This is a genomic window from Pseudomonas syringae group sp. 243L2, assembly GCF_032587875.1.
Lineage (GTDB): Bacteria > Pseudomonadota > Gammaproteobacteria > Pseudomonadales > Pseudomonadaceae > Aquipseudomonas > Aquipseudomonas amygdali.
Window position 1 is genome coordinate 171,022 of sequence record NZ_JAWHPL010000003.1, and the last position, 56,509, is coordinate 227,530.

General features: G+C 57.9%; 54 protein-coding genes, 1 tRNA gene, 1 pseudogene and 1 riboswitch (2 of these 57 running past the window's edge). Of the genes and pseudogenes, 32 read left to right on the top strand and 24 right to left on the bottom strand.

Going from position 1 to position 56,509, the window contains the following annotated elements:
• Nucleotides 1–704, top strand: partial view of an HD-GYP domain-containing protein gene (locus RYB66_RS01930; protein WP_005746197.1) — the 3' portion only. 478 nt of this gene lie to the left of the window's left edge; only the last 704 of its 1,182 coding nucleotides appear in the window; the start codon falls outside the window, past its left edge; it ends in the stop codon at nt 702–704.
• Nucleotides 705–728: 24 nt separating this feature from the next.
• On the opposite strand, the gene RYB66_RS01935 is transcribed toward RYB66_RS01930, so the two are convergent.
• From RYB66_RS01935 to RYB66_RS01955, 5 genes are all read right to left on the bottom strand, one after another.
• A complete protein-coding gene (locus RYB66_RS01935) occupies nt 729–3,458 on the bottom strand; it encodes a LuxR C-terminal-related transcriptional regulator (RefSeq protein WP_316893615.1) in 2,730 nt (909 codons plus the stop codon).
• 209 nt (nt 3,459–3,667) lie between these two features.
• Complete coding sequence (locus RYB66_RS01940; protein WP_316893618.1) at nt 3,668–5,032, bottom strand: DUF1329 domain-containing protein; 1,365 nt, start codon at nt 5,030–5,032, stop codon at nt 3,668–3,670.
• A 28-nt stretch (nt 5,033–5,060) separates the two neighbouring features.
• On the bottom strand, nt 5,061–6,998 hold the full coding sequence (locus RYB66_RS01945; protein WP_005778004.1) for a DUF1302 domain-containing protein: 1,938 nt from the start codon (nt 6,996–6,998) through the stop codon (nt 5,061–5,063).
• 310 nt (nt 6,999–7,308) lie between these two features.
• Entirely contained in the window at nt 7,309–8,991 is a 1,683-nt protein-coding gene (locus tag RYB66_RS01950; protein WP_316893620.1) for a fatty acid--CoA ligase, read from the bottom strand.
• Nucleotides 8,992–9,159: 168 nt separating this feature from the next.
• Entirely contained in the window at nt 9,160–9,792 is a 633-nt protein-coding gene (locus tag RYB66_RS01955) for a LysE family translocator (protein ID WP_002552186.1), read from the bottom strand.
• Between the two features lie 318 nt (nt 9,793–10,110).
• On the opposite strand from RYB66_RS01955, the gene RYB66_RS01960 reads away from it, so the two are divergent.
• Together RYB66_RS01960 and RYB66_RS01965 are read left to right on the top strand one after the other, a co-directional pair.
• Nucleotides 10,111–11,109, top strand: a complete 999-nt coding sequence (locus RYB66_RS01960; protein WP_002552185.1) for a class I SAM-dependent methyltransferase — start codon at nt 10,111–10,113, stop codon at nt 11,107–11,109.
• Nucleotides 11,110–11,148: 39 nt separating this feature from the next.
• Nucleotides 11,149–11,342: riboswitch (yybP-ykoY riboswitch) on the top strand.
• 13 nt (nt 11,343–11,355) lie between these two features.
• Nucleotides 11,356–11,940 carry a TMEM165/GDT1 family protein gene (locus tag RYB66_RS01965; RefSeq protein WP_002552184.1) on the top strand — a complete coding sequence of 195 codons (585 nt, stop codon included), beginning with the start codon at nt 11,356–11,358 and terminating at the stop codon, nt 11,938–11,940.
• A gap of 51 nt (nt 11,941–11,991) precedes the next feature.
• On the opposite strand, the gene RYB66_RS01970 is transcribed toward RYB66_RS01965, so the two are convergent.
• The 4 genes from RYB66_RS01970 to RYB66_RS01985 form a co-directional block, all read right to left on the bottom strand.
• Complete coding sequence (locus RYB66_RS01970; protein ID WP_004663924.1) at nt 11,992–12,810, bottom strand: M48 family metallopeptidase; 819 nt, start codon at nt 12,808–12,810, stop codon at nt 11,992–11,994.
• Between the two features lie 182 nt (nt 12,811–12,992).
• The gene (locus RYB66_RS01975) at nt 12,993–13,622 is read right to left on the bottom strand and encodes an SOS response-associated peptidase (protein WP_316893622.1); all 630 of its coding nucleotides are present in this window, start codon (nt 13,620–13,622) and stop codon (nt 12,993–12,995) included.
• A 29-nt stretch (nt 13,623–13,651) separates the two neighbouring features.
• Entirely contained in the window at nt 13,652–13,912 is a 261-nt protein-coding gene (locus RYB66_RS01980) for a DUF2007 domain-containing protein (protein ID WP_005777997.1), read from the bottom strand.
• Nucleotides 13,912–14,094 carry a CPXCG motif-containing cysteine-rich protein gene (locus RYB66_RS01985; RefSeq protein WP_002552181.1) on the bottom strand — a complete coding sequence of 61 codons (183 nt, stop codon included), beginning with the start codon at nt 14,092–14,094 and terminating at the stop codon, nt 13,912–13,914. Before RYB66_RS01985 ends, RYB66_RS01980 begins: the two co-directional genes overlap by 1 nt.
• Nucleotides 14,095–14,200: 106 nt before the next feature.
• On the opposite strand from RYB66_RS01985, the gene RYB66_RS01990 reads away from it, so the two are divergent.
• Together RYB66_RS01990 and RYB66_RS01995 are read left to right on the top strand one after the other, a co-directional pair.
• On the top strand, nt 14,201–15,364 hold the full coding sequence (locus RYB66_RS01990) for a 1-acyl-sn-glycerol-3-phosphate acyltransferase (protein ID WP_010192881.1): 1,164 nt from the start codon (nt 14,201–14,203) through the stop codon (nt 15,362–15,364).
• 280 nt (nt 15,365–15,644) lie between these two features.
• Nucleotides 15,645–15,851 (top strand): hypothetical protein, encoded by a 207-nt coding sequence (locus tag RYB66_RS01995; RefSeq protein WP_002552179.1) that lies wholly within the window; start codon nt 15,645–15,647, stop codon nt 15,849–15,851.
• An 89-nt stretch (nt 15,852–15,940) separates the two neighbouring features.
• Here the strand turns inward: RYB66_RS01995 and RYB66_RS02000 are convergent, their stop codons facing one another.
• Nucleotides 15,941–16,522 carry a YajG family lipoprotein gene (locus RYB66_RS02000; protein WP_002552178.1) on the bottom strand — a complete coding sequence of 194 codons (582 nt, stop codon included), beginning with the start codon at nt 16,520–16,522 and terminating at the stop codon, nt 15,941–15,943.
• Nucleotides 16,523–16,750: 228 nt separating this feature from the next.
• Here RYB66_RS02000 and RYB66_RS02005 point away from each other — a divergent pair, with 228 nt between their 5' ends.
• Together RYB66_RS02005 and mqo are read left to right on the top strand one after the other, a co-directional pair.
• Complete coding sequence (locus RYB66_RS02005) at nt 16,751–16,984, top strand: hypothetical protein (protein ID WP_004659896.1); 234 nt, start codon at nt 16,751–16,753, stop codon at nt 16,982–16,984.
• 720 nt (nt 16,985–17,704) lie between these two features.
• On the top strand, nt 17,705–19,213 hold the full coding sequence (gene mqo / locus RYB66_RS02010; protein WP_002552176.1) for a malate dehydrogenase (quinone): 1,509 nt from the start codon (nt 17,705–17,707) through the stop codon (nt 19,211–19,213).
• A 102-nt stretch (nt 19,214–19,315) separates the two neighbouring features.
• Here the strand turns inward: mqo and RYB66_RS02015 are convergent, their stop codons facing one another.
• Nucleotides 19,316–20,212 (bottom strand): homocysteine S-methyltransferase family protein, encoded by an 897-nt coding sequence (locus RYB66_RS02015; protein WP_054083671.1) that lies wholly within the window; start codon nt 20,210–20,212, stop codon nt 19,316–19,318.
• 111 nt (nt 20,213–20,323) lie between these two features.
• On the opposite strand from RYB66_RS02015, the gene RYB66_RS02020 reads away from it, so the two are divergent.
• Together RYB66_RS02020 and RYB66_RS02025 are read left to right on the top strand one after the other, a co-directional pair.
• A complete protein-coding gene (locus RYB66_RS02020; RefSeq protein ID WP_002552174.1) occupies nt 20,324–21,145 on the top strand; it encodes an ABC transporter substrate-binding protein in 822 nt (273 codons plus the stop codon).
• On the top strand, nt 21,142–21,975 hold the full coding sequence (locus RYB66_RS02025) for an amino acid ABC transporter permease (protein WP_057405219.1): 834 nt from the start codon (nt 21,142–21,144) through the stop codon (nt 21,973–21,975). Before RYB66_RS02020 ends, RYB66_RS02025 begins: the two co-directional genes overlap by 4 nt.
• Nucleotides 21,976–22,133: 158 nt before the next feature.
• Here the strand turns inward: RYB66_RS02025 and RYB66_RS02030 are convergent, their stop codons facing one another.
• The 3 genes from RYB66_RS02030 to RYB66_RS02040 all read right to left on the bottom strand — a co-directional run bounded on the left by RYB66_RS02030 (nt 22,134) and on the right by RYB66_RS02040 (nt 23,615).
• Nucleotides 22,134–22,421 (bottom strand): PA4642 family protein, encoded by a 288-nt coding sequence (locus RYB66_RS02030; protein ID WP_002552173.1) that lies wholly within the window; start codon nt 22,419–22,421, stop codon nt 22,134–22,136.
• A gap of 66 nt (nt 22,422–22,487) precedes the next feature.
• Nucleotides 22,488–22,991, bottom strand: coding sequence for a hypothetical protein (locus tag RYB66_RS02035; RefSeq protein ID WP_005746210.1), 504 nt, complete (start codon nt 22,989–22,991; stop codon nt 22,488–22,490).
• Nucleotides 22,992–23,057: 66 nt separating this feature from the next.
• Nucleotides 23,058–23,615, bottom strand: a complete 558-nt coding sequence (locus tag RYB66_RS02040; protein WP_002552171.1) for a hypoxanthine-guanine phosphoribosyltransferase — start codon at nt 23,613–23,615, stop codon at nt 23,058–23,060.
• 207 nt (nt 23,616–23,822) lie between these two features.
• Between RYB66_RS02040 and upp the strand changes: the two genes are divergently transcribed.
• Both upp and RYB66_RS02050 read left to right on the top strand, forming a co-directional pair.
• The gene (gene upp / locus RYB66_RS02045; protein ID WP_002552170.1) at nt 23,823–24,461 is read left to right on the top strand and encodes a uracil phosphoribosyltransferase; all 639 of its coding nucleotides are present in this window, start codon (nt 23,823–23,825) and stop codon (nt 24,459–24,461) included.
• Between the two features lie 4 nt (nt 24,462–24,465).
• Complete coding sequence (locus RYB66_RS02050) at nt 24,466–25,743, top strand: uracil-xanthine permease family protein (protein WP_002552169.1); 1,278 nt, start codon at nt 24,466–24,468, stop codon at nt 25,741–25,743.
• A gap of 188 nt (nt 25,744–25,931) precedes the next feature.
• On the opposite strand, the gene hemH is transcribed toward RYB66_RS02050, so the two are convergent.
• Nucleotides 25,932–26,954, bottom strand: coding sequence for a ferrochelatase (gene hemH, locus RYB66_RS02055; RefSeq protein WP_004660393.1), 1,023 nt, complete (start codon nt 26,952–26,954; stop codon nt 25,932–25,934).
• A gap of 22 nt (nt 26,955–26,976) precedes the next feature.
• Entirely contained in the window at nt 26,977–27,879 is a 903-nt protein-coding gene (locus tag RYB66_RS02060) for a TIGR01777 family oxidoreductase (RefSeq protein WP_002552166.1), read from the bottom strand.
• Nucleotides 27,880–28,167: 288 nt separating this feature from the next.
• On the opposite strand from RYB66_RS02060, the gene RYB66_RS02065 reads away from it, so the two are divergent.
• The 12 genes from RYB66_RS02065 (at nt 28,168) to RYB66_RS02120 (ending at nt 38,229) form a co-directional block, all read left to right on the top strand.
• On the top strand, nt 28,168–29,154 hold the full coding sequence (locus RYB66_RS02065) for an NAD(P)/FAD-dependent oxidoreductase (RefSeq protein ID WP_316893625.1): 987 nt from the start codon (nt 28,168–28,170) through the stop codon (nt 29,152–29,154).
• Nucleotides 29,151–29,366 carry a TIGR02450 family Trp-rich protein gene (locus tag RYB66_RS02070; RefSeq protein ID WP_002552164.1) on the top strand — a complete coding sequence of 72 codons (216 nt, stop codon included), beginning with the start codon at nt 29,151–29,153 and terminating at the stop codon, nt 29,364–29,366. Before RYB66_RS02065 ends, RYB66_RS02070 begins: the two co-directional genes overlap by 4 nt.
• Before the next feature lie 233 nt (nt 29,367–29,599).
• Nucleotides 29,600–30,556 (top strand): YbgA family protein, encoded by a 957-nt coding sequence (locus tag RYB66_RS02075; RefSeq protein ID WP_004663916.1) that lies wholly within the window; start codon nt 29,600–29,602, stop codon nt 30,554–30,556.
• Between the two features lie 3 nt (nt 30,557–30,559).
• Complete coding sequence (locus RYB66_RS02080) at nt 30,560–31,462, top strand: MerR family transcriptional regulator (RefSeq protein WP_005733601.1); 903 nt, start codon at nt 30,560–30,562, stop codon at nt 31,460–31,462.
• Between the two features lie 9 nt (nt 31,463–31,471).
• On the top strand, nt 31,472–32,920 hold the full coding sequence (gene phrB / locus RYB66_RS02085; protein ID WP_054071311.1) for a deoxyribodipyrimidine photo-lyase: 1,449 nt from the start codon (nt 31,472–31,474) through the stop codon (nt 32,918–32,920).
• Entirely contained in the window at nt 32,913–33,335 is a 423-nt protein-coding gene (locus tag RYB66_RS02090; RefSeq protein ID WP_005746214.1) for a nuclear transport factor 2 family protein, read from the top strand. The genes phrB and RYB66_RS02090 overlap by 8 nt, the downstream gene beginning before the upstream one ends.
• Nucleotides 33,332–34,120 (top strand): SDR family NAD(P)-dependent oxidoreductase, encoded by a 789-nt coding sequence (locus RYB66_RS02095; protein WP_044294119.1) that lies wholly within the window; start codon nt 33,332–33,334, stop codon nt 34,118–34,120. The genes RYB66_RS02090 and RYB66_RS02095 overlap by 4 nt, the downstream gene beginning before the upstream one ends.
• Nucleotides 34,117–35,364: an NAD(P)/FAD-dependent oxidoreductase gene (locus tag RYB66_RS02100; protein ID WP_316893628.1), complete on the top strand. Its 1,248-nt coding sequence runs from the start codon at nt 34,117–34,119 to the stop codon at nt 35,362–35,364. Before RYB66_RS02095 ends, RYB66_RS02100 begins: the two co-directional genes overlap by 4 nt.
• On the top strand, nt 35,361–36,161 hold the full coding sequence (locus RYB66_RS02105; protein WP_004663913.1) for a DUF1365 domain-containing protein: 801 nt from the start codon (nt 35,361–35,363) through the stop codon (nt 36,159–36,161). Before RYB66_RS02100 ends, RYB66_RS02105 begins: the two co-directional genes overlap by 4 nt.
• Nucleotides 36,148–37,416, top strand: a complete 1,269-nt coding sequence (locus RYB66_RS02110) for an SAM-dependent methyltransferase (RefSeq protein ID WP_005746219.1) — start codon at nt 36,148–36,150, stop codon at nt 37,414–37,416. Before RYB66_RS02105 ends, RYB66_RS02110 begins: the two co-directional genes overlap by 14 nt.
• Nucleotides 37,409–37,918 (top strand): DUF2878 domain-containing protein, encoded by a 510-nt coding sequence (locus tag RYB66_RS02115; RefSeq protein WP_054076932.1) that lies wholly within the window; start codon nt 37,409–37,411, stop codon nt 37,916–37,918. The genes RYB66_RS02110 and RYB66_RS02115 overlap by 8 nt, the downstream gene beginning before the upstream one ends.
• Nucleotides 37,873–38,229, top strand: coding sequence for a YkgJ family cysteine cluster protein (locus RYB66_RS02120; protein ID WP_044294123.1), 357 nt, complete (start codon nt 37,873–37,875; stop codon nt 38,227–38,229). The genes RYB66_RS02115 and RYB66_RS02120 overlap by 46 nt, the downstream gene beginning before the upstream one ends.
• 440 nt (nt 38,230–38,669) lie before the next feature.
• Here the strand turns inward: RYB66_RS02120 and RYB66_RS02125 are convergent, their stop codons facing one another.
• The 6 genes from RYB66_RS02125 to hemA all read right to left on the bottom strand — a co-directional run bounded on the left by RYB66_RS02125 (nt 38,670) and on the right by hemA (nt 44,069).
• Nucleotides 38,670–39,188, bottom strand: coding sequence for an acyloxyacyl hydrolase (locus tag RYB66_RS02125; RefSeq protein WP_002552154.1), 519 nt, complete (start codon nt 39,186–39,188; stop codon nt 38,670–38,672).
• A gap of 118 nt (nt 39,189–39,306) precedes the next feature.
• The gene (murI, locus tag RYB66_RS02130; protein WP_002552153.1) at nt 39,307–40,122 is read right to left on the bottom strand and encodes a glutamate racemase; all 816 of its coding nucleotides are present in this window, start codon (nt 40,120–40,122) and stop codon (nt 39,307–39,309) included.
• Entirely contained in the window at nt 40,115–40,885 is a 771-nt protein-coding gene (locus tag RYB66_RS02135) for a molybdopterin-synthase adenylyltransferase MoeB (protein ID WP_162181469.1), read from the bottom strand. The genes murI and RYB66_RS02135 overlap by 8 nt, the downstream gene beginning before the upstream one ends.
• A complete protein-coding gene (gene prmC / locus RYB66_RS02140; protein WP_004663911.1) occupies nt 40,879–41,712 on the bottom strand; it encodes a peptide chain release factor N(5)-glutamine methyltransferase in 834 nt (277 codons plus the stop codon). Before prmC ends, RYB66_RS02135 begins: the two co-directional genes overlap by 7 nt.
• Nucleotides 41,713–42,795 (bottom strand): peptide chain release factor 1, encoded by a 1,083-nt coding sequence (prfA, locus tag RYB66_RS02145; protein WP_002552150.1) that lies wholly within the window; start codon nt 42,793–42,795, stop codon nt 41,713–41,715.
• The gene (gene hemA / locus RYB66_RS02150) at nt 42,792–44,069 is read right to left on the bottom strand and encodes a glutamyl-tRNA reductase (protein ID WP_002552149.1); all 1,278 of its coding nucleotides are present in this window, start codon (nt 44,067–44,069) and stop codon (nt 42,792–42,794) included. The genes prfA and hemA overlap by 4 nt, the downstream gene beginning before the upstream one ends.
• Before the next feature lie 226 nt (nt 44,070–44,295).
• Here hemA and RYB66_RS02155 point away from each other — a divergent pair, with 226 nt between their 5' ends.
• The 9 genes from RYB66_RS02155 to RYB66_RS02195 all read left to right on the top strand — a co-directional run bounded on the left by RYB66_RS02155 (nt 44,296) and on the right by RYB66_RS02195 (nt 54,767).
• On the top strand, nt 44,296–46,023 hold the full coding sequence (locus tag RYB66_RS02155; RefSeq protein ID WP_080164756.1) for a tetratricopeptide repeat protein: 1,728 nt from the start codon (nt 44,296–44,298) through the stop codon (nt 46,021–46,023).
• A 4-nt stretch (nt 46,024–46,027) separates the two neighbouring features.
• Nucleotides 46,028–46,645, top strand: coding sequence for a lipoprotein insertase outer membrane protein LolB (gene lolB / locus RYB66_RS02160; protein ID WP_004660426.1), 618 nt, complete (start codon nt 46,028–46,030; stop codon nt 46,643–46,645).
• Nucleotides 46,646–46,665: 20 nt separating this feature from the next.
• Nucleotides 46,666–47,514, top strand: a complete 849-nt coding sequence (gene ispE, locus RYB66_RS02165) for a 4-(cytidine 5'-diphospho)-2-C-methyl-D-erythritol kinase (protein ID WP_044294212.1) — start codon at nt 46,666–46,668, stop codon at nt 47,512–47,514.
• Nucleotides 47,515–47,551: 37 nt separating this feature from the next.
• A tRNA-Gln gene (locus RYB66_RS02170) sits at nt 47,552–47,626 on the top strand.
• A 45-nt stretch (nt 47,627–47,671) separates the two neighbouring features.
• Nucleotides 47,672–48,613 (top strand): ribose-phosphate pyrophosphokinase, encoded by a 942-nt coding sequence (locus RYB66_RS02175; protein WP_002552145.1) that lies wholly within the window; start codon nt 47,672–47,674, stop codon nt 48,611–48,613.
• 124 nt (nt 48,614–48,737) lie between these two features.
• Complete coding sequence (locus RYB66_RS02180; RefSeq protein WP_002552144.1) at nt 48,738–49,349, top strand: 50S ribosomal protein L25/general stress protein Ctc; 612 nt, start codon at nt 48,738–48,740, stop codon at nt 49,347–49,349.
• 164 nt (nt 49,350–49,513) lie between these two features.
• Nucleotides 49,514–50,098 (top strand): aminoacyl-tRNA hydrolase, encoded by a 585-nt coding sequence (pth, locus tag RYB66_RS02185; protein ID WP_316893630.1) that lies wholly within the window; start codon nt 49,514–49,516, stop codon nt 50,096–50,098.
• A gap of 21 nt (nt 50,099–50,119) precedes the next feature.
• Nucleotides 50,120–51,220: a redox-regulated ATPase YchF gene (gene ychF / locus RYB66_RS02190; protein ID WP_004663905.1), complete on the top strand. Its 1,101-nt coding sequence runs from the start codon at nt 50,120–50,122 to the stop codon at nt 51,218–51,220.
• Nucleotides 51,221–51,764: 544 nt separating this feature from the next.
• The gene (locus RYB66_RS02195) at nt 51,765–54,767 is read left to right on the top strand and encodes an RNA-directed DNA polymerase (RefSeq protein ID WP_316886172.1); all 3,003 of its coding nucleotides are present in this window, start codon (nt 51,765–51,767) and stop codon (nt 54,765–54,767) included.
• A 220-nt stretch (nt 54,768–54,987) separates the two neighbouring features.
• On the opposite strand, the pseudogene RYB66_RS02200 reads toward RYB66_RS02195, so the two are convergent.
• Nucleotides 54,988–55,480: pseudogene (locus RYB66_RS02200) on the bottom strand (TetR/AcrR family transcriptional regulator).
• 526 nt (nt 55,481–56,006) lie between these two features.
• On the bottom strand, nt 56,007–56,509 hold the 3' portion of the coding sequence (locus RYB66_RS02205; protein WP_316893632.1) for a hypothetical protein. The gene runs 295 nt beyond the window's last position; only the last 503 of its 798 coding nucleotides appear in the window; the start codon falls outside the window, past its right edge — the gene reads right to left on this strand; the stop codon is at nt 56,007–56,009.

A 56,509-nucleotide genomic window follows, 5' to 3' on the forward strand; every position in this document is an offset into this window, starting at 1 on the left:
TGGTTGCGCTCGCCAGACGCATGGGCCTGCCTGATGATCAGGTGCGCGAAGCGGGTGTGGCCGGGCTGATGCACGATGTCGGCAAAATGATGATTGCTCCGCAAGTGCTCAATAAACCGGGCCGCCTCACCCATGACGAATTCGAGATCATGAAGGCTCACCCCGAACTGGGTCTGAAGATACTCAAGGAAAATCAGCCCGTTGCGGCGACGGTAATGGATGTGTGCTTGCACCACCATGAGAAGGTCGACGGCTCGGGCTATCCCCACGGCCTGAAAGGCGACCAGATCAGCATATTTGCGCGCATGGGCGCAGTCTGCGATGTGTATGACGCCATTACCTCCGACCGCCCCTACAAAAAGGGCTGGGGCGTTGCCCATTCGATTCGCGAGATGGCTTCATGGAAAGGCCATTTTGATGATGTGGTGTTTCAAAGCTTCGTCAAGACCGTGGGCATATACCCGACCGGTACGCTGGTGCGCCTGGAAAGCGGGCGTCTCGGCGTTGTGGTCGAGCAAAGTGATGCGTCGCTGTTGAAACCGAGGGTGAAGGTCTTCATGTCGGCACGGACCGGCAAGACGTTCGCCGCGCAGATCATCGATCTGGGCAGTTTTGCCGACCCGGACGTGATCGTCAAAATCGAAACGCCGACCGACTGGGGGCTGGAAGAGGTTGATACGCTGTGGGCGGGCAGCCCGGCCTGATCAGTTGATGAGTCGCCCTGCTGGCTAACCCAGCAAGCCCAGTACCTTTGCCCTCGCCACCGCCTGGGTACGCCGCTCGACGCCCAGTTTGCTGTTGATGTGGCTGGCGTGAGTCTTGACGGTGTGCAGGGAAATGAACAGTTGCTCGCTGATCTCCTGGTTGGAACAGCCCTGCGCAATCAGTTGCAGTACGCCCAGCTCACGCACACTCAGGCAGTCGCTGCCATGCGCAGGTTCGAGTGTCGGCGTGCAGGAGGCCGGGAGTTCTTCCAGCAAGGCCTCGCGAACCTTGCAGGACGGCAGTTGCAGCAGTTGCTCATGCAGCCACTGGGAATGCTCGCCCAGCAGCGTTTTGAAGGGAATAAGAGCCCCTCCGGCCGCTGACTGCAGGCTGCGCAGCAGCAGCTCTCGCGCTTCGTCGCGACGCGTCTGGCTCAGCAGCAGACCTATCTGCTGAGTCATCGCGATAAGCCCGAGCAGTGGCGCGCCCACCTCCCGGGCATGCCGCTCCAGCGCCTGCAAACGTTGCTCGCTGGCAACATCATCACCCTGCAGTCGATCCAGCACCGCACGCTGCAATTCGATGTGTTGTGGCAGTTGCGGATGACACTCGGGGGCCGCAGCGCCCGGCTCACCGTTGTAGGCCTGAGTCAGGCGCAACAACCAGGCTTCGGCGAGGTCCATGCGCCCTTGCAGCAACCACAATTCGCATTTCACCAGAGTCACCATCGCCAGATAGTAGATCGGGGGCACATCCCAGATGTGCATCAAACGTTCGACCTCGGCGAGTTCGGCGAAAGCTTCGGCAAACCGACCGGCGCAGCCCTCCATGGTGGCTATCACGCAGTGGCCGATCAGCACACTGATGTCGCGACAGGCGCGCGCTTCGGCCAGCCCGGCCAGCAATAAAACCCGCCCTTGGTCCACTTGCAGGCGCAGGGTCAGCAAATAGCCTTCATACAGCGTCAGGCGCGCGCGAACTGCGTACAAGCGCACGGTGGACAACCCTTTGAGGCGCTGCTGCCCTCGTCGTACCTCATCAAGCGCACGCAGAATTTCGCCTCGAGCCTGCAAGACCCTGGCGCGATCGTAATGCGCCAGCGCTTCGAACAGTGGATTGGCAACCCGCTGTGCCAGCTCAAGCGCATCACGATTCAACACGCGGGCGCGCCACAGATCACCATTGGCAACCGCAAGGTTGGCCAGCGTCGACAGGCAGACAAGCCGTTGGCCATAGCGTTTTTCCGGCAAGGTCAGCAGGGCTTCAGTGCAATAGCGTTCGGTCTTTTCACTGTTTCCACGGCCACGCGCGATGATGCCGCTGAGCGCCAGCCACTGGGCAAGCATGGATTTTTGCGCAGTCGCCGAGGGCGCTGGCAGGAACCGGCTCAATTGATTGGCCAGTTCCTCGGCGGCGTCCAGTTGGCAGGCCAGCCCCAGCGCCCAGGCGTAGAGCACAATCAAGCGTGGCGTGCTGGTCAACAGATCATCCGGCAAGTCCATCTTCCAGCGCAGCAACATGCCGACATTCTGCTCGGCCAGCAATTGCTCTTCAGAGAGGCTCTGCACCAGATTGGCGGCCACATCCAGATGCCCGGCGCGCAATGCCTGTTCCACCGCTTCATCCAGCTGGCCCTGAGTGCTGAACCAGCGACAGGCGTTAAGGTGCAGCCGGGTCGGTTGCGCGCCGCCAGCCTGACGCGCGCGCAACAGATCGGAAAACAGATGATGATAGCGAAACCAGTGGCCCTGCTCGTCCAGCGGCACCAAAAAGACCTGATGCGCCTGTAGATAACGGATCATCTCGACGCTGTCATGACTGTCCCGCGCGGCGTCGCACAGCCCGACGCAAAAACGCTCAAGACACGCAGTGTCATAAAGAAACGCCTGAACATCGGCCGGCAGGCAGTCGATCACCTCTTCAAGCAGGTACTCGCGAATCAGCACCTCACTGCCGCGCAGCGCCTGCGACAAAGCACTTTCATCACCCGCTTCAGACGCTGCCAGCAACCAGAATCGCAACCCGGCCACCCAGCCTTCGCTACGCTGAATCAGGTTTTGCAGCACCTCACTGTCGAGCGAGCTGCTATGGCGGTCCAGCACTGCCATTGATTCCGCGTGCGTCAGGCGCAGATCCTGCTCGTTGATTTCCAGCAACTGGCGCGTCAGACGCAGGCGTGCCAGGTGCCAGTCCGGGCGCTGTCGGCTGGTCACCATGACCACCAGCCCAACCGGCAAATGATTGAGAAAAAACTGCAGGCAGCGGTCAAGCACCGGGCCTTGGGCCAGATGATAATCATCCAGCACCAACAGCAGCGGTTTGCTCAGCATCAGGTGCATGGCCAGTTCGTCGAGCAGACCGTCGAGCCATTCCTCGAACGCGAACGGCTGATGGCGCTGACGCATTTTCAGCAGGCTCATTGCCTGCGTGCCCAGTTGCGGGAAAAACTGCTGCAGGCTGCCCAGCAAACGCTCCAGAAAACGACCCGGGTCGCTGTCCCGCGCGCTCAGCCCCAGCCATACGTTCTGCCATTTGTCCGGCAAGCCCTGACAGAACTCGACGGCCAGCGAACTCTTGCCAAACCCGGCCGGGGCGCATACCAGCAGCAGCCTGCAGCTCAGCCCGTCCTCGAGGCGTTGGCACAGGCGGGAACGAGGGACGTAACCCTCAGGGAGTGGCGGGCGAAAAAATCGCCCCTCCAACGCAGGAATCGCGCTGTCTGCGAACCCTTGCATTCGGGACAGATCAGTCATGGCCGGCTCGTGTGAAAATCGTTGTCGCGGCATAGCGGTGTTCGGAGACTAGCGGGTAAATCGCCTCTTTTGAAAGGTCATCACGGAAAAGACTGTAACAAAATTCCTACAGCTTATAAGACCATGTCCTCTACGTGAAAAAGCCCCATTAAAGGGGCTTTTCAAGCACATGGCCATGACATTGATTTACAGCGTGTATCGGTCAGGTATCAACGAACCCCTTCCTGACGCAGCGCGTTGGGGGTGAAGTCGCTGGTGCCGGCAGTGAAGCCGAACTCATACGCCCTCTTCTCTTCGTTTTTCATGCCCAGTGCCACGTAGCGACCGGATTGCAGGTCGTACAGGGTTTCAATCGCGTACCAAGGCACTTGTTTGTCGTAGTAGTTTTCCGAGTGTGCCTCGGCAACGCGCCACAGCTGGCCACGGCCGTCATAGTGGTCGATAACGGCGGCCTGCCAGGTGTCTTCGTCGATGAAGAAGTCACGTTTGGCGTAGATATGACGCTGACCTTCCTTGAGGGTGGCGGTCACGTGCCAGACGCGACGCAGCTCATAGCGGGTCAGGTCCTGGTTGATATGGCCAGCCTTGATGATGTCAGCGTACTTGAGCGTCGGATCGTCCAGCTTGTGGCTGTTGGAGGCGATGTACATTTCCTGCTTGCCAATCAGTTTCCAGTCATAGCGATCAGGCGCGCCGTTGTACATGTCCAGGTTGTCGGAAGTACGCAGACCATCCGACGCGGTGCCCGGCCCGTCATACGAAACCTGCGGCGCGCGCCTTACACGGCGCTGACCGGCGTTATACAGCCATGCCGAGCGCGGTTCGGCGACCTGATCCAGGGTTTCATGCACCAGCAGCACACCGCCCGCCAGACGTGCTGGGGCGGTCACCTCCTGTTTGAAGTAGAACAGGATGTTGCCCGGGTTTTTCGGATCGAAATCCCTCATCTTGTCGCGAAACACGAATTGATCGGAGAAATACACCAGGCTGTACGAGCCATTGGGCTGCGGCGTGGCCTGGGTAACCAGACGCTTGACGCTGCCGCCCCGGTAACGGGTGATGTGGTTCCAGATAACCTCGACGCCACTGGCCGGGATCGGAAACGGGATGGCCGTATCGAAGTTTTCCAGACCGCTGCCGCCACCGACCAGTTTGGTGGTCGTCGCGTTCTTTTTGATGGCGGCAAACACTTCATCCGGCACGGTGGCACCGCGATGGGTCGGGTAGACCGGAATCCGGTAGCTGTCCGGATAACGTTTGAACATCGCGTACTGGCCCGGCGCGAGTTTGTCCTTGTACTGCTCTACATTGGCCGCGGTGATGGTAAACAACGGCTTTTCGCTGGCATACGGGTTGGCGAGGAACCCTTTGCTGTCTGCCGCTCCGGCATTTTTCGGCAGCGGGCTCCAGGCAGGGATGGTGTTGGCCGCATTGCCGGCCTTTTCAGCGCCCATCGGCGTCAGCGAGGTACCCAGCTTTGCCGCTTCGGAGGCGGAGACCGCCGCCATCACGCTGGTCGCCAGCAACGACATGCCCAGAACCCCGGCTTGCAACAGACTTTTTGTTATTTTCATATTCATCGTCATCCTGAAAACCATGCTCTTAGAAGTTCATGCCAAAGCTGAGCGCCACGAAATCCCGGTCATCAACCGTGGTGTATTTGCCATCAAAGAAGTTGGTATAGGAAAGGTTCGCGGTGTAGGTGTTCTGGTACTCGGCATCGAGCCCCAGGCTGACGGCCTTGCGTCCCTCTTCGAAGTTGCCGCCAGGGCCCGGCGAATAGCCTTTGACGTCGTGCGACCAGGCCACGCTCGGCTTGAGGTTGACCCCGGCAAACACACTGTTGTAATCCCAGATGGCACGGGCGCGGTAGCCCCAGGAGTTGGCCGTGGTAAAGCCGTCGTCTTCGCAATAACGGGTCAGGTTATTCTGCTCGGCACCGGTCAGAGTGCCTGCGTTGAGCGTCGCGCATTGGCCGCCAGGCAGCGGGCCAGGACCGTACACAGGGTCACGGCCGTAGCGAATTTTGGAAGTGCTTTCCAGGCCACCCACGTGGGTCCAGCCCACTTCACCGACCACCGTCAGACGCTCTGCGCCCATGACCTGGTCGAAGAACTGGGTGAACGTGGTTTGCAGTTGAGTGATTTCCTTGCGGCGATAACCGGGCTGATCAGTATTGGGCTGCCCGCTCAGCAGCGAAACGTTGGGGTTGAGCGGCGAAATACCCGAATACAGGATGTCGGTGGTGTTGACCTGAATCGGTGCATTCGGGCGGTAGCTGATCTCGCCGCTCCACGCGGTGCCGGTAGGCAAGGTGGTCGAGAAGCTCAGACCGTACAGACGGATGTCTTCCGGGTATTCGACGTAGTAACTGGAGTTGCCTGCCACGACAACCGGCAGTAGCGTGGGTGCGAGTCGCGTCGCCGTTGCTGCCGGTATACCGTTACGGACCAGCGAGCCCACCAGGCCTTGCGGGCTGAACGAAGCAGCCGAGCCGCCGCGTCCGCTGAAGATCGGCGCACGGCTGTGGTAATTCATCATGTAGGCACCGAACTCGGTATCCAGCGGCTCGAAGTTGTAACGCAAGGCAAAGCCGAACTGGCCACTGTCACGCGCATCGCGGTCAGGCCCACGGCGCACCACAGCGCCCTCATCCGGGTTACCGAACACTACGCCCTGCTGCGACAACGAGTTGAACACCGCGCCGCGTGCGCCTGCTGGCAAACCGGCAGCCGTCAGCGAACTGTTCAGGCCGCTGCGGCTGCGCAATACCGCGAGGTTGTTGTTGCAGCCATCGGCGATCACGTCCGGCTGCGAGAAGAAGGTGCCGCAGTTGTCGACGACAGTCTGGTCCCATTCAAGCTGGTAGAAGCCCTCGGCAGACAGGTTGTCGGTCAGGCTTTGCGACAGGTAGAACATGTTGACCGGGATCAGGCCTTCCTTGATTTCAGAGCCTGGACGCCGAAAGGCCGAGACATCGACTGGGTTGACGCTGTTGATGCCCCCCTGAATGAAAGTGCTTTCACCCCAACTGATAACCTGCTTGCCGAAGCGCACCGCACCCGGCTGATCGGCAATCGAATAGTTGTGGTAGACAAACGCATCCAGCAACTGAAACCCGGACGACTTGGCGCCCTCTTTGCGGCCCGAGTCGCTGATGTCCTTGAACTCGCGGTTTTCATCCTTGAGCTCAAAGTCGTACCAGTATTTGCCACGCAGGAACACGCCGGTATCGCCGTACTTGAGTTCCAGGTCATGGATGCCCTTGAAAATCTTCGAAAACGTCTCCCCACGTTTGAAGTTCAAGTGGCCGTCATCGGAGGTCTGCGACAGACCACGCCCGCCATTGTTGGCACCGATCAGGTTTTTATTGGGGTTTGCAGTCGACCAGCTGGCACCTACCGACAGCGATGAGTCGAAACTGCCTTCGATCTCACCGACGTTGAAGGTCACGCCAAAGGCCGGGCCGGCGAGCGAGGAAGCAAGGCTGACGGCCAGAGGCAGCCTGGCCCGACGCCAGAATGGGGGTGTGCTTGTCATCGACGCTACTCCTTGTGTTTTATTGTTATGGCAGTGGGAAAATCCAAAAACGACTCTGTCTTCGAATCACTACACACAGCCAGCTCCGCTCTTGCTCATTCCCTGTGCTGACTATAGCCAGCACGCCCTGACGCTAGATCCCTCTAAAGTGTGATTTGCAGGACCAACGCCTCTGGCCCGCCCGTTTCCGGAAGGCCGCTAAAAACCTGTGGCAGGGAGAATGGATTAAATTGGAAATTTGGCAAGTCGCAGAACAGGACCTGCGACGCAGACACTTGCCGCGCCCGACGGGCGCGGCAAGCAGACGGTGTCACAGCGTGGAAAGGAACGTGCTGTTGCTGTTCTGCCATTCCACAATGTCCAGACGCATGCGCTTCTTGTCGAGCTTGCCGACGCTGGTCTTGGGAATTTCAGTAACAAGCGCGATCTGGCTGGGAATTGCCCACTTGTTGATGTGACCTTGCTCGACGAACGGTTTGAGATGCTCCTTCAAGCCCTTGGCATCAAGCTGATGGCCGTCGCGAATCACCAGCAAGGCAAAAGGCCGCTCACCCCATTGCGGGTCGGCGATACCGACCACAGCTACTTCGCGCACAGCAGGATGCCGGCTGCACAGGTCTTCAAGCTCCAGCGAGGAAATCCATTCGCCACCGGTCTTGATCACATCCTTGATGCGGTCGCGAATATCGATGAAGCCCATATCGTCCAGCGTTGCCACATCGCCAGTGTGCAGCCAGCCGCCCGCCCACAACTCAGCACCTTTCTCAGGCTCGCGGAAATAGCTTTCGGTCAGCCAGGGCGCACGCAGGACCAGCTCACCCTGGGTTTCGCCATCGGCCGGAAGGAAGTTGCCTTGCTGATCGACGATGGCTGCTTCTACCAGCATGCCAGGCACACCGGCCTTGATGCGGTAGGTAATCTGCTCGTCTTCGCTGCTGGCCTTCAGTTCGTCGTTGATGTGCGCGACAGAAATCAGTGGCCCGGTTTCAGACATGCCATACGCGGCGCTGAGCTGGATGCCTCTGGCCTTGGCAGCCTGATACAGGCTGCGGTTCAGCGAGCTGCCGCCAATGATGATTTTCCAGCCGCCAAAGTCCGCATCCTGAGCAGACTTGGCGTTAAGCAGCATCTGCAGGATGGTCGGCACGCAATGGGAGAAGGTCACTTTCTCCTTGCGCCAAAGCTCTACCAGCAATTCGGGCTCATAGCGGCCGGGATACACCTGTTTCAGGCCCTGCATGGTCGCCACATAGGGAACGCCCCAGGCATGCACATGGAACATCGGTGTGATCGGCATGTAGACGTCATCGTTGCCCAACTGCCGCGGACTTTCGACGCATCCCAGGATGGCCGCCACACCCATGGTGTGCAGTACCAACTGGCGATGGGTGAAATAGACGCCTTTGGGGTTGCCCGTGGTGCCTGTGGTGTAAAACGTGGTCGCGACCGAGTTCTCGTCGAAATCCTCGAAAGCGTAATCGGGGCTGGCTGCCGCCAGCAGGGTCTCGTATTCGCCGACGAGGTTTGGCAGGTCGGCGGTCTTGTCGGGCAGATCCGTCAGCAGCAGGGTCTTTTCAACGGTGGTCAAATGTCCGGACATGGCATGATACAGGCCCGTGAAGTCGCTGTTTATCAATACGAGCCGGTCATCGGCATGATTGATGGTGTAGGCGATCTGCTCGGGCGATAGCCGCACGTTGACGGTGTGGATCACTGCACCAATCATCGGGATCGCGAACATGCATTCCAGATAGCGATGGCTGTCCCAGTCCATGACCGCCACGGTGTCGCCAGCTTTCACGCCTGCCGCCGTGAGAACGTTGGCCAGGCGGCAGATGCGCTCGTTGAGGGTCGGGTAGGTATAGCGAACGGAGTCGCGGTAAATAATTTCACGCGTCTTTTCATAACGACTGCCGGACGACAGCAGGCGCTTGATCAACAGAGGGTACTGGTAAGCGCCATCGGCGGGCGCAAGAACGCGAGTCTGTAACATATGAGTCCCTCTTCAAAGTCCACAGGCGGAGCTCGAAATATGGACTCTAGAGCCCCCGCCTGCCAGTGAAATCAGTAAAAGGGATGATTTTTCGAAGCGCCTCTCGCTGTCTGCAAGAGGCACTCATACTCGGTATACGCTCGGTAAAAGCGTTGTTGAATGCAGGCTTCAGTGCACTTCAGTGAACGCCAGTTTGATACCCAGCGCGACCAGCACTCCGCCCATGGCCCGATCAAACCAGTGGCCCATGCGCGCAAAACCCGCGCGTACCCGCGCCTGGCTGAACAGCCGCGCCACCAGGCAGAACCACGCGGCCGTCGCCACTGCGAGGTAGACCCCATAGCCGCCCTGCACCAGCAGCGGCGTGTGCGGATTAATCACTACGGTGAACAGCGAGAGGAAAAACAGCGTTGCCTTGGGGTTAAGGCCGTTGGTGACGAAACCGCTGATGTAGGCACTCTTTGCTGTGCGCTCGCCCGGGATTGCCTTGATAGCGGCATCGCCCGTCGCAGCCGCCGGCCTGGCGCGCAGGGCCTTGATACCAATGTACAGCAGGTATGCAGCTGCCGCCCATTTCAGCGCGTTGAACAGCACGATGGACTGGGAAACGATAATCCCGATACCCAGCAGCGAATAGCCCACATGAAGAAAGATGGCCGAGCCGACGCCAAGCGCTGACCAGGTACCGGCCTTACGACCATGCGTGACGCTTTCACGCACCACCACCGCGAAGTCCGGACCGGGGCTGGCGACGGCCAGCAGGTGGATCAGCGCAACGGTAAGAAATTCTGCCCAATACATGTGGGACCTCCTGGAGGATTGACGTCAGACCCGGCAGATTACGCTGTCTGATGTCTGCGCAACAGTTACTGGCAACGATCACCTCAACTATCGTGCGGCGCTCCGCGTCGCATGCCGTTCCGGACGCTCCGCGTCCTCTTGACGACGCAGAGCGTCGAGACCTGCATTCCCACGCTGGAGCGTGCGGAACGATCATCTCAACTGTCGTACGATCATCTCGAATATCGTGCGACGCTCCGCGTCGCATGCCGTTCCGGACGCTCCGCGTCCTCCTGACCCATATCCTGTTAGACTGCGCGCTTTTTCAGGAGCCATTCCATGGACCCGCGCAGTGAAGTGTTACTCCGTCAGGCCGAGCTGTTTCAGGGCTCGCTGTTGCTGGTCGGGCTGCCCGCCGATGACCTGCTCGGAAAACTGCCGGACGCGCGTGGATGGTGCTGGCATGCCGGTGATCAGGCCGCGCTGGATGCGCGGTTCGAGGGCCGTGTGGATTTCGGCGTTGAAGCGCCAGAGGCCGCCTTCGAAGCCGCCGTGCTGTTCCTGCCCAAAGCCCGCGACCTGACCGATTACCTGCTCAACGCCCTGGCCTCACGCCTGGCCGGGCGCGAGTTGTTTCTGGTCGGCGAGAAACGTGGCGGTATCGAAGCGGCTGCAAAGCAACTGAGCCCCTTCGGCCGCGCGCGCAAGCTCGACAGTGCCCGCCACTGCCAGCTCTGGCAGGTCACTGTCGAGAACGCACCACAAGCCGTTACGCTGGAAAGCCTCGCCAGGCCCTACCAGATCGACCTGCAGGACGGCCCGCTCACAGTCGTCAGCCTGCCCGGCGTTTTCAGCCATGGCCGACTTGATCGTGGTTCGGCGCTTTTGCTGGAAAACATCGACAAGCTGCCGAGCGGCAACCTGCTCGACTTCGGCTGTGGTGCCGGCGTACTCGGTGCAGCCGTCAAGCGTCGCTACCCGCACAACGACGTCATCATGCTGGACGTGGATGCGTTCGCAACCGCAAGTTCGCGCCTGACCCTCGCCGCCAATGGCCTGCAAGCCCAGGTGCTGACCGGTGACGGAATCGACGCAGCGCCAATGGGTTTGAACACGATTCTCAGCAACCCGCCGTTCCATGTGGGGGTTCATACCGACTACATGGCAACGGAAAACCTGCTGAGAAAAGCACGCCAACATCTTAAATCAGGCGGTGAACTACGCCTTGTCGCGAATAACTTTCTGCGTTATCAGCCACTGATCGAAGAGCACGTCGGGCAATGTGAAGTCAGGGCTCAGGGCAGCGGTTTTAAAATCTACAGCGCCAAACGCTCCTGAAATAAGCACTTGCCGAAACGTTTTTGCGGAGGCAGAATCCGCTCCGTCCTAGGGGAGTAGTCTCCCACGAGCGCCATGCTCGTCCGGCACGTATCAACATACTTGGTCCTCAGACCATGGTACGTGCGACCCGGAATCCGCTCAGACGGATCGGTGGTTTGACAAGACCTATGACACGAACACCTTACCCGGGGCGGGGAGGTCGTACGTGTCATAGCCGTGTCGACCCGCCCCTTAGGAAACCTGATGCTGGAATCATTCTTAATCCCTACCGCTGTGGTTGCGCTCGCCGAAATCGGTGACAAGACGCAATTGCTCGCACTCATTCTCGCCGCACGCTTTCGCAAACCCTGGCCGATCATTGCGGGCATTGTCGCCGCAACGCTGGCCAACCACGCGGCAGCAGGCGCTGTAGGTGCATGGTTCAGCAGCTTCCTGTCAGACGCAGTGCTGCACTGGATCCTCGCGGCCAGCTTTACGGCGACGGCGCTGTGGACACTGGTTCCAGACAAGATGGACGATGACGAAGCCAGCACGGCACGTAAATTCGGCCCGTTCATGACTACGTTGATCACCTTCTTCATCGCCGAAATCGGTGACAAGACGCAGATCGCCACAGTCATGCTGGCAGCGCAGTATTCCTACCTGTGGCTGGTGATTCTCGGCACCACGGTGGGCATGCTGCTGGCCAACGTGCCGGTGGTGCTGGCGGGCAATTTTGCCGCCGAGAAATTGCCATTGACCCTGATTCGCCGCCTGGCTGCATGTGCGTTTTTCGTGCTGGCTCTGGTGGCGGTGTACAAGGCAATGCAGGTCAGCGGCTGGGTGTGATGCATTCCCGTGGCGTAGCAAGACGCGCAACGCCACGGGTGTTTCAGCCGATCAGGATTTGGGGGCTGCCTGATACAGCGGCATCACTTTGGGAATCGCGGCCTGCAGCGAAGCAATGCGACTCTGCGATGCCGGGTGAGTACTCATGAACTCTGGCTGCGAACCCCCGGAGTTCTGAGTCATTTTCTGCCACAGGGTAATGGCCGCATTCGGGTTGTAACCCGCACGCGCAGCCAGCTCCAGGCCAATCAGGTCGGCTTCGTTTTCGTTACTGCGGCTATTGGGCAGTGTCAGGCTGTAATTGACCACAGTGTCGGCCAACGCCAGGCTGTCTTGCCCAAGCCCCAGAAAGGCACCCGCCCCCTGCTTGGCCATCGCCACACCGTAAGCCTTGGACATCGCCTCACGCCCGTGCTCACGCAAGGCATGTGCGATCTCGTGTCCCATGACCGCAGCGATTTCATCGTCGCTCAGCTTGAGGGTGTCGATCAGACCGGTGTAAACGAAGATCTTGCCGCCCGGACCACAGTTGGCGTTCAGTTCGTCACTTTTGATCAGATTGACTTCCCACTGCCATTGAGCCGAATCAGGACGCAGTTTCGGGGCCTGGGCGATCAGCCGATCAGCGATTGCGTGAACACGTTTGGCGTTGGCGCTGGTGGTATCCAGCACACCTTTGCTGGTCGCTTCGCCGACGGTCTGCTGATAGGACTGGGCGTACATTTTGTTGACTTCATCGGTGGAGAGCATGCTGAACATGTACTGCTTGCGCTCCACACCAACCGAGTCACCACTGGTGGTATTGACTGCCTGACACCCGCCGAGCAGCAACGCAGCGCTCAAGGCACAGAGGGCAAATGACTGACGCATGGTGAATCTCCTTGTTTGTGAAACGGCCATTGCGGGGCAGATCTCTGCGCCAGATACCGGCCAACTGGCATCTTGGTCTTTGAGAGAGGTGGATGGTTCCCGCAGGTATGTCCAGTTTGTATCAGATGCGCTTCAAGGCGGATATCGGATTTGTCTGATTCATCGGTCTTATCCCTGCCCGTCTAACTCAATGGCGTCAGACATTCAGGTGCATTGAGCTTCGGATCGTTGACCAGATTGGCCAGTGGTCGCTCTCGCAATGCGGTCTGCGGGGCTGCCAGCAACGCTTGCAGGGTCGGCAGCGGTGTGTCGGCAGCCAGCCAGGCTTTCTGGCCGCTGGCATCCAGAATCAGCGGGCGACGCTGAGTCGCAGCCGCCTGCGTGACCACCGCCACGCTCAGGTACGTATGCCCTTGCACCGGATAGGCCTCCCAGATGGCGGCGAAAAACAGCGCGGCGCCCTCCCCCGGCGTCAGCCAGAACGGACGCTTGCGCAGCGTGCCGCGCCACTCGTAAAAGCCGTTGGCGGGCAGCAGGCAGCGGCGATGGTTAAAGGCGTCACGAAACATGGGTTGCTCGGCCACGGTTTCGGCGCGTGCATGGGCAGGTGTTTTCGACAGATCGGTGAGCCAGGCCGGGGTCAAACCCCAGCGCGCACGCACCAGTTCGATACCGCCCTCGTTTTCGGCGGCACGCATGATCAACACCCAGTCGGCTGGCGAAATGTTCCATTGCGCCTGCTGATCGGCGGGAAAACCGGGCAAGGCGGCAAAGGCAGGGGTCCAGCGAAACAGGGCGAAGCGTCCACACATGGGGGCTAATCAGACTCTATTGAAGGTGCTCAGCACACCAGTACATCGGGGAAGTCGTCCGGCTCATCGCCAGACAAGGGCGAAGCGCTATTGTACGCAGTGATCAGCTCGCGTGCCTGTTCGACCTGTGCGTCGTCGACCTTGAGCGCCAGAAGCCCCAGCCCCGGCAGCTCGCCCATCGCACCGAGCAGGTCGCGACCGGCCAGATGCGCCTCGATGCCTTCGCTGGCGAGCATCGCCAGCAGCAACTCGGCCTCCATGAGGTTCTCGGGCTCGTAGATCTTTCGCATCACTCGTTCTCGCTGCGAACATCCAGGTTCCAGTCTTCGCCGTCGGTCTGCAGATCGAAAATGATCGGGCGGCAACAGACCGGACAGTCTTCAATGTACTGTTGATCGCCACCGGACAGGTCCAGTACGGCCTCGACAGGTTCGCCGCAATAAGGGCAGTCGTAACTCTGTAATTCCTGCATCACGGTCTCCGGGATCAGTTATGCGTATAATTGCCCCATTCTTCAGAAGGCTGTTTTAACAAGTACGTCTTCTTTTTACCCTATCCGATTCCAACAAGAGAGCATGATGGGCGAATTTGATGCCATCCGACCGTACAACGATGCAGAAGTCCCCGCCGTCTTGGCACGCCTGCTGAGCGACAAAGCCTTTCTCGCAATTCTGACCCGATTCCGTTTTCCCCGCCTGGCGGGCGCATTCGGCTGGCTGCTGCAGCCGACCCTGGCGCGCAAGCTGCGTCGCGAGTTTGCCGGTATCGACTCGGTCGCCACGCTGCAGGACAAAGTCGAATATTACGTCGACCACACCATCGAGCGCGCTACGGACGGAGTCACCTACACCGGCGTCGAGCAGCTCAAGTCCGGTTGTGCCTATCTGTTTCTGGCCAACCACCGCGATATCGTCATGGACCCGGCGTTCGTCAACTATGCCGTGTACCACGCAGGCCTGCCAACTCCGCGCATTGCCATTGGCGACAACCTGCTGCAGAAGCCGTTTGTCAGCGATCTGATGCGCCTGAACAAGAGCTTCATCGTGCACCGTTCGATTATAGGGCGGCGCGAGAAAATGGCGGCTTACCAATTGCTGTCGGCGTATATCAACCACTCGATCACCAAGGATTGCCAGTCCATCTGGATCGCCCAGGCCGAAGGCCGCGCGAAGGATGGTGACGACCGCACCGAGTCGGCGATCCTCAAGATGTTTCACATGAGCCGCAAGGATGAACCGTTTGGCGACGTGATTCGCTCTCTGAACCTGATCCCGGTTTCGATCAGCTATGAGTACGATCCGTGCGACAGCGCCAAAGCGCGCGAGCTGTACATTCGTGCGACCACCGGCTCATACACCAAGACGCCGGGCGAAGACGACGTGAGCATTGCATTGGGCATCACTGGCTATAAAGGTCGCGTGCATGTGAACTTCGCGCCGCCGATCACCGAGCACTTCGAGGACACCAAGCAACTGGCTATCGAAATGGACCGGCAGATTCTAGGCGGCTATCGTCTGTTCCCGGTGCATTACCTGGCGTACGCGCAATGGAGCGACGCCGACCCGAGCCTCGACGTACCGCCAGCGTCCGCAGTGTTTGCGGCCGACGAACTCGAACGCGCCAAAGATGAATGGGAAGGTCGCTTGGCAGGCGTGCCGACCGAGCATCGCCCTTACCTGATTCAGCAGTACGCGACACCGGTACGCAACCAATATCGGGTCAAGGCCGGGTTGGCGCTTTAAGAACCGGAACGTCTATCGTGCCCATGCTCCGCGTGGGTACGCCGTTCTGGACGCTCGTCAGCGCGCCGTGACGCAGAGCGTCACCCAAGGCATTCCTACGCTGGAGCGTGAGGAACGATAGATGTACGGGAGAGCACGTATCATGTCCGTGCTTCGCATATTCATGCAGCCCCCGAAACATCCCGCATGACAATTCGCTGCCGCTGTCACCCAAGCGTAACGTGACACCCTCATTGTGTGGCTCCTCGAGAAACGGACTTCCCTCTTTTTGGAGCTTGTCATGCTGCACGCAAAAAATCAGGATCGCCTTTACCTCATCGCCCAGAGCGATGAACAGCAGGAGTTGATCGACGGTCTGGCCTTCAACGTTCAGGACCGCCACTGGCTGGTCTATTGTGCACTGGGCGGGCACGTTCATCATGACCTGCCGGATATGGATCAGAACACCGGTTTCAGTTTTCTGGATTTTTATCAGCAGGCAGCTTGAGCCTGACCACGGCCTCACGGCCTATACCGAATAAAGCAAAAAGCCCGGCCCCTTCAACAAGGGCCGGGCTTTTTGTCTAGCGCTGAAGCTTACTGCGCCAGGGTCGAACCGATGGTCGGGTCCTGGAAGACGCGGGTCAGTGCATCGCTCAACACGTCACTCACCAGCTTGGTGTTGGTTTCCTGGTTCGGAGCCATGCCGAAACGCTGATCCAGCGATGCTGCGTAACGGCCACTGTAGCTGCGACCGTTATTACGTACGTCAGCGCGGAATGTCGAGCTGATGGTGGCTTCAGTCACGTACAGACCTTCTTTGGGCGACTGGTACTTCAAGTCTGCCAGGGTCACGGTCAACTGCGGAGCGTTGCCACCCTGAGTCGGCGTAAAGCCCAACAGGCGTACTGCCGCCTCGGCCTGCGCTTGGAGCTTGGGAACGATATCCGCACCGTTGACGCTGATGGCACTGGTTTCCGGGTACATGCCGCCACGCGTGCCCAGCGTCGGGCCAGGACGGCCGTCGACTACGCGCACCACTACAGGCTGACCACGTCCTACGGCCGCAAGCTGTGCGTTGAGCTTGGGAGTGGGGCTGAGTTGTTGCGGACTGTGGGCACAGCCCACCAGGGTCAAACTGCTTACAGCAAGCAAACCGAACAAAATGCGACGCAGCATGCTCATTTCTCCATGGGCCAGACACTGAATGTGCCGCAGTATAGCGGCCAGCAACAGCCGCTAACCAGAGGGCGCTGACCGTTAAGCCTCGGACATTCGGCACGTCTCGGGGTTCAGGCAGCAGCTCAGGCAATCATTCGTGCAGCGCAATGTAATCAGGGCGTCACATCCAGTCGGCAGACTCGCCCTCATCGCACAGACGCTCATCCACGTCACAGGAGCTGCGCCATGAATCTGTTCCGGTCTTTGTTCACCACACGCCACCAGCATCGCCATTACGCACGCATTGATCAGACGGGCATCTGCCGCGCATTCAAGCATTGTGCGCAACGCCCGTCTGGCGTCGAATGGGTGGAAGTGAACGAGCAACGACTTGCCTGGCTGAACCAGCCACTGCCCGCCAGCGCCCGAGTGGCGCAGCGTAGCGCGCGTTCAACGCGCGGCCAGTTGCTCACCGCCTGACCCGACAGCGAATAAAAGTCATTTAAAGCGATCAATTCCTGCCATTTCATCGCTATAATCTCCCCCCGATTATAAGGACGTCTCCTGATCGGGCCTCGCAGCATTGCTAATCGCCGTATTAGCGCCTTCGTACTGCCCACAGAGAGCCGCCCACACAGGTCATGTGCGCACGAGTGTGCTCGATGAAAGGTGAAGAATGCTCGAATCGATCGAACCTTTCTCGCCCGCCAGCGCCTCACTCTTGGTGCCCCTGACCTGCCAGCGCTGTCATCGCAGCCATTTTGAGGTTTGGTTCACGTTCCCAAAAGGACGTGAAAAACGGGTTTCACTACTTCACAAGAGTGTGGCGAGCAAATGAATAGGTACGCGTTTGTAAATGCACCATCAGCCTCTGAACCGGCTCTCTTGAACAGGACTGACCGCGACTGCGCCTCCATGACCGGAGCCTGACGCCATCGACAGGAGCCCATCGGGCGATGGGCTCCCTGACGATGGTCGAATGGCCTTGTGGGCCTGGAAATGCGTTCATGAAACATTGATGAACCATGACCGGGCCTGACCGGGACCTGCGCTTTAGATGCGGAAAATTGCGAAGAATCGGTCAGGCGATCCTGGCCAGGAAAGCGAGGGCACCCTTTTGATCCAGACCCCGAACACCTGGCAACCAGCCTCAGGATCGTATGCCGTCAATTTGGTGCTGCAGATTTTGGAGACGCGTTAATGGCGCATAACGAAGCAGTCGACGTAGTACTGGTCGGAGCGGGCATCATGAGTGCCACTCTGGCGGTATTGCTCAAGGAGCTCGACCCCGGCCTCAAGCTGGAAGTCGTTGAGCTGATGGACTCCGGTGCTGCGGAGAGTTCCAACCCGTGGAACAACGCCGGTACCGGCCACGCTGGTCTGTGCGAGCTGAACTACACGCCGCCTGCGGCTGATGGCTCCATCGACATCAAGAAAGCGGTGCACATCAACACCCAGTTCGAAGTCTCGAAACAGTTCTGGGCTTACCTGGCGCGCAAAGGCACCTTCGGTTCAGCCCGTTCCTTCATCAATCCGGTCCCGCACCTGAGCTTTGTGCAAGGCGAAAACGGCATCTCGTTCCTCAAGACCCGTTTTGAAGCCATGAGCAAGCATCACGCCTTCTCGTCGATGGAATACACCGAAGACAAGGCAAAGCTGGCCGAGTGGATGCCGCTGATGATGCCTGGGCGGCCTGCTGATGAAAGAATTGCCGCAACACGCATGATGAACGGCACCGACGTCAATTTTGGCGCACTGACCAATCAACTGCTCAGCCATCTGTCCAGCGCTCCGGGCACGCAGATCAAGTACCGCAGCCGGGTCACCAACCTGACCCGCAACGGCGCAGGCTGGACAGTGAGCGTCAAGGACGTGAATGGCGGCGGCACACGTGAGATAGATGCCAAATTCGTATTCCTCGGTGCAGGTGGCGCAGCATTGCCGCTGCTGCAACTGTCGGGCATCGAAGAGAGCAAGGGTTTTGGTGGCTTCCCGGTGAGCGGCCAGTGGCTGCGTTGCGACAACCCGGAAGTGGTCAAACACCATCAGGCCAAGGTCTATAGCCAGGCAGCCGTGGGTTCGCCGCCCATGTCGGTGCCGCACCTGGACACCCGCGTCGTCGACGGTAAGAAGTCCCTGCTGTTCGGACCGTATGCCGGCTTCACCACCAAGTTCCTCAAGCACGGTTCGTTTCTCGACCTGCCGTTATCGGTACGCGTCGCCAACATCAAACCGATGCTGGCAGTGGCCCGTGACAACATGGACCTGACCAAGTACCTGGTCAGCGAAGTGATGCAATCGATGGAGCAACGCCTGGAATCGCTGCGCCGCTTCTATCCGGAAGCGAAAGCCGAAGACTGGCGTCTCGAAATTGCCGGCCAGCGGGTGCAGATCATCAAGAAAGATGCAAAAAAAGGCGGCGTGCTGCAATTCGGTACCGAGCTGGTGTCCGCAAAGGACGGCTCACTGGCCGCCCTGCTGGGTGCTTCGCCGGGGGCTTCTGTCACCGTGTCGATCATGCTGGAACTGCTGGAACGCTGCTTCCCGGAGAAAACCCGCACCGAGTGGGCTGCCAAACTCGACGAGATTTTCCCGGCTCGGGAAAAGATCCTCGAAACCGACGCGCAGTTGTATAACCGCGTCAGCGCCCAGAATGACGAGGCGCTGGAGCTGGTCGAGAAAAGCAGTCAGGAACAGAGTTTCGCCTGAGCTGATTGCGGTGGCATGAAAGCCCTGCGCATCTGACACGCTGTATAAACAAAAAGCCCCGTGGCTCTGCCGAGTCACGGGGCTTTTTGTTGCGAATGTCAGTCAGAGGCTTTTGGACAATACAGCGATGTGCTCCGGACCAATTCCGCAGCAGCCGCCGATGTGTGTGGCACCGCGCGTTACCCAATCTGCCGCCCACTGTTGATAACCCTGCGGGTCAAGGTCTTCGCGCAGCTCATCCAGACCGTCGTTGGCCTTGGCGTCCTTGGGTTGCGGCGGGAAAGCGTTGGCGTAGGCACCAATGGCAATGTCGACGTTCAGGGCTTTGAACACCTCACGCGCCGCATCGATTGCACCGCCGATCACCTCTGGCTGGCTGCAATTGAACAGCAGCGTCGCCACGCCCATCCCGGCGGCAGCCTTTGCCGCGTCGGCAACGGGCTCGCCTGAACGCAAACGCGGCACCTCATCGGTGTCTTCATCCTGAAGGGTAAACGACAACCAGAACGGTTTGCCGTCATTAGGCAGCCCGGCGCGGATGGTTTGCGCTTCAAGAATGCAGCTTTGCGTCTCGGCCAGCCACAGATCGACATACGGCGACAAGCCGGCCACCAGCGGCCTCAGGACATCGGCGGCCAGCTCCGGCTTGTACAGGTCAGGGCGATAGGAGCCGAACAATGGAGGAATGGAACCTGCCACCTGTGCACGTCCGCCAGAAGCGTCGGCCGACTCACGCGCCAGTTGCCCGGCCAGCGCAGCCAATGCCTGACCTTCACGGGCAAAGCGCTCTTCACCAATATGGAAAGGCACGACGGCATAGCTGTTACTGGTGATGACCTGAGCACCACTTTCGATGTAAGCGGCGTGTACCGCACTGACGGCCTCAGGTGCCTCGCTCAATGCCAGAGCCGACCATTCAGGCTGGCGAAACGGGGCACCGCGACGCTGCAGTTCACGGCCCATGCCGCCATCAAGAATTACAGTTGTGCCTTGCGTCATATGTGATCTGCTTATATGTATATGAAAAAAACTCATTATGAGTCAGTCTTGTATAACGTATTTAATACGGCCCTTTAATCAAACTACAAACACTTTTTTCAGGGGATATCTGTGAATTATCGCGCTCTGCTGGGCATTGGCCTGGTCACTCTGGCTGCCTCCACTCAAGCCCTGGCCGGTGCCACGCTGGATCGCGTGCAGAAAAACAAAGAGCTGGTCAACGTCCTGATGGAAAGTTACCCGCCCTTCTCTTTCCTGAATGACAAGAACGAACTGGACGGTTTCGACGTGGATGTCGCCAAGGCCGTGGCGCAAAAGCTGGGCGTCAAGTTGCGCCTCGAAACGCCCTCCTGGGATGTCATCGCCGCAGGCCACTGGAGCGGCCGTTACGACATCTGCGTATGCTCGATGACCCCGAGCAAGGCACGCGCTGAAGTCTTCAACTTCCCGGTCGAGTATTACGCATCGCCTGCGGTGATTGTGGTCAACGCCTCGGATGATCGCATTCATTCGGCCAAAGACCTGAGCGGCAAGAAAGTCGGCCTGACCAGCGCCTCAAGCTACGAAAGCTACCTGAACAAGAATCTGGTCATCGATGGTGCGGAAGACAAGCCACTGCAGTACCCGTTCGACGACGTGCAGATTGCCCCGTACGACAACGACAATGTGGCGTTTCAAGACCTGGGGCTGGGCGCTGGCAAGCGGCTGGACGCCATACTGACCAATCTGGTGACGGCAAAACCGCGTCTGGACCAGGACAAGCGCTTCAAGCTGGCAGGCGAAACGCTGTACGAAGAACCCAACTCCGTGGCCATCGAAAAGGACGACCCGGAATGGGACGCCAAGGTTCGCGAAGTGTTCGCCGAACTCAAGAAAGACGGCACGCTGAGCAAGCTGTCGCAAAAGTGGATCGGTGCTGATATCAGCAAATGACTTCTTTCCAGCCCCAGCGCCCACCCGAGCAGGCTGATCAAGGCCTGCTCAAGCGAGTTTTCGGTTTCCGTACGCGGCTGTACCTGACCTGGCTGGTCATGTTCGCGCTGTTCGCCGGCTTCTTTCTGAGTTTCGATCTGAAGCTGTCGATCATCCTCGACAAACTGCCGAATCTGATCGGGCTGCATCTGGCCCCCAACGGCTTTCTGCAGGGCGCGGCGCTGACATTGTTCGTGTCAGTGTGCTCGATCGTGGTCTCGGTGGCGCTCGGCTTTGTCACGGCACTCGCGCGGCTTTCCAGCAGCGCGGTGGCGTTCGGCATCGCCAGCTTTTACGCCTCGTTCTTTCGCGGCACGCCGCTGCTGATCCAGATTCTGCTGATCTATCTCGGCTTGCCGCAACTGGGCATCGTGCCCGGCGCCATCACGGCGGGGGTTATTGCGCTGTCGCTCAACTACGGGGCTTACCTGAGCGAGATTTTTCGCGCTGGAATCATCGGCGTCGCAGCCGGACAGCGAGAAGCCGCACTGGCCCTGGCATTGCGCTCTGCGCAGATATTCTGGCGCGTCACCCTGCCCCAGGCCATGCGCACGATCATTCCGCCGACCACCAACCAGTTCATCTCCATGCTCAAGGATTCGTCACTGATTTCAGTGATGGGCGTCTGGGAGGTGATGTTTCTGGCCCAGTCGTATGGCCGCTCCAGCTATCGATACATCGAAATGCTGACCACCGCAGCGGTGCTGTACTGGATCATGTCGATCGGCCTGGAGCTGTTGCAGTCCAGGCTGGAACGGCATTACGGCAAGGCGTATCAGGCGCGCAAATAGGGCTGAAACGTTGGTTGATTAACTGATAATACATATTACTGTGGGAGCGAGCTTGCTCGCGAAGAGGCGCGTCATTCACAAAGGATTTATCGTCCGAAATAAAGCCTTTGCGAACAAGTTCGCTCCCACCTGAAAAGCGTTTCAGCCAAATTCAGGTTTCAACTACGGGCTTTTTCGATCAGTTCGATGTATTCATCGGCGTTGCGCTGATCCTTGATCAGGGCAATGAAGTCGTTGCCGTGCTCGTCCTTGCCATCGAAGTCGTGGCCCGCTTCCCTGAAAAAAACCAGAAAGCGCTCAAAATCGTTGATGCGCAGCCCACGGTAGGCCTTGATCAGTTTGTGCAGCGACGGCGAGGTAGCATCATAGGGCTCGAAGTCGAGGAACAGTTTGATCTGCTCATCGCCGATCTCATCGCCAATCAGCTGCTTCTTATCTTTACGCATTACAGGCTCCAGCAGGTCGCAGACACTTTCACGGGCGGGCAGTTTACCCCTCGGCAAGCACAGCGCTCAACGCGCACGTGCAGAGGTGGTATGCAAATCGGCCCAGATATGCCCGTTGGCGTAACTGAGGAACTGGCAATAAACCTTCTCGTTGCGCAGCAAGTCGACCAGCACGCGGTACTGGGCCAATGGGTAATAAAGCGTCAGGGTGCTGGTTGGCTCGTCGTAGGTCGGTTTTTTCAGGCTTTTGCTGTCGCCACCATCAAAGTGCACAAGCACTTGAGAAATGGACGCGCCCTTGTTCAGCGACTTGCCTTTGAGGCGCAACGACAGCGGGGAAGTAACCGGAATCGGCTGCTGGCTGGATTGCCGCTGGTTACCGGCAACGATGGTGTACTCGGTGACACGCATCAACTGTTGCTGCTCGGGCGCACCCTCACGCAGGCTCAGGTCATCAGGCGGCAGATATTGCTCATGCATCGGGCTGGCCGATACCGGCGCAGCAGGTGCAGCAACTGCCAGACCAGACAACAGCACCAACACAAAAGCGCCGGGAATCAGTAGCTTCATTGAGGGTTTCCAGATAATTGCGAATCGACAACCGCTCCTTTTTGCAGAAGCGGTCGTCAGAATGCCTTACATCCCTTTGACGGCATAGATGCCGGCAGCATTACGCCAGTAGCCTTTGTAGTCCATACCGAAACCGAAGATGTAACGGTCGATGCATGGCAGGCCTACGTAGTCGGCTTTCAGGTCCGGGCGGGCCTTGCGGTCGTGGTCTTTATCGATCAGCACGGCAGTGTGCACAGCGCGGGCACCGGCGTGTTTGCAGAAGTCGATGATGGCGCCCAGGGTGTGACCTTCATCGAGGATGTCGTCGATGATCAGCACGTCACGGTCGATGAACGATACTTCGGGTTTGGCTTTCCAGAACAGATCGCCGCCAGTGGTTTCGTTGCGATAGCGTGTTGCGTGCAGGTAGGACGCTTCCAGCGGGAAGTTCAGATGAGTCAGCAGCTTGCCAGAGAAAATCAGGCCGCCATTCATCACGCAGAACACAACCGGGTTGCGTTCGGCCAGTTCGGCATTGATCTGCGCGCCGACGCGGGCAATGGCAGCATCCACTTCGGCCTCGGTGTACAGGCAGTCGGCTTCGCGCATGATTTGACGGATATGCTCGAGATCAGCGGACATGACGCTCTCCAGGTAAGGCAGTTTGAGAAAAGCGGGCAAAGGTACGCATCCGTTCAAGCCAGAGCAAGTGATTCTGGACTAACGTTGCGAGTGTCTTGCAAAAGCCGCGAACGTCGAAGCTTCGTAACGATACTGCACGTGCTTTAAGACAGTAACAGCTGAATAGATTAACCTAGACCGATTTTTGCCCCGCTGGAGCCTTTCCCCATGCCTATTCGTGAGATCCGTCACCCACTGATCCGCCACAAACTCGGCCTTATGCGCCGTGCCGACATCAGCACCAAGAATTTTCGTGAGCTGGCTCAGGAAGTCGGCGCACTGCTGACCTACGAAGCCACCGCCGACCTGACCCTGGAAAACTACGACATTCAGGGCTGGGCCGGTACGGTTTCAGTCGAGAAAATCGCGGGCAAGAAAATCACTGTCGTGCCGATCCTGCGCGCCGGTATCGGCATGCTCGACGGCGTCCTCAGCCTGATTCCGGGTGCCAAGGTCAGCGCGGTCGGCGTGGCCCGCAACGAAGAAACTCTGCAAGCGCATACCTATCTGGAAAAGCTGGTGCCGGAAATCGACGAGCGCCTGGCAATGATCATCGATCCGATGCTGGCCACCGGCAGCTCGATGGTCGCCACCATTGACCTGCTGAAGAAGGCTGGCTGCAAGGAAATCCGCGCGATGGTTCTGGTCGCGGCACCTGAAGGCATCGCGGCCGTAGAGAAGGCACACCCGGACGTGATGATCTACACCGCCTCCATCGACGAGCGTCTGAACGAACACGGTTACATCATTCCGGGCCTGGGCGATGCCGGTGACAAGATTTTCGGCACCAAACAGAAGGACGCGTAACCCGATGACGCAGCAGGAGTTCAACGATCCACTGTGGCGCACGATTCTTTCCGGCGCGCAAATGCTGTTCGTGGCCTTTGGCGCACTGGTATTGATGCCGCTGATCACCGGGCTCGATCCAAACGTGGCGCTGTTTACGGCAGGCCTTGGCACATTGCTGTTCCAGATTGTCACCGGGCGTCAGGTGCCGGTGTTTCTGGCCTCGAGCTTTGCGTTCATCACCCCGATCATCCTCGCCAAGGGCCAGTTCGGTCTGGCCGCGACCATGGGTGGCGTGATGGCGGCAGGCTTCGTCTACACCTTTCTCGGTCTGGCGGTGAAGATCAAGGGCACAGGTTTCATCGACCGGCTGCTGCCTCCGGTGGTGATAGGGCCGGTGATTATTTCCATCGGTCTGGCCATGGCCCCGATTGCGGCCAACATGGCGATGGGCAAGACCGGCGACGGCGTAGTGCTGATTCCTTATCAGACCGCCATGCTGATTTCGATGCCCGCGTTGCTCACGACTCTGATCGTGGCGGTGTTCGGCAAAGGCATTTTCCGTCTGGTGCCAATTATCTCAGGTGTGCTGGTGGGCTTTGCGCTGTCGTTCTACTTTGGCGTGGTCGACACTAAAAAGATTGCTGACGCGGCCTGGCTGGCACTGCCGCACTTCACCGCACCGGAATTCAATTGGCAGGCGATTCTGTTCATCGTCCCGGTTGCTCTGGCCCCGGCCATCGAGCACATCGGCGGCGTGATCGCAGTCGGCAGTGTGACCGGACGCGACTACCTGAAAAAGCCGGGCCTGCATCGCACGCTGTTCGGTGATGGCATCGCCACGACAGCGGCAGGCCTGTTTGGCGGCCCGCCCAACACCACTTACGCCGAAGTGACCGGCGCAGTGATGCTGACCAAGAACTACAACCCGCAGATCATGATCTGGGCGTCGTTCTTCGCCATAACACTGGCATTCATCGGCAAGTTCGGTGCGTTGCTGCAGAGTATTCCGGTGCCGGTAATGGGCGGGATTCTGTGCCTGCTGTTCGGTTCGATTGCAGCGGTGGGGATGAACACGCTGATCCGCCACAAGATCGACCTGGCCGAAGCACGCAACCTGGTCATCGTCTCGGTGACGCTGGTATTCGGGATCGGCGGCGTACTGATCGGCACCGGCAACGGTCCGAACGACTTTGGCCTGAAGGGCATCGCCCTGTGCGCCATCACCGCGATCATCCTCAATCTGGTCCTGCCGGGACATGACAGCTGGAAGCGCAACAAGCCGGATGATCAGTTGCTGTAATGGCTGGAGCGTGAGGCACGATAGTTTGACTATCGTGCGACGCTCCGCGTCGGCATGCCGTTCTGGACGCTTCGCGTCCGATTTTGAAGCTGTGGCGCTGCACAGACCTGTGACGCAGAGCGTCACCCAAGGCATTCCCACGCTGGAGCGTGAGGAACGATAGTTCTGCGACTATTGCGTGCGGCGCATCACAGCATCAGCGGTGCGCGCTCGCATAGTCTGTTCAGCTCTTTCGCCCAGTTGGGGTCGTCGTTCAGGCACGGCACCAGCACCAGTTCCTCTCCCCCCGCTTCCTTGAACTGCTCGGCACCACGGTCGCCGATCTCTTCCAGGGTCTCTATGCAGTCAGCCACGAATGCCGGGCACATGACCAGCAGCCTTTTCACGCCCTGCGCAGCCAGTTCGTCGAGACGCGCCTCGGTGTAGGGTTCGATCCACTTGGCACGCCCCAGACGTGACTGAAACGACACAGACCATTTGCCGTCAGGAATGCCCATGCGCTTGGCGAACGCCGCCGCCGATTGTATGCACTGGGCGCGGTAGCAGGTGGCAAGTACTTCGGCAGGCGCGGTCATGCAGCAATCGTCCTTGAGGCAGTGCTTGCCGGTCGGGTCGAGCTTGTGCAGATGCCGCTCGGGCAAACCATGAAAACTCAACAACAAGTGGTCGTAAGGTTGTTCCAGATGCGGCCTCACGCTCTCCACCAGCGCACTCAGGTATTCAGGCTGATCGTAGAACGGCTGCAAAACCGAGAACTGCATCTTCAACGATTTGGCGCGCACCACGCGCTTGGCCTCTTCAATCACAGTGGTCACTGTGCTGTCGGCAAACTGTGGATAGAGCGGCGCCAGAGTGACTTTCTTGAAGCCCTGCTCTGACAGGCGCGTCAGCACCGTTTCGATAGACGGCTCGCCATAGCGCATCGCCAGCTCGACCGGCCCGTGCGACCACTCTTTTTTCATCGCCTGCTGCAGGCGCTTGCTCAGCACCACCAGCGGCGAACCTTCATCCCACCAGATGGACGCATAGGCATGCGCGGACTGCTCTGGTCGTTTGATCAGAATCAGCGAGACCAGCAGCCTGCGAACGGGCCACGGCAGGTCGATCACATAAGGATCCATCAGGAACTGGTTCAGATAGCTGCGCACATCTGCCACTTGAGTAGAAGCAGGCGAACCCAGATTGACCAGCAACAAAGCGTGATCGGTCATGCAACATCCTATTTCAAAGCGTTCAGTGGCGACCCAGCAAATCTTGCAGGGCAGTGTCGAGTTCGGTGTACTTGAATGTGAAACCGGCTTTCTGCAAACGCTCTGGCCGGGCACGCTGACCACCGAGCAGCAGCACCGAAAGTTCGCCCAGCAATACTTTCAGGGCCAGCGCAGGCATAGGCATGAATGCCGGTCTATGCAGAATACCTGCCAGTGCCTTGGCAAACTGACGATTGCGCACCGGTGATGGCGCACAAACATTATAAGGACCCTTTGCTTCATTCAGATTCAACAGAAAATCAATCGCCGCAATTTGATCGTCAATGTGAACCCAGGGCATCCACTGCCTGCCATTGCCAATAGGCCCGCCCATGCCGAATTTGAAGGGCGGTAACAGGCGTTGCAGGAAGCCGGCGCGGTCCGACAGCACCAGCCCGGTACGGATCAGCACCACGCGCACACCCAGCGACTCGGCACGTTGCGCGGTTTCTTCCCAGGCGTTGCACAGCTGACTGGCAAAATCTTCTTTGGCAGGCAGTGAAGTTTCATCGATTTCACGCTCGCCGCTGTCGCCGTACCAGCCGACCGCAGAACCGGAAATCATCAGCGCAGGTTTTTGCGAGCGGGTGCCCAGCCAGGTCAGCAGTTGTTCGGTCAGCCCGATGCGGCTGTCCCACAGCAGCAGGCGACGCTTGCGGGTCCAGGGGCGATCCGCAATAGGCGCGCCCGCCAGATTGACGATTGCATCCACCGGCTGCGCACCCAGCTCATCAAGGCTGGCAATGCCACGCACCGAGGCGCCGCATAGCTCGGCGACATCGGCGGGTTTTCGGCTCCATACCGTCAGTTCATGGCCCTGAGCAGACCAGAAACGGCAGAGCGCTCGTCCTATCAAACCAGTACCACCGGTCAGCAATATGTGCATGGCAGATAACCTCGCGTGGCGTACGTGACAATTGAGTAGTCTTATTTTTACCAGTGACGATCTCCGTGACGCTTGTCCGGAAAACGAAACTGTCAGTTGAACCATAGGCCACAGCTTAATGGAGCGCAGCCATGAGGCCCTTGCCTTTATGGCTGCCCCGTTCGACTCTCAAAGCAGCAATGTGACTCAACAGGCAAATTCCAAAACCACTGCAAGTTATACCAAAGAAGAAGATTGTACAGGTTTTAACTACGGCGTAGTCTGTACAGACAAGGTAACGAGGCCCCTATGACTGTCCCTATCGCAATCATCGGTACCGGTATCGCCGGACTCTCAGCAGCCCAGGCGCTTACATCAGCCGGGCATCAGGTGCACCTTTTCGACAAAAGCCGCGGCAGCGGCGGTCGAATGTCCAGCAAGCGCAGCGACGCAGGTTCGCTGGACATGGGTGCACAATATTTCACCGCTCGTGACCGGCGTTTCGCCACCGCCGTGAAGCAATGGCAGGCTCAAGGGCACGTCGCCGAGTGGACGCCCTTGCTCTACAACTTTCACGGCGGCAGGCTCAGCCCATCGCCGGATGAGCAGGTACGCTGGGTGGGCGAGCCAGGCATGAGCGCCATCACCCGGGCCATGCGCGGCGACTTGCCAGTGTCATTTTCGTGCCGCATCACCGATGTGTTTCGCGGGGAGCAGCACTGGAACCTGCTGGATGCCGAAGGCGAAAATCACGGCCCTTTCAGCCATGTGATCATCGCCACCCCGGCGCCGCAGGCCACTGCTCTGCTGGCTGCCGCACCGAAGCTGGCAAGTGTGGTGGCAGGCGTCAAGATGGACCCGACCTGGGCAGTGGCCCTGGCCTTCGAAACACCCTTGCAAACGCCCATGCAGGGTTGCTTTGTGCAGGACAGCCCGCTTGACTGGCTGGCCCGCAACCGCAGCAAACCAGGGCGCGACGATACGCTCGATAGCTGGGTCCTGCACGCCACCAGCCAATGGAGCCGGCAGAACCTCGACGCCTCCAGAGAACAGGTTATCGAACACTTGCACGGCGCATTTGCGGAATTGATCGGTTGCGCCATGCCCGCGCCGGTATTCAGCTTGGCGCACCGCTGGCTGTATGCACGACCTGCCGGCTCTCATGAATGGGGCGCGCTGTCGGATGCCGACCTGGGCATTTATGTCTGTGGCGACTGGTGCCTGTCGGGTCGCGTCGAAGGCGCCTGGCTGAGTGGCCAGGAATCGGCACGCCGACTGCTGGAACACCTGCAATGAATCAGATCAACCCTCGCAAACTGCTGCTGTCGAAATGGACCGCAGCCACCCCGCTCAACCGGGAAAAACATTTTCTGGTGACTGAGCTGTTCAAGGATGAAGAAGGCACTGTGCTGGAAATCGAACTGCAGGCCGTGCTGACCCAGCGCAGCGAACGACTGCCGTGGCAGGTGCTGCAGCAGGCGGATACATGGCGGATGGGCTGGAAGTAGCGGGTTTGCCCGGATTCAGATGATTATCGTGCCGATGCTCCGCGTCGGCACGCAGTTCGTGACGCTCTGCGTCACAGGATGCGTGCGAACGCAGCTTTGGCACTGGCCAGTTCAGAGCAGTCTTCAAAACCCTCTACAAAGAATTTGACTTGTACACCTATCCCCCTATGATGAAGACAAGTTGTACAGCGCGAACTATCTGTACAAGTCTTCTGTAGAGGTGACCGATGCCAATGTCCGCAATCGAAAAACCCAAGCTCGGCATCAGTGCCTGCCTGATGGGTGCCGAGGTTCGTTTCAATGGCGGCCACAAGGAGTCCCATCTGTGCACGCGGGCACTGAGCAAGTATTTTGATTTCGTCCAGGCGTGCCCCGAGGTCGCTATCGGCATGGGCATCCCGCGCGAGCCGATCAGGCTGGTGGGCGACGCGGAAAACCCCAAGGCGCTGGGCACCGTCAATCGTGAGCTGGACGTTACCGAGGCGCTCGCCAATTACGGCATACAGATGGCCGAGGAGCTGGGTGATATCTGTGGTTACATTTTCATGCAGAAATCCCCGTCCTGCGGCCTGGAGCGAGTCAAGGTCTACCGCGAAAACGGCGCCCCGGTAGACGGTGGCGGTCGTGGTATCTACGCGCAGGCCTTTTGCGAGCGCCACCCCAACCTTCCGGTCGAGGAAGACGGGCGTCTGAATGACGCTGTGCTGCGGGAAAATTTCGTGACCCGCGTGTTTGCCTATGCCGCCTGGCAGCAATTGTTGAAAGACGGCGTCACCCGGCGTGCACTGACCGAATTTCACTCGCGCTACAAATACCAGCTGATGGCCAATGACCCGGTGCAATACAAGGCACTGGGCAAAATGCTTGGCAGCATGGGCCGCACCGACCCGAACGAAATCGCGCCGCTGTATTTCAGCGAGCTGATGGCGGCGCTGAAGAAGTGCGCAACGCGTCGCACTCATACCAACGTCCTGCAACACCTGTGCGGCTACTTGAAACAAACCATCAGTGCCGAGGACAAGCAGGAAATTCAGGAAGTGATCAGCCAGTATCACCAGGGCATCGTCCCCCTGATCGTACCGCTGACCCTGCTCAAGCATCACTTTCGCCAACATCCGGATCCGTATGTAGCGCTGCAGGTGTACATGCAGCCCCATCCGGAAAACCTCAGCCTGCGTAATGCGATTTGACTCATGAATGAAACAGACACAGAGGTGCCGGGCGACTGGCTGCCTATCCGCGAGGTCGCACGGCAGACAGGCGTCAACGCCGTTACCTTGCGCGCCTGGGAACGCCGTTACGGACTGATCGTTCCGCACCGCACCGCCAAAGGCCATCGGCTGTATTCGGACGAGCATGTGCAGCGCGTCATGAAGATTCTGACCTGGCTCAACCGTGGCGTCTCCGTGAGCCAGGTCAAAGGCCTGATCGATGACAACCGTCAGGACGCCCTGCCGCCGACCAACGACTGGGACGCCTTGCGTCAGACCCTGCTGGTGGCGATCGGCGAGTTGGCTGAACGCCGGGTTGATGACGTGTTCAATCAGGCGATGTCGCTGTACCCGCCGCGCACGCTGTGTGAACAGTTGCTGCTGCCGCTGCTGGCCGAACTGGAGCAGCGCTGGCAAGGCAAGTTCGGCGCACAACTGGAGCGCACATTTTTCTACTCCTGGCTACGCAGCAAGTTTGGCGCACGGATCTACCACAACAATCGCCAGCTCAATGGCAGCCCGTTGCTGCTGGTCAATCAGTCCGATCTGCCGCTGGAACCACACCTGTGGCTCGCGGCCTGGCTGGTGAGCAGTGCCGACTGCCCGGTCGAGGTGTTCGACTGGCCATTGCCGGTCGGTGAGCTGGCGCTGGCCGCGGAATACCTTAAGCCACGTGGCATATTGCTGTACTCCAGCAAAGCCCTGAATGTGGCCCAACTACCCCGCTTGCTGGCCAATATCACCTGCCCCGTGGTGCTGAGCGGACCAACGGTGCAGATCCATAACGCCGAGCTGCTCGTACAGGCTAGCGAGATAGCTGGACTGACCCTTGCCCACGACGCACTCGGCGCGCAGATAGAGCTGGGCAAGCTCGGACTTATCTAAGGACTTCTCATGCAACTGATCTGGCTGCGTAGCGACCTGCGCGTTCACGATAATACCGCCCTGACCGCTGCCATGGAGCGCGGTCCGACGCTGGCGGTTTACCTGCTCAGCCCGGCACAGTGGCGCAGCCACGACGACGCTGACTGCAAGGTGGATTTCTGGCTGCGTAATCTGGTCGAGCTGGAAAAGGCACTGGGCGCGCTGAACGTACCGCTGTTGATTCGCGAGGCCGATACCTGGGATCAGGCACCTGAAGTGCTGTCGACACTGTGCACGCAGTTCAAGGTCGAAGGCCTGCACCTCAATCAGGAATACGGCATCAACGAAACACGCCGTGATCAGGCGGTGCAAAAGGCGCTGGAAAAAGCCGGTGTGCAGGTCACCAGTTACCTTGATCAGCTGTTGTTCAAGCCGGGCAGCATACTGACCAAGACCGGCAATTATTTCCAGGTGTTCACTCAGTTCAAGAAAGTCTGCTACAACCGGATGCACCAGGCCATGCCGCAGCCGGTGCGCACACCCAAAGCGCAGCAATCACTGTCGATCAAGAGCGATTCGATCCCTGATCAGGTCGAGGGCTTTGCCACGCCCTCGAAAGCATTACGTGACCTGTGGCCAGCAGGCGAGGCCGAAGCCAGGCGGCGCATGGCGACCTTCGCCGACGCGCAAATCAGTTACTACAAGACCGAACGCGACTTTCCCGCCAAACCCGGCACCAGTCAGCTGTCAGCGTATCTGGCGGCAGGGGTGATTTCGCCGCGCCAGTGCCTGCATGCGGCGCTGGGCAGCAACCAGGGGGAATTCGAGACCGGCGACGTTGGCACTGTGACCTGGATCAACGAGCTATTATGGCGAGAGTTTTATAAACACACGCTGGTCGGCTACCCTCGTGTATCACGGCATCGTGCCTTCCGCCCGGAAACCGAGGCGTTGAAGTGGCGCGATGCCCCCGAAGAACTGCTGGCGTGGCAAGAGGCGCGTACCGGTCTGCCGATTATTGACGCAGCGATGCGCCAGTTGCTGGAAACCGGATGGATGCACAATCGGCTAAGGATGGTCGTTGCGATGTTCCTCACCAAAAACCTGTTGATCGACTGGCGCGAGGGCGAGCGCTTTTTCATGCGCCACCTGATCGACGGCGACCTGGCTGCCAACAACGGCGGCTGGCAGTGGAGCTCGTCCACCGGCACAGACTCGGCGCCCTACTTCCGTATTTTCAACCCTTTGTCGCAGTCGGAACGCTTCGACCCAGAAGGCCTGTTCATCAAACGCTGGCTGCCGGAACTGGCGGATCTGAATAAAAAGCAGATTCATGACCCCGCGTCCATCGGCGGCCTGTTTGATGCTGCCGACTACCCGAAACCTATCGTCGATCTGAGCAAAAGCCGCGCTCGCGCCCTGGCAGCATTCAAGGCGCTTCCAGCCCGCCAGCCCGCTGCGGGAATCGAACATGACTGATTTCCTGCATCGCTTCGCCGAAGGTTTTGCCGCGCTGAACAAGGACAACCTTGATCAGATCGCCGAGCTGTACAGCGACGACGTGTCGTTCAGCGACCCGATGCATGACATCCATGGCCTTGCAGCCATGCGACGTTATTTCGACGAGCTGTATGCCAACGTCCAGGATCTGCACTTCGACTTTCATGCCTTCGATGAAGTGCGCCCCGGCGAGGGCTATCTGGTCTGGACCATGAGCTATTCGCACCCGCGCCTGGCTGGCGGCCGGACGATTCGTGTTGAAGGCTGTTCGCACCTGAAGTGGCACGACAAGGTTTATCGACACCGGGATTACTTCGATGCCGGTGCATTGCTCTACGAACATCTGCCCATCATGGGTCGAGTCATCCATTGGCTGAAGAAGAGGTTGGGATGAGCACTCCTGTTGCACGACGCATCTGGTTGACCGGAGCTAGCAGCGGCATTGGTCTGGCGCTGGCCAAAGAACTGCTCAACGCCGGACATCGGCTGGCGTTGACCGCCCGTACGCTTGAACCGCTGCAGAACCTGGCGACTGTTTACCCGACCCAGGTGCTGCTGGTGACAGGCGACATCACCGAGCCTGCGCAGGTCAAGGCCATGGCCGACCTGATCGCGCAGCAATGGGGCGCGCTGGACACCGCCATCTTCAACGCGGGTACCTGTGAATACATCGACGTGCGGCAGTTCGAAGCGGCAATGGTCGAGCGCGTGGTGCGCACCAACCTGCTGGCCAGCAGTTATTGCATCGAGCAAGCACTGCCGCTGTTACGCAAGGGGCATCAGCCGCACCTGGTCGGCGTGGCCAGTGCGGTGACCTACCTGGCGCTACCTCGCGCAGAAGCCTATGGCGCCTCGAAAGCCGGCCTGCGTTATCTGTTCGAAGCGCTGCGTCTGGACCTGGCCAGCGAGAACATCGACGTGACCGTGGTCAGCCCAGGATTCGTCGACACGCCCCTGACTCAGAAAAATGATTTCCCCATGCCGATGCGCTGGCCTGTCGAGAAGGCCGCCAAACATATCGCCAGCAAACTGGGGCGCAACAAACGCCCACTGGATATCGCGTTCCCGGCGCTGTTCATTTTCAGCATGCGCGCGCTGGCAATGCTCCCGGCACGCGCCAGACTGGCCCTCGGCAAACGTATGGCGCGGACCGAGTCGTCGAATAAGGATGCGCAATGAAAATCGCCGTCATTGGTAGCGGGATCGCTGGCCTGACCAGTGCCTACCTGCTCAACCGCGCGCATGAGGTGACAGTGTTTGAGTCCTCCGACTGGGTCGGCGGGCACACTCATACGGTGGACGTGCAGGTCGAAGGCCGGGCTTACGCCATTGACACCGGTTTCATTGTATTCAACGACTGGACCTACCCCAATTTCATTCGCCTGCTGAGTCAGCTGGGTGTTGGCTTCAAGCCCGCCGAAATGAGCTTTTCGGTGCATGATCCGCGCACTGGCGTGGAATATAACGGCAACAACCTTAACAGTCTGTTCGCCCAACGCAGCAACCTGCTGTCGCCCAGGTTCTGGGGCATGCTGCGCGATATCCTGCGTTTCAATCGTCAATCGGTCGACGACCTGGAAAACCAGCGTATCGCGGCCGACACCACGTTGGGCGAGTACCTGAAGAGCGGCGGCTACGGGCAGCGTTTCATCGATCATTACATCGTGCCCATGGGCGCGGCCATCTGGTCGATGTCGCTGGCCGACATGCTCGGCTTTCCCCTGCAGTTCTTCGTGCGCTTTTTCAAGAATCACGGCCTGCTCTCGGTCACCCATCGGCCGCAATGGTGCGTGATCGAAGGTGGCTCCAGAAGTTATGTCGAACCGTTGACGGCGTCGTTCCGCGAGCGGATTCGTCTGTCATGCCCGGTCACACGGGTCGAGCGCGACAGTGACGGTGTGACGCTGCACAGCGCCATGGGCAGCGAACGCTTCGACAAAGTCGTGTTTGCCTGCCACAGCGATCAGGCCCTGGCCCTGCTGGCAAAACCCTCAAGTGCCGAGCAGTCGGTGCTCGGCGCACTGCGCTATGCCGAAAACGACGTGGTGCTGCACACCGATACACGACTGCTGCCCGAGCGCAAACTGGCCTGGGCCAGCTGGAACTACAGGCTCGGCGGCAGCGAACAGCAATCGGCAGCCGTCACTTATGACATGAACATCCTGCAAGGGATCGACAGCGACACAACCTTTTGCGTCAGCCTCAACCAGACCGCTGCCATCGACCCGACAAAAATCCTCGGCCGCTACCGTTACGCGCACCCGCAATACAGCCTTGATGCAATCGCCGCGCAAGCGCGCTGGGAAGAAATCAATGGCGTCGACCACACGTCGTACTGCGGCGCGTACTGGGCCAACGGCTTTCACGAAGACGGCGTGGTCAGCGGCTTGCGTGTCGCCCAGGCGTTTGGTGAAACGCTGTGAACAGCGCGCTCTACAGTGGCTGGATCAGCCACCGGCGATTTGCGCCGCGTGCCCATGAGTTCACCTATCGGATAGGCCTGCTTTATCTGGATCTGGATGAACAGGACAGCGTGCTGGGGCTTTCGCCACTGGCTGGCAGCAAGCGTTTCGCGCCCTTCTCGTTCCGCGAACGTGACTACCTGCCAGCGCTGACCGGGCAAGGCATGAGCCTCATAGAGGCGGTCCGCGAGCAGGTTGGCAAAGCGCTGGGCCGCGTACCATCAGGTCGTGTCTGCCTGCTGACCCAGGCACGCAGCTGGGGCTTGTCGTTCAATCCGGTAAGCTTTTTCTACTGCCATGAGGCAGACGGCACACTGGCAGGCATTCTCTGTGAAGTCACCAACACACCGTGGGGCGAACGCTACAGCTATGTGCTGCCCGCGACAGGTGAAGGACATCAGTATTTCGCGGTGGCCAAGGCCTTTCACGTTTCACCGTTTTTGCCGCGCGACCTTGAATACCGTATGAGCTTCAGCCAGCCCGCCGAGCGGATTGGTGTGCACATGGCTGACTGGCAAGGCGAGCTGAAAATGTTCGACGCCACGCTCAACCTGACCCGCCAGAACCTCAGCCGCCAGACGCTGCATCGTTACCTGATCGCTTACCCGTGGATGACCGCCAAAACCTGTCTGGCGATTTACTGGCAGGCGATGCGTCTGCTGGTCAAGCGCATACCCATTTTTTCTCATCAGGCCGCCGACGGCGAGTACCGTGCTGCCGCCGCGCAAACCAAGGACTCACGCCATGAAAAGCAGTAGCAGTAGTTTTTCTGCCAATCTGGGCACCAATGGTCTGACGGCCAATATCCTGCGCCGAGGTGTGTTACGGCAATTAGCAGGACTGCGCAACGGCCAGTTGGTGGTTATCGAACGGGGTGAGCGCCATGTGTTCGGCAAGAACAACGCGCTGATTCAGGCTGAAATCCACATTCTTGATTCGGCAGCATGGGGCATGGTTGCCAGCAACGGCTCCATCGGCGCTGGCGAGGCGTTTATTCACGGCTACTGGACTACCCCGGACCTGACGGCAGTGGTGCGGGTATTTGTCAGCAATCTGGATGTGCTGGATGCAATGGAAGGCGGCGTGGCTCGCCTGACCCGTCCGTTCATTCATGCCCTGCACTGGCTAAATCGCAATACACGCGAAGGCTCGCAGAAAAACATCGCTGCCCATTACGACCTGGGCAACACGCTGTTCGAGCAGTTTCTCGACCCGACGATGATGTACTCCGCCGCACAGTTCCTCAGCGAGGACGACACGCTGGAACAGGCGCAGTTGAATAAACTGGAACGCATCTGTCAGAAGCTGGCCCTGAAACCTGAAGATCACCTGCTGGAAATCGGCACAGGCTGGGGCAGCATGGCTATTTATGCTGCGCAGCATTACGGCTGCCGGGTGACCACCACGACCCTGTCCAGAGAACAGTTCGCCTACACCGAGCAGCGCCTGATCGAACTGGGCCTGCAGGAACGCGTCACGCTGCTGCTGACCGACTACCGGGACCTGACCGGTGAATATGACAAGCTGGTGTCCATCGAGATGATCGAAGCGGTCGGCCATCGTTTTCTGCCGACGTACTTCAAGCAATGCGCGAACCTGCTCAAAAGCAACGGCATGATGCTGCTGCAGGCGATCACCATCCGCGAGCAGCGTTATGCTCAGGCCAAACGCAATGTGGACTTCATCCAGCGCTACATCTTCCCCGGTGGTGCTCTGCCCTCGGTGGCGAAGATGCTGGACATTGTCGGCAGCGATACCGACATGAACCTGCTGCACATGGAAGATTTCGGCCTGCACTACGCGCGCACGCTGCGCCTGTGGCACGACAACTTCAAACACGCGCACGGCAAACTGGCCGAACTGGGTTACGACGAACACTTCCTGCGCCTTTGGGAGTTCTATCTGTGCTACTGCGAAGGCGGCTTTCTGGAGCGGACCATTGGTACGGCGCAGTTGCTCCTGGCCAAACCCGATGCCCTGCGCGAACCCTTGCTTGGGCGCTTCAATGCTTAAATCAATCGCCAACGCGCTGCTCTTTCAGATCGGCTGGTTCGCCTGCGTATTGGGCGGTAACAGTTACTGGCTGCTGATTGCAGTCGGCGTGCTGGCGGTGCATTTTCTGTGGACCAGCTCATGGGCAGCGGAAGGCCGGCTGATCCTGACGGTTACGTCAATCGGTATCGTGCTCGACAGTGCCTTGATGACACTCGGTGTTTTCGACTTTGGTAGCGGCGGCTACCTGCTGCCGTTGTGGCTGGCGGTTTTGTGGGCGGTGCTGGGCACGACGCTCAATCATTGCCTGGCGTGGACCGCAAAGCCGCTATGGCGCGCCGCCGTGCTGGGCGCTATTGGCGGCCCGATGTCGTACTATGCCGGCTCACAACTGGCTCAGGTCCACCTTCCCCTCGGAGTGTGGCCTGGCATGCTGGTACTGGGGCTGGTCTGGGCGGGGCTGTTTCCCTTGCTGCAATGGCTGGCAGCACGCGCAGCCAGACAATCGGGAGAAACGCTCTGAACGCTACGCTCATTCCGCTCGCAGACATTCACAGCGAAACGGAAGTCACCTGCTCGACCTGCGCAGCCTGCTGTTGCCAACTGGAAGTGATGCTCATCACCGACACGGGCGTGCCTGAGCGCTACATTGATACCGACGAGTGGGGTGGCGAGGTCATGCTGCGTCTGGACGACGGCTGGTGTGCAGCACTGGATCGCAACACCATGATGTGCACGATCTACGAGAAACGCCCGCTGATCTGCCGTGAGTTCGAAGCCGGAGCAGAAGACTGCCTGAACGAACGCAAAGGGATTGCGACGGCATATCTCTGATCAGTGTTGCCTGGTTGATAACTATCGTTCCCACGCTCCGCGTGGGAATGCAGTTCGTGACGCTCCGCGTCACACGGCGGTTCTTCGACATCAGGTGAAAAGGTGCCCGACTCAGGTCACCTTTTCGCCCCTCGGCGAGTTACTTTGATGAGGCCAAAGTAACCAAAGCCTTTCGCTCCTGTTTCCGGCCCGACTTCGTCGGGTTCCTTCGCCCTGTCACTGATCCGGGGGCCGCCGCAACGGGCCATCCTTGGCCCGGTGCGGCTTGCTCGGCGTCATGCCTCGCATCCCCCGGATCAGCGTCAGAGCTCAGCCGTCACTAACGTCGCACTCTGCGTTGTCAGTGCCATCGCGATAAACAAAGCATTTTATGCGCAATGGCTTTTGTGCAGGGCATTACGTTGTGCTGCAGCGAAGCGTTGGCACGAATGCCAGTCAAATCAGAACGGCATCTTGTAGTGCAGTGCGTAGCTTTCTATACCGTCGTTCGGCTCTTTGATGCCGGCGTTGGAATAGTGAGTCGCGCGGATGCCGACTTCATGCCCGCCTGCGAAGCGCAGACCGAAACCAATGCGGTCTTCGAAGTTGAAGGCAGAACCGAACTTGCGATCTTCAACCTGGGTGTTGGAGAACACCGAGACGCCGATACCGGCTTCTACGTAAGGCTTGACGTTGCCGTTGCCGAACTCGTAGACCAGAACCGGGGAGAACGACAGGCTGTGGTTATCCTTGTAGTCCTTGCCATCCCAATAGGTGTAAGCGCCATCCCAGTAGCCGGTCAAACGGCCGATGTCGCTTTGCAGCCAGGTTTTATCCCAATCGAACTGCACGCCCAGACGATAAGTCATGGTCGACTCGCCGGTCTGACCGACCGAAAACTCAACACCATCAGCCTGCGCGATTGAAGCTTGCCCTGCCAAAGCGGCCGCAATCACGGCCAGGCAAAAGAGTCTCTTCATGAGAAACGTCCTAAATATATTAAATTGTACGAAAAGTGTTGGAATTCATCAGCCGCTTTTATAGAAGCCGCGGAGGCGACGTTAGTTCACCCCAAAAGCGCCTTTTTTCACGTTTTTTTTACAAACGGAAGCTTCTCACATTGCCAGGACTTTGCGACAAAAAAGGTAGGATTTTTCTGAAATTGTCCGGAATGTCACTAGACCAATACACAGTATCTCGCGCGTCGCCAGTGGCAAGAAGGCTGGAACGCGACAAAAGACGCTGTAACTGACGCGCTACCGCAGCCCCGGTGTCGATCAGGGTGACCGATTCGGGAAGCATCTCCCGCAACAAAGGTTTGAGAAACGGGTAGTGAGTACAGCCCAGAATGATCGTGTCACAGCGCGCTGCCAGCAGCGGCTCGACATAATGCAGCAGCAATTGACGGATTTGCGGACTGAGCAGATCACCGGTTTCGATCAGTTCGACCAGCCCTGGGCACGGCTGGGTCACGACCCGAACATCGTTGGCAAATCGGTCCAGCAACGCCGCAAAGCGGGCGCTTTGTAGCGTTCCGGTAGTCGCCAGCACACCGACAACACCGCTGCGGGTCGCCTCGGCAGCAGGTTTGACAGCAGGTTCCATACCCACAATTGGCCAGTCCGGGTAGCGTTGACGAATGTGCGCCACACCCGCCGCCGTCGCGGTGTTGCAGGCGACGACCAGTGCCTTGGCACCCTGCTCGCGGAAGAATCCCGCAATTGTCAGGCACCGTTCGGTAATGAATTCAGGGGTCTTTTCGCCATAAGGAATATGCCCGCAGTCCGCCAGATACAGCAGTGACTCGCTGGGCAGCAACTGGCGGATTTCATTGAGCACTGAAAGGCCACCGACCCCGGAATCGAAGATTGCGACAGGCGCATCGCTGGCATGGCTCATCTGCATGTCAGGCATGTTCGCCCTGCCCGCTTGCTGCACTGCAAACGCTGCACGCCGGGTCGCGCTTGACTTTCAGTTCACGGAAACGGGTACTCAAGGCATCAATCAATAGTAGTCGCCCGACCATTGGCTCGCCAAAACCGGCCAGCAGCTTCAAGGCTTCGAGTGCTTGCAGACTGCCAACCAGGCCAACCAGCGGCCCGATGACACCGGCCTCGCTGCAGGTCAGTTCGGCTTCGCTGCCGTGACCGTACAGGCAGTGGTAACACGGGCTGTCCGCACGACGCGGATCGAACACCGACAACTGCCCTTCAAGCCGAATGGCAGCACCGCTGACCAACGGCTTGCCGGCAGCGACACAGGTGGCATTGACCGCTTCGCGGGTGGCGAAATTATCCGAGCAATCCAGCACCAGATCGACAGCCTGCACCGCCGCCTCCAGTGAGTCGGTATCCAGCGCTGAGCGATGAGCGACGAGAGTGATCTCGGGATTGATCGCCTTGAGCCGGGCCAGAGCCGAATCTACCTTGGCCTGTCCGATGCTCTGGGTATCATGAATGATCTGGCGTTGCAGGTTGGTCAGGTCGACGTGATCAAAATCCGCCAGATGCAGTTCACCGACCCCTGCGGCGGCCAGATAAAGGGCAACCGGCGAACCAAGCCCGCCGACGCCGACGATCAGCGCGCGACTTTGCTTGAGGCGCAGCTGGCCGTCGATATCAACGTGTTGCAGCAGAATCTGGCGACTGTAGCGCAGCAGCTCCTGATCACTCAGCACGGCTTGCATCCGAACGTGATGCGCTCGTGCTCACCCAGATCACGGCGGGTCTGGATGCGCTCGAAACCATGACGGATCAACAGTTCGCGCACCGCCGGGCCTTGATCGTAACCGTGCTCCAGCAGCAGCCAGCCATCGGCGCTGAGGTGCACCGGCGCGTCGGCAATGATCGTGCGCAAATCGTCCAGCCCGTCGGAACCGGCAGTCAACGCGCTGCTCGGCTCGAAACGTACATCACCGGCCGACAGATGCGGATCAGCGTCGGCGATGTACGGCGGGTTACTGATGATCAGATCAAACTGCTGCCCTTCCAGAGCACTGAACCAGTGGCTGTTGAGCACTTGGGCGTTATCCAGTTGCAAACGCTGGCGGTTGCGTTCGGCCAGCGCTACCGCTTCAGGCACACGGTCGACCGCTGTGACTTTCCATTGTTGGCGCTCGTTGGCCAGCGCCAGCGCAATCGCCCCAGTGCCGGTGCCCAGGTCAAGTACCTTGGCGGGCGCGAACGCAGGCGCCAGTTCCAGCGCTGCCTCGACCAGCATTTCGGTCTCTGGCCGCGGGATCAAGGTATGCGGCGCTACTTCCAGATCAAGCTTCCAGAAACCTTGCTGACCGAGAATGTAAGCCACCGGTTCGCCCGTGCGTCGACGCTGCAAATAACCTGCAAAGGCCAGCGCAGCCTCGGTGCTGACGATGCGCTCAGGCCAGGTGTGCAGAAAGCTGCGCGGTTTGCCCAGCGCTGCCGCCAGCAGCAGCTCTATGTCGAGCCGCGCGGTCGGTGAATCGGGAAGCTCGGCGCTTCTTAACAAACTTGCGATGATGGTCATTTACTCACCCAGTGCCGCAAGTTGATCAGCCTGATATTCAGCGAGTAGCGGCTCTATCACTGCATCGACCCCGCCCGCCAGAACTTCATCCAGCGAATACAGCGTCAGGTTCACGCGGTGATCCGTCACTCGCCCTTGAGGGAAATTATACGTACGAATACGCTCGGAACGATCACCCGACCCCACGAGCAGCTTGCGCTCGCTGGCGATGGCGTTGGCCGCCGCGCTGGTCTGCTGATCATTCAGTTTGGCAGATAGCCAGGACATTGCCCGGGCCCTGTTCTTGTGCTGCGAACGCTCTTCCTGGCACTCGACGACAATACCCGATGGCAAGTGGGTAATGCGGATCGCCGAGTCGGTTTTGTTGACGTGCTGACCACCGGCCCCTGAGGAGCGATAGGTGTCGACACGCAGGTCGGCCGGGTTGATCTCGATCGCCTGTTGCTCGTCAGGCTCCGGCAGCACTGCAACGGTACAGGCAGACGTGTGGATGCGACCCTGCGACTCGGTCTCGGGCACGCGCTGCACACGGTGCGCGCCGGACTCGAATTTCAGCTTGCCGTAGACGCTGTCACCCTCGACGCGCGCAATGACTTCCTTGTAGCCGCCATGCTCGCCTTCGTTTTCGGACAGAATTTCCACCCGCCAGCCACGCCGCTCGGCGTAACGCGAGTACATGCGAAACAGGTCACCGGAGAAGATCGCGGCTTCATCACCGCCGGTGCCCGCACGGATCTCCAGAAACACGTTGCGGCCGTCGTTCGGGTCCTTGGGCAACAACATGCGCTGCAATTGCGCTTCCAGCTCGACCAGTTGCTGTTTTGTTTCGCGAACTTCCTCGACGGCCATTTCGCGCATGTCCGGGTCGCTGTCCTTGAGCAGCGCCTGCGCGCCCTCCAGATCACCCTGCACCCTGATCAGCTGTTGGTAAAGCGCAACGACCGGCTCCACTTCGGCGTACTCACGGGAATAGGCGCGAAAGCGTGTCTGATCGCTGATCACTTCGGCATCGCCGAGCAGCGCGGTCAGTTCCTCGAAACGGTCGCTGAGGACATCCAGCTTATTGAGCAGTGAAGCTTTCATTGCGGGGTTTTATCCGTCGAGCCCTCACCGAGGGCAAAAAGTTCCTGGGCCATGGCCAGCGCATCGACGCGACCTTCGGCAGACAGCTTCTTGAGCTGCACGCTGGGTGCGTGCAGCAATTTGTTGGTCAGACCACGCGCCAGCTGGATCAATACGTCCTCGGCATTGCTACCGTTGGCCAGCATACGTTGCGCCTTGCTCAGTTCTTCGTCACGCAGCCGTTCGCTTTGCTGACGATAGGCGCGCAACACATCGACCGCCGCCAGTTCGCGCAGCCGCGACATGAAGTCTTCGGCACCCACGCTGACCAGCTGCTCGGCAGCCAGTGCAGCCCCCTGGCGACTCTTGAGATTTTCTGCCACCACTTCGTGCAGATCATCAACGCTGTACAGGTAAACGTCGTCCAGTTCGCCGACTTCAGGCTCGATATCCCGCGGTACGGCAATATCGACCATGAAAATCGGTTTGTGCTTGCGCAGTTTCAGCGCACTTTCCACGGCCCCCTTGCCCAGGATCGGCAACTGGCTGGCGGTGGAGCTGATCACGATATCGCTGTTGACCAGCTCGGCCGGGATATCCGAGAGCAACACCGCATGGGCACCGAACTCGGCAGCCAGCATGCTGGCGCGCTCCAGCGTACGGTTGGCAACCACGATACGCTTGACGCCCAGGTCATGCAGATGCCGGGCGACCAGAGTAATGGTCTCGCCCGCACCGATCAACAAGGCCTGACTGCGTTGCAGGTCACTGAAAATCTGTTTGGCCAGACTGACCGCGGCGAAGGCCACGGACACCGGGTTTTCACCAATTGCAGTGTCTGTACGCACCTGTTTGGCAGCGCTGAACGTGGCCTGAAACAGACGTCCCAGTAAAGGCCCGACCGTTCCGGCCTCGCGCGCAACGGCATACGCAGACTTCATCTGGCCGAGAATCTGCGGCTCGCCGAGCACCAGGGAGTCGAGCCCCGAGGCGACACGCATCATGTGTCGCACGGCGGCATCGTCCTCATGGACGTAAGCGCTGGCGCGCAGTTCTTCCAGGCTGAGGTGATGGTAATTGGCAAGCCAGGCAAGAATGCTGTCCGCACCGAGATGCTCGTGCTCGATGTACAACTCGCTGCGATTACAGGTTGAAAGAATCGCAGCCTCGCGACTTTCGGTCAGGTGGCAAAGCTGCTGCAACGCCTCCACCAACTGTTCCGGGGTAAATGCCACGCGCTCGCGAACGTCGACCGAGGCGGTCTTATGATTGATACCGAGTGCAAGGAAGGCCATTCAGGGTCGCAGGTGGTGACGTGAAGCCGGTAATTGTCCTACTTCAATAAGCTCAGAACAACCACCACATATTATTGTCCCACTACAATCGATCGTCACAGCCTGCGTTTTCAGGCTCGCGACACTGCAAACACACGCATTGCATCAGTTTTTCCGACGGCTGTGGGTTTTGCCAACAGCCTTGTGTCATGATGCTCCCACCGCAGGTAAGCCGCCCTTCTTATATATGAATAGATCCTCCGCGTTGTTCCTTGCTCTTGCCTTTCTAGGCGGCTGCCAGTCAATGGCCCCCGCCTCGTCACAGCCCGTGCCCGCTCAGAAAGACGCCCCCCCCGCGCCTGAAGCCAAGCCGAAGGTCTATGGTTCGTTCACTCAGGACACCCTGGTCAGCCTGTTGAGCGCGGAGCTGGCCGGCCAGCGCAACCGCTTCGACATCGCCCTGGATAACTACGTTACCCAGGCGATCAAGACTCAGGACCCGGGGGTCTCCGAGCGCGCCTATCAGATCGCCGAATACATGGGCGCTGATCAGTCTGCGCTGGAAACCGCGCTGATCTGGGCAAGAAACGCACCGACCGACCTTGAAGCGCAACGCGCCGCAGCCATTCAACTGGCGCGCGCGGGACGTTACGACGATTCTCTGGTGTACATGGAGAGAGTCCTGCAGGGTCAGGGCGACACGCACTTCGACTTTCTGGCACTGTCCGCGGCCGAAACCGATCCGGACACCCGCAACGGCCTGCTCAAAAGTTTTGATCGGTTGCTGGGCAAATACCCGAACAACAGCCAGCTGATTTTCGGCAAGGCGCTGTTGCTTCAGCAGAATGGTGACGCCGAACAGTCGTTGAAGCTGCTGGAAGACAACCCGCCCAAAGAAGGTGAAATCGCGCCCATCCTGCTGCATGCCCGCTTGCTGCAAAGCATGAACCGAGGCAAGGAAGCGGTGCCCCTGCTGGAAAAAAGCATCAAGAAATACCCGGACGACAAACGCCTGCGCCTGACGTATGCGCGCATGCTCGTCGAGCAAAACCGCATGGAAGACGCCAAAGTGCAGTTTTCCGCCCTTTTGCAGCAATATCCGGACGACGACGAGCTACGCTTTTCGCTGGCCCTGGTATGCCTTGAAGCCAAGGCCTGGGACGAAGCAGCTGGCTACCTGGAAGAACTGATCGCCCGCGGTGCACACGTCGATTCAGCGCATTTGAATCTCGGCCGCATCCACGAAGAGCGCGAGGACCCGCAAAGCGCGCTCAACGAATACGCTCAGGTCGGACCGGGCCCGGACTTCCTGGCGGCTCAATTGCGCCAGGCCGACATTCTGGTCAGCAATGGCAACGGCGCAGAAGCGGCCAAACGCCTGGCTGAAGCACGTGCCGAAGAGCCCGATTTCGCCATTCAGCTGTACCTGATCGAGGCCGAAACCCTGACCAGCAATGATCAACTGGATCGCGGCTGGCAGGTGCTGAACACGGCACTCAAGCAATACCCGGACGACGCCAACCTGCTCTATACCCGCGCTATGCTGGCTGAAAAGCGCAATGATCTGGCGCAGATGGAAAAAGACCTGCGCAGCATCATCAAGCGCGAGCCGGAAAACGCCATGGCGCTGAATGCACTGGGCTACACCCTCTCCGATCGCACCACGCGTTACGCCGAAGCCCGCGAACTGATCGAGAAAGCCCATCAGATCAGCCCCGACGATCCGGCAGTTCTCGACAGCCTTGGCTGGGTGAATTACCGCATGGGCAATCTGGATGCTGCCGAACGCTACCTGCGCCAGGCGCTCGAACGCTTCCCTGACCACGAAGTAGCCGCACATCTGGGCGAAGTACTCTGGGCCAAAGGCGAACAGCGCGAAGCCCGGAAAGTATGGGCCAAGGCCCTGGAACAACAACCCGACAGCACCGTCCTGCGCAGCACACTGCGACGCTTGACCGGTTCAGAGACCCTTTGACGTTATGTTTTTGCGCCACGTAATCGTATTCAGCCTCATCGCCCTGCTCACCGGCTGTGCCGGTCTCACTTCCCGCGAAGCCGTTCAGGGCAAGGGCGACCCCGCGCAATGGCGCGAACACAAACAGCAACTGAGCAGCCTCGATGGCTGGCAGATCAACGGCAAGGTCGGCATCCGTGCGCCGAAGGACTCCGGCAGCGGCACCCTGTTCTGGCTGCAGCGTCAGGATTACTACGATATCCGCTTGTCCGGTCCGCTCGGCCGTGGCGCAGCACGACTGACCGGCAGGCCCGGCGCTGTCGCGCTTGAAGTCGCCAACCAGGGTCGCTACGAAGCCACGACGCCGGAAACACTGCTTCAGGATCAACTGGGCTGGAAGCTGCCGGTTTCCCACCTCGTATGGTGGGTGCGCGGTTTGCCGGCACCGGACAGCAAAAGCAACGTGACGCTTGATGGCGACAGTCGTCTGGCCAGCCTTGAACAGGACGGCTGGCAGGTGGAATACCTCAGTTATGTCGAACAGAATGGCTATTGGCTGCCCGAACGCGTCAAGCTGCACGGCCAGGACCTCGATGTCACGCTGGTCATCAAGGACTGGCAACCTCGCAAACTGGGGCAATGACCATGACTGCATTACAGGATATGGCCACACCCCAGCTGGTTTTGCCTGCCCCGGCAAAGCTGAACCTGATGCTGCACATTCTGGGACGCCGCCCGGACGGCTACCATGAGCTGCAAACCCTGTTTCAGTTTCTCGATTATGGTGACGAACTGGGCTTTACCGTTCGCCAGGACGGCGAAATTTGTCTGCAGACCGATGTACCCGGCGTCCCGCATGACAGCAATCTGATCGTCAAAGCCGCCCGCGCGCTGCAAAAACAGTCCGGTTGCACGCTGGGCATGGATATCTGGCTGGAAAAACGCCTGCCCATGGGCGGCGGCATTGGCGGCGGCAGCTCGGATGCTGCCACCACACTGCTGGCGCTGAATCATTTGTGGCAGCTTGGCTGGGATGAAGATCGTCTGGCGCAACTGGGCCTGACTCTGGGCGCTGATGTACCGGTTTTTGTCCGTGGACACGCCGCATTTGCTGAGGGTGTCGGGGAAATTCTCACCCCGGTTGACCCCGAAGAACCCTGGTATTTGGTGCTCGTTCCGCAAGTCGCTGTAAGTACAGCAGAAATTTTTTCAGATCCGTTGTTGACACGCGACACGCCGCCCATTAAAGTGCGCCCCGTTCCCAAGGGAAACAGTCGAAATGACTGTAAGGCGGTTGTAGAGAGGCGTTACCCAGAAGTACGTAACGCTTTGAATTTGTTAGGTAATTTTACCGAAGCAAAATTAACCGGAACTGGAAGTTGTGTGTTTGGGGCCTTCCCAAACAAAGCTGAAGCTGATAAAGTCTCGGCCCTTCTTACAGAGACCCTTACGGGGTTCGTAGCAAAAGGAAGTAACATTTCGATGTTGCATCGCAAGCTGCAAATTCTGTAACAGGAATTGAGTGCCAGGCACTCGATTGATTCAATACAGGGGCGTCGCCAAGCGGTAAGGCAGCAGGTTTTGATCCTGCCATGCGTTGGTTCGAATCCAGCCGCCCCTGCCATTTTCTATACTCATCCAGGTTACCCTCAGCCTCTAGGTACTGCGCGTGTCCAAGATGATGGTCTTTACGGGGAATGCCAACCCCGATCTCGCTCGGCGTGTAGTACGTCAGCTGCATATCCCACTCGGTGATGTTTCTGTCGGAAAATTTTCCGACGGCGAAATCAGCACTGAGATTAATGAAAACGTCCGCGGTAAAGACGTCTTCATCATTCAGCCGACTTGCGCACCAACGAACGATAACCTGATGGAACTGGTTGTGATGGCTGATGCCTTCCGCCGCTCCTCAGCGTCCCGAATCACTGCTGTGATTCCCTACTTTGGTTATGCCCGCCAGGATCGCCGTCCGCGCTCCGCACGTGTTGCCATCAGCGCGAAAGTTGTTGCTGACATGCTCACCGTGGTGGGAATCGACCGTGTTCTTACGGTTGATCTTCATGCTGACCAGATCCAGGGTTTCTTCGATATTCCGGTAGATAACATCTACGGCTCCCCCGTTCTGGTGGATGACATCGAAGACCAGCGCTTTGAAAACCTGATGATCGTTTCCCCGGATATCGGCGGCGTCGTGCGTGCACGTGCTGTTGCGAAATCCCTGGGTGTCGATCTCGGTATCATCGACAAACGCCGTGAGAAAGCCAATCACTCTGAAGTGATGCATATCATCGGTGATGTCGAAGGGCGTACCTGTATTCTGGTCGATGACATGGTCGACACCGCCGGCACCCTGTGCCACGCGGCCAAGGCCTTGAAAGAGCATGGCGCAGCCAAGGTCTTTGCCTACTGCACACACCCTGTGCTGTCGGGCCGGGCGATCGAAAACATTGAAAATTCCGTGCTGGACGAACTGGTGGTCACTAACACCATCCCGTTGTCCGCAGCAGCACAAGCTTGCAGCCGTATCCGTCAACTGGATATTGCGCCGGTAGTCGCCGAAGCGGTTCGCCGCATCAGCAATGAAGAATCGATCAGCGCGATGTTCCGTTAACTGACATCACGCAGACGAAAAGCGCCCCGCCCTGACATCCGGTCAGGGCGGGGCTTTTTTGCCCATACCGCCCAAGCGCTGGTCGCAAACGCAACGGCGGATGTGGTTAATTTGGAGATACAACATGAACGAATTTACCCTGAATGCAGAACAGCGTTCCGACCTGGGGAAAGGTGCGAGCCGCCGCCTGCGTCGTCTCGCCAGCCTGGTTCCAGCTGTCGTCTACGGTGGCGACAAAGCCCCTGAGTCCATCAGCATGCTGGCCAAGGAAGTTGCCAAACTGCTCGAAAACGATGCGGCCTACAGCCACATCATCGAGCTGAACGTTGGCGGCCAGAAGCAGAACGTCATCATCAAGGCGCTGCAACGTCACCCGGCCAAAGGCCACGTGATGCACGCTGACTTCGTGCGCGTTATTGCCGGCCAGAAACTGACCGCAATCGTGCCGATCCACTTCCTGAACGAAGAAGCTCCAGTCAAGAAAGGCGGCGAGATCTCGCACACTACCACTGAACTGGAAGTGACCTGCCTGCCTAAAGACCTGCCTGAGTTCATCGAAGTTGATCTGGGCGCGCTGGAAGTAGGCGACAACGTTCACCTGTCCGAGCTGAAAGCACCTAAAGGTGTCGAGTTCGTTGCCTTGGCACACGGTACTGACCTGGCAATCGCCAACGTCCACGCACCGCGCATCGTCAAAGACGAAGCAGAAGAAGGTGAAGAAGGCGCAGCCGAGTAATTCATTACTTGGTAACGTCGGAGTTGCTCAGGAAACATCGCGAGCGATAGCAGGCAAAGCGGGCGAGATCGCTGAGTTTACATCATGGTAAATGAGCAGTTTTCGCCCACATTGCCGCTGTCGTCAGCGGTTTAACCCTCAACTCCAAAGGAAGAGCCCCTGTCGTGACCGCCATACAACTGATCGTGGGCCTGGGAAATCCAGGCGCTGAATACGAACAGACCCGGCATAACGCAGGGGCTTTTTTTGTTGAGCGTATTGCTGCGGCGCAGCGAGTCAATCTCGTTCCCGAGCGCAAATTCTTTGGCCTGACCGGGCGTTTTACGCATCAAGGTCAGGATGTTCGTCTGCTGATTCCCACCACTTACATGAACCGCAGCGGCCAGGCCGTCGCGGCACTCGCCGGTTTCTACCGCATTCCGGTTGAGTCGATTCTGGTGGCGCATGACGAGCTGGACCTGCCTCCGGGCGTTGCCAAACTCAAAGTGGGTGGCGGCCATGGCGGTCATAACGGCCTGCGCGACATCATCGCGCAGCTCGGCAACCAGAACACATTTCATCGCTTGCGGCTTGGCATCGGCCACCCGGGCGATGCCAGCAAGGTATCCGGCTTTGTCCTGGGTCGAGCGCCACGCGCCGAACAGGGAAAACTGGACGCCAGTATCGACTTTGCCCTCGGCGTGCTGCCGGATATCCTCGCCGGTGAATGGAACCGGGCGATGAAAAACCTGCACAGCCAGAAGGCCTGACATCACTCGAGGGGAAACACCATGGGATTCAATTGCGGCATCGTCGGCCTGCCTAACGTCGGCAAGTCCACCCTGTTCAACGCCCTGACCAAATCTGGTATTGCGGCCGAGAACTTCCCCTTCTGCACCATTGAACCGAACAGCGGCATCGTGCCGATGCCTGACCCGCGCCTCGCGGCACTGGCAGCCATCGTCAACCCGAAACGCATCCTGCCGACCACCATGGAGTTCGTCGACATCGCAGGCCTGGTGGCAGGTGCCTCAAAAGGCGAAGGCCTGGGCAACAAGTTCCTCGCCAACATCCGCGAGACCGACGCCATCGCTCACGTGGTGCGCTGCTTTGAAGACGAGAACGTAATTCACGTCTCCAACAGCGTCGACCCCAAGCGCGACATCGAGATCATCGATCTGGAACTGATCTTCGCTGACCTCGACAGCTGCGAGAAGCAACTGCAAAAGGTCACGCGCAATGCCAAGGGCGGTGACAAGGACGCAGTGGTCCAGAAAGGCCTGCTTGAACAACTGATCGCCCACTTCAGCGAAGGCAAGCCAGCACGCAGCCTGATGAAGAGCATGAGCAACGACGAGAAGGCCACCATCCGTGGCTTCCACCTGCTGACCACCAAGCCGGTCATGTACATCGCCAACGTTGCCGAAGACGGTTTCGAGAACAACCCTTTGCTGGACGTGGTCCGCGCCATCGCCGAAGAAGAAGGCGCAATGCTGGTGCCGGTCTGCAACAAGATCGAAGCCGAAATCGCCGAACTGGATGACGGCGAAGAAAAAGACATGTTCCTCGAAGCGCTAGGCCTCGAAGAACCCGGCCTGAACCGCGTTATTCGCGCTGGCTACGAAATGCTTCACCTGCAGACCTACTTCACCGCTGGCGTCGAAGAAGTTCGCGCCTGGACCGTTCGCGTCGGTGCCACCGCACCACAGGCCGCAGGTGTCATCCACACCGACTTTGAAAAAGGCTTTATTCGTGCCGAAGTCGTGGCCTATGACGACTTCATCCAGTTCAAGGGTGAAGCCGGTGCCAAGGAAGCGGGTAAATGGCGTCTGGAAGGCAAGGAATACATCGTCAAGGATGGTGATGTGATGCATTTCAGGTTTAATGTGTGATTGAGCACTTGACTTCAGCAGCTTGTTAAAACACTTAGAAGCTGCCTAAGCCCAATAAAACCGCGCCTTTGCGCGGTTTTTTGTTTTGATGGAAAGAATTTTTATCATTCTGCGAACGCGTCTGAACAGCTCAAAAAGCACTTATATCCCCCGATAAGAGCTTGAGCAACGGATTGGGTTTCAACTATTAACGTTAGAAAATCACCTCGCGCCGAGTGCTGACCCAACGAGCAATTCCACAATATTTTGTCTTGGGGCAGCTAAATGTGAGATACCCGAGCGTATAAAAGTTTCGCGTTTTCCCTGGCTCATTGGATCATTGCACATCGAGTAATAGCACTTTAGTATTCCTTCCATCACACATGGAAGATTCAGCAATGACCTACCCCCAAGGAATACTGTGGCCAATACCCATTACCCAATCTCAAAACCCTAAGGTAAAGGAGAGCAGGAAAGCTTCAACGCTTCAGTTTTGCTTATTTGGCAGACCAAGCAAAAATAGCCTTAAACCTAAGAAAAACTTCCTGCATCAGGAGGCTATTTGATGATAGCCACACTGAAGGAGCTTGCTTTCGCTTGGCGCAAGGCGAAGGTAGACCTCTACTATTCAACCCATCCACAGCTACTCGCAATGGCTGAGTATGAGAATGACTTGCTGGACAACCTTAAGAGATTAAAGAAAAAGCTCCTTGGCAAAGATGAACGCTGGATAAAAAAAACCGATTTTCTCGGTGAATGGACGCTGGCACCTAAAGCGCTGAGACCAGCGCCAATCAAAAATGCGCCTGAAAATCCCGGCCTGATCTTCGCCGCACCGGAAGACGACTGGTTAGACATGACAGAGAATGGCAAAGAACCCATTGCTGAGTTTCGTCTCATGGCGCAATGCAGTATGGATTTCCATGTACTGTCGGCGCTGTGGATGATGGAAGTCGGCGATCTCTTCGATAAGGCTTTGGGCGAAAATGTCTATGGTAGCCGATTACGCCGGAACCGCTCCGAACAAATCAACAAATTAGCACTGGGCTCGTTCAAACCTTATCTGAAACCTTTTCGAGACTGGCGAGATGGAGGCATCAAAGCGATGCGCTCTGCCTTGACCGATAAAAAGAAGGTCTTAGCCCTGACGGCTGACGTGAGTAGTTTTTATCATGAACTTAACCCGGAGTTTATGCTGGATGAACGCTTCCTTAGTTTTTCCGGAGTCAAGCTGAGCAAGAATCAGAAAAAACTACACCGAATTTTTATAAGAGCCTTGCAGGCTTGGTCGAAAAATACGCCATTGAAAAAAGGACTGCCTGTCGGCCTGCCTGCATCAGCAGTGGTAGCAAACTCCGCCCTGCTACGACTCGACCAATTCATAGAAAAACAAGTAGTACCTCTTTATTACGGCCGTTATGTAGACGACGTCCTACTTGTGATGGAGAACACCAGCAATATTAAAACAACCGCGCAATTTTGGAATTGGATACTAAACCGAGAGGACGGTAAAGAGCTGCTCACCATTAGCGAACAGGGCATTTTGTTCAACCCAGATTATCTCGTTGATAGCCATATTGCCTTTAATAACAGCAAAAATAAATTATTTGTTCTTGCAGGAAATCCGGGCACAGCTTTAGTCAATGCGATTTCTGAACAAATCAACCAACGAGCCAGTGAGTGGCGTGCGCTACCCAGCTTGCCAGACTCCTCAGCGACCGTCGCTACTGATTTGCTCAAAGCAACTAATAACGGTGGCGAACAGGCGGACAATTTACGAAAAACTGATGCTCTCACTCTGCATCGTGCGGGTTTTGCTCTTAATCTTAGGGATTATGAGGCCTATGAGCGTGATCTGCCACCACAGGCTTGGCAGGCGCATCGACACGCATTTTTTGATGCGGTAATTGACCACCTACTCACGCCAATGAAGTTTTTTGAACTGGCTCAGTACATGCCTCGTATCATTCGCATGGCTACTGCTTGTGAAGATTTTGAACACCTCGGCAAGCTTATCAAGGCATTAGACAAGTTAAGACTTACCGTGGAGACAGACTGCAAACTCGAGATAAAGGCACAGAAAAAGCCAGTCTCAGAAGATGAGTGCATATCGCGCTGGCAGAAGATACTTCTTCAAACCTTGCACGAGAACATCGCCTCGGCCTTCCCGCTCCCTCTGAGCCAAAGGGGAAGTGTGGGCTGGAAAGCCTTTATGCTTATTCTGGAAACCAACCTCAAGTACTTCGGTTCTGCTTTATTTGAGCTACTAGAGGACTTGAACGCCCTACAAAAAACCCAAGCTCTCCTATTCAGCCATGATCTCGCTCACGCGCCTTTACGCTTTGCCGGTATGCCTAAAGAAATGGTCAGCCGGCGTGGCATTCAGCCTCTACGCGACCTCAAGGCTCTGAAAGTCACGGGGTTGCTTAGCCCTGGCGTCACTAACGGGATTAAAGTTGTATCAAACTGGCTAAATCTTGAGAAAGGTGCGCCTGCTGGGCTAATCTTCGCTACACGTCCTTTCAGCCTGAATGAGCTGTATCTGATTGCCCACAAACCTTTCGCATCAGAAAAAGAATCTCAACTGGGCAAGGTTATTTCAGCCATAAGGGGATTTGAGCTTAAAGAGCATCAAATGCCTTACCTTGACCCTGATTCCAAAGTTTTAAGCATTCCAGATGGCAGCTCTAAAGGCAAACCGACTATAGCAGTGTCAAGCTGGGAAACTCTAGACCAAAGCTTTGTTGCGGCAGCGATGGGCAAACCAGATCCTGATAGCCGTCGCCGCTATCAACGGCTCAATCGTCTTATAAATGAGCTAATATCGAGACCAGATGGTACAGGCTATCTCATTCTTCCGGAGTTATCACTCCCACCACAGTGGTTTATGCGTATATCTGAAAAACTTAAAGGCAGGGGGATATCTTTAATTACGGGCGTGGAATATTTACACACTCATGACAGTAAAGTTCATAATCAAATATGGGCATCACTTACCCATGATGGCCTTGGCTATCCCTCGTTAATGCTTTACAGGCAAGACAAACAATTCCCAGCCTTTCATGAAGAACAGGAGTTATTCAGGCTCGCTGGTGCGAGAATGATCCCTGCTGAAACATGGAAATCTCCACCTATAATTCAACATGGAGATTTTCGCTTTGCCCTTCTCAACTGCAGTGAGTTGACAAACCTTCGCTATCGCGCCGACCTCAGGGGTCAGATCGACGCTTTATTCGTACCAGAATGGAACAGCGATACCGATACCTTTAACGCTCTTGTTGAATCGGCAGCACTGGACATACACGCTTACATTATTCAATGCAATAATCGCCAATACGGTGATAGTAGAATCCGCGCGCCTTACAAAGATCGCTGGAAACGCGACCTTTTAAGAGTCAAAGGGGGTAATCATGACTACTGCATCACTGGCGAGATTGATGTTCAAGGTCTGCGTCAGTTCCAGTCCAGCCATCGCTCACCCCTTAAGGATTTCAAACCAGTACCTGATGGGTTCAACCAAGACATGTCCCCCCAAAGGAAATTATTACCAAAAGGGGGGCAGGCATAAACATGAAAAACCCGTTTTATATATTGCTTTTCATTAAGCGGCTCAGTCAATGTTTTGAACTTCTGCAGCCACAAAAAAGCTGTCGATCGTAATAAAATAAGGCGGACTTAGCAAGAGCTGGTTTCTATAAGCAGATATTCACCGAAGAATATTATACCCCTGATAAAGCCGCGATACGTCGCGGCGCTCTGTTTCTGATGTAACGTGCCGGCGAGGCACGTTACATCTGCCGCACAGGAATCAGTCCCGCTTCCTGATAAGTAAGTATCAGCTCATCGAACAAACCGATATCACAGCGGATACGGGCCATCAGTTGCGCACCGGCAACGGCGGTGTAGATGGAACGGGCGCGTCGCTCACAGCTGGCTGAATCGCCCAGTCCTGCGTCAATCAGGACATCGGTCAGCCAGGCCACGTTTGTATCTGCAAACGCCTTTACTTCAACCTTGACCTCTTCGGGCAGGTCTTCGTACTCAGCGGCCATGAAGCTGGCCATGCAAAGTCGGTTGGCATGCTCCAGCGATGTTCGAAATGTTGAAGGATAGTGCTGCAAGCTAAGGCTCGGATCCGGATCTCGTAATGCCTCCAGCACAGCTGCGGCGTCCTGCCAGTAGCGCCTCGCCGATGGTGCGGAAATTTATGCCACTATAGCCGTGCACCTGAGCCGCTGCTTTAGCAACTGCCAATATGGCCTCCCGCGCATTTTCACTCACGCTCAATTCCTCGACTGGTTTGATAGACGCGGATTCTTTTCGCAGATTGAATGCCTGCCAACTGGAAGGTAGCGACACCGCCAGAGCGTTGGCTCACTTGGCCCAATCGGCTCAACACAACCTCACTTTAACAATATTGGGCTGGTGTTTATCTGAAACTTCCTTAAAGCCCCCTTAGCGGTGGGCGATCAACGATGCTTCAGTAGGGTGGTTATATCCTTTATGGGTACCTGCCGAAAAAAAAGCAATCGACTGTGAATTGCGTGCGGCGAATACACCAATGCTGCTGGCAAAGTCTCCATGATGCGGGACAATAATCGCGGTGTATGAAGTATTTGCCAGGCCAGAGATAAGCGAATTCGTATCTAGTCTCATACGCTCATACACGTAGTCACCAGGGATAAGAACCGTCTGACCATGCGTGTGAAAAACACACACAAGGCACTCACCATTCTTGTCATGGTAATGGGGTTGACTACGATGCACATCGAGAGAAGAACCAACCGTCAAAGGAATAAGTGTACCGTCAAAAACCTTGATTTTTTTTGTTTACAGTTTTATCAGAAAAAACCAACTGCTTTGTATTGATCGGCACATAAATGCTGTCTATTTTGCCCGAAAGAGTCGGATCCCATTGCAACAGCCGCCAGTGGTCGAGATCAGGGTGAGACAGGATCATGATGACGCGGTGTAAAGCCTGAACAGCAGTTTTCAAATCGTTTACGAGTAGATCAGGATAGTCCGGTCGTTTTATCGGGCAACCAGCCCCGGCATCAAACAGTACGCCGTCATGCTCATTATCAAGGAGCGACGCCATACCCTGCCCCACGTGAAACGAGTAAAAGCTGTAATCGTCGCCAGCATCCATTTTTATCGACTTTACGCTAGGCGGGGTTGGCAGTTCAGGCCCCGCCTTCGGGTCGAGGTCTAACAGCACGCTACCAAACGTTGGTTTGTTTTCCGAGGGATCACTAAAGGCGGCATAGTAGTAATTACGCCCTTTCCCAGGTGTAAACTCCAGAAGAAACC

Excerpts from the sequence above, each read along its gene's own strand:
- RYB66_RS01935 (WP_316893615.1), bottom strand. The coding sequence starts at position 3,458 with ATGACTGATCTGTCCCGAATGCAAGGGTTCGCAGACAGCGCGATTCCT.
- RYB66_RS01940 (WP_316893618.1), bottom strand. The coding sequence starts at position 5,032 with ATGAAAATAACAAAAAGTCTGTTGCAAGCCGGGGTTCTGGGCATGTCG.
- RYB66_RS01945 (WP_005778004.1), bottom strand. The coding sequence starts at position 6,998 with ATGACAAGCACACCCCCATTCTGGCGTCGGGCCAGGCTGCCTCTGGCC.
- RYB66_RS01950 (WP_316893620.1), bottom strand. The coding sequence starts at position 8,991 with ATGTTACAGACTCGCGTTCTTGCGCCCGCCGATGGCGCTTACCAGTAC.
- RYB66_RS01955 (WP_002552186.1), bottom strand. The coding sequence starts at position 9,792 with ATGTATTGGGCAGAATTTCTTACCGTTGCGCTGATCCACCTGCTGGCC.
- RYB66_RS01960 (WP_002552185.1), top strand. The coding sequence starts at position 10,111 with ATGGACCCGCGCAGTGAAGTGTTACTCCGTCAGGCCGAGCTGTTTCAG.
- RYB66_RS01965 (WP_002552184.1), top strand. The coding sequence starts at position 11,356 with ATGCTGGAATCATTCTTAATCCCTACCGCTGTGGTTGCGCTCGCCGAA.
- RYB66_RS01970 (WP_004663924.1), bottom strand. The coding sequence starts at position 12,810 with ATGCGTCAGTCATTTGCCCTCTGTGCCTTGAGCGCTGCGTTGCTGCTC.
- RYB66_RS01975 (WP_316893622.1), bottom strand. The coding sequence starts at position 13,622 with ATGTGTGGACGCTTCGCCCTGTTTCGCTGGACCCCTGCCTTTGCCGCC.
- RYB66_RS01980 (WP_005777997.1), bottom strand. The coding sequence starts at position 13,912 with ATGCGAAAGATCTACGAGCCCGAGAACCTCATGGAGGCCGAGTTGCTG.
- RYB66_RS01985 (WP_002552181.1), bottom strand. The coding sequence starts at position 14,094 with ATGCAGGAATTACAGAGTTACGACTGCCCTTATTGCGGCGAACCTGTC.
- RYB66_RS01990 (WP_010192881.1), top strand. The coding sequence starts at position 14,201 with ATGGGCGAATTTGATGCCATCCGACCGTACAACGATGCAGAAGTCCCC.
- RYB66_RS01995 (WP_002552179.1), top strand. The coding sequence starts at position 15,645 with ATGCTGCACGCAAAAAATCAGGATCGCCTTTACCTCATCGCCCAGAGC.
- RYB66_RS02000 (WP_002552178.1), bottom strand. The coding sequence starts at position 16,522 with ATGCTGCGTCGCATTTTGTTCGGTTTGCTTGCTGTAAGCAGTTTGACC.
- RYB66_RS02005 (WP_004659896.1), top strand. The coding sequence starts at position 16,751 with ATGAATCTGTTCCGGTCTTTGTTCACCACACGCCACCAGCATCGCCAT.
- mqo (WP_002552176.1), top strand. The coding sequence starts at position 17,705 with ATGGCGCATAACGAAGCAGTCGACGTAGTACTGGTCGGAGCGGGCATC.
- RYB66_RS02015 (WP_054083671.1), bottom strand. The coding sequence starts at position 20,212 with ATGACGCAAGGCACAACTGTAATTCTTGATGGCGGCATGGGCCGTGAA.
- RYB66_RS02025 (WP_057405219.1), top strand. The coding sequence starts at position 21,142 with ATGACTTCTTTCCAGCCCCAGCGCCCACCCGAGCAGGCTGATCAAGGC.
- RYB66_RS02030 (WP_002552173.1), bottom strand. The coding sequence starts at position 22,421 with ATGCGTAAAGATAAGAAGCAGCTGATTGGCGATGAGATCGGCGATGAG.
- RYB66_RS02035 (WP_005746210.1), bottom strand. The coding sequence starts at position 22,991 with ATGAAGCTACTGATTCCCGGCGCTTTTGTGTTGGTGCTGTTGTCTGGT.
- RYB66_RS02040 (WP_002552171.1), bottom strand. The coding sequence starts at position 23,615 with ATGTCCGCTGATCTCGAGCATATCCGTCAAATCATGCGCGAAGCCGAC.
- upp (WP_002552170.1), top strand. The coding sequence starts at position 23,823 with ATGCCTATTCGTGAGATCCGTCACCCACTGATCCGCCACAAACTCGGC.
- RYB66_RS02050 (WP_002552169.1), top strand. The coding sequence starts at position 24,466 with ATGACGCAGCAGGAGTTCAACGATCCACTGTGGCGCACGATTCTTTCC.
- hemH (WP_004660393.1), bottom strand. The coding sequence starts at position 26,954 with ATGACCGATCACGCTTTGTTGCTGGTCAATCTGGGTTCGCCTGCTTCT.
- RYB66_RS02060 (WP_002552166.1), bottom strand. The coding sequence starts at position 27,879 with ATGCACATATTGCTGACCGGTGGTACTGGTTTGATAGGACGAGCGCTC.
- RYB66_RS02065 (WP_316893625.1), top strand. The coding sequence starts at position 28,168 with ATGACTGTCCCTATCGCAATCATCGGTACCGGTATCGCCGGACTCTCA.
- RYB66_RS02070 (WP_002552164.1), top strand. The coding sequence starts at position 29,151 with ATGAATCAGATCAACCCTCGCAAACTGCTGCTGTCGAAATGGACCGCA.
- RYB66_RS02075 (WP_004663916.1), top strand. The coding sequence starts at position 29,600 with ATGTCCGCAATCGAAAAACCCAAGCTCGGCATCAGTGCCTGCCTGATG.
- RYB66_RS02080 (WP_005733601.1), top strand. The coding sequence starts at position 30,560 with ATGAATGAAACAGACACAGAGGTGCCGGGCGACTGGCTGCCTATCCGC.
- phrB (WP_054071311.1), top strand. The coding sequence starts at position 31,472 with ATGCAACTGATCTGGCTGCGTAGCGACCTGCGCGTTCACGATAATACC.
- RYB66_RS02090 (WP_005746214.1), top strand. The coding sequence starts at position 32,913 with ATGACTGATTTCCTGCATCGCTTCGCCGAAGGTTTTGCCGCGCTGAAC.
- RYB66_RS02095 (WP_044294119.1), top strand. The coding sequence starts at position 33,332 with ATGAGCACTCCTGTTGCACGACGCATCTGGTTGACCGGAGCTAGCAGC.
- RYB66_RS02100 (WP_316893628.1), top strand. The coding sequence starts at position 34,117 with ATGAAAATCGCCGTCATTGGTAGCGGGATCGCTGGCCTGACCAGTGCC.
- RYB66_RS02110 (WP_005746219.1), top strand. The coding sequence starts at position 36,148 with ATGAAAAGCAGTAGCAGTAGTTTTTCTGCCAATCTGGGCACCAATGGT.
- RYB66_RS02115 (WP_054076932.1), top strand. The coding sequence starts at position 37,409 with ATGCTTAAATCAATCGCCAACGCGCTGCTCTTTCAGATCGGCTGGTTC.
- RYB66_RS02120 (WP_044294123.1), top strand. The coding sequence starts at position 37,873 with ATGGCTGGCAGCACGCGCAGCCAGACAATCGGGAGAAACGCTCTGAAC.
- RYB66_RS02125 (WP_002552154.1), bottom strand. The coding sequence starts at position 39,188 with ATGAAGAGACTCTTTTGCCTGGCCGTGATTGCGGCCGCTTTGGCAGGG.
- murI (WP_002552153.1), bottom strand. The coding sequence starts at position 40,122 with ATGCCTGACATGCAGATGAGCCATGCCAGCGATGCGCCTGTCGCAATC.
- prmC (WP_004663911.1), bottom strand. The coding sequence starts at position 41,712 with ATGACCATCATCGCAAGTTTGTTAAGAAGCGCCGAGCTTCCCGATTCA.
- prfA (WP_002552150.1), bottom strand. The coding sequence starts at position 42,795 with ATGAAAGCTTCACTGCTCAATAAGCTGGATGTCCTCAGCGACCGTTTC.
- hemA (WP_002552149.1), bottom strand. The coding sequence starts at position 44,069 with ATGGCCTTCCTTGCACTCGGTATCAATCATAAGACCGCCTCGGTCGAC.
- RYB66_RS02155 (WP_080164756.1), top strand. The coding sequence starts at position 44,296 with ATGAATAGATCCTCCGCGTTGTTCCTTGCTCTTGCCTTTCTAGGCGGC.
- lolB (WP_004660426.1), top strand. The coding sequence starts at position 46,028 with ATGTTTTTGCGCCACGTAATCGTATTCAGCCTCATCGCCCTGCTCACC.
- ispE (WP_044294212.1), top strand. The coding sequence starts at position 46,666 with ATGGCCACACCCCAGCTGGTTTTGCCTGCCCCGGCAAAGCTGAACCTG.
- RYB66_RS02180 (WP_002552144.1), top strand. The coding sequence starts at position 48,738 with ATGAACGAATTTACCCTGAATGCAGAACAGCGTTCCGACCTGGGGAAA.
- ychF (WP_004663905.1), top strand. The coding sequence starts at position 50,120 with ATGGGATTCAATTGCGGCATCGTCGGCCTGCCTAACGTCGGCAAGTCC.
- RYB66_RS02195 (WP_316886172.1), top strand. The coding sequence starts at position 51,765 with ATGATAGCCACACTGAAGGAGCTTGCTTTCGCTTGGCGCAAGGCGAAG.